This is a genomic window from Lonepinella koalarum (assembly GCF_004565475.1).
Lineage (GTDB): Bacteria > Pseudomonadota > Gammaproteobacteria > Enterobacterales > Pasteurellaceae > Lonepinella > Lonepinella koalarum.
Genome location: NZ_SRHX01000001.1, coordinates 403,114 through 460,784 on the forward strand (window position 1 = coordinate 403,114; position 57,671 = coordinate 460,784).

51 protein-coding genes and 1 riboswitch (1 of these 52 running past the window's edge) are annotated in these 57,671 nt (G+C 38.7%); of the genes, 22 read left to right on the forward strand and 29 right to left on the reverse strand.

Annotated features, from left to right (window positions below):
• Positions 1 to 173 precede the first annotated feature (173 nt).
• From E0709_RS01950 to nadR, 5 genes are all read right to left on the reverse strand, one after another.
• Positions 174 to 599, reverse strand: a complete 426-nt coding sequence (locus E0709_RS01950) for a universal stress protein (RefSeq protein WP_132299994.1) — start codon at positions 597 to 599, stop codon at positions 174 to 176.
• 47 nt (positions 600 to 646) lie between these two features.
• Positions 647 to 3,289: a TRAP transporter permease gene (locus E0709_RS01955; RefSeq protein WP_132299996.1), complete on the reverse strand. Its 2,643-nt coding sequence runs from the start codon at positions 3,287 to 3,289 to the stop codon at positions 647 to 649.
• A gap of 88 nt (positions 3,290 to 3,377) precedes the next feature.
• Positions 3,378 to 4,343 (reverse strand): TAXI family TRAP transporter solute-binding subunit, encoded by a 966-nt coding sequence (locus E0709_RS01960; protein ID WP_132299998.1) that lies wholly within the window; start codon positions 4,341 to 4,343, stop codon positions 3,378 to 3,380.
• A gap of 246 nt (positions 4,344 to 4,589) precedes the next feature.
• The gene (locus E0709_RS01965; protein ID WP_132300000.1) at positions 4,590 to 5,273 is read right to left on the reverse strand and encodes a metallophosphoesterase family protein; all 684 of its coding nucleotides are present in this window, start codon (positions 5,271 to 5,273) and stop codon (positions 4,590 to 4,592) included.
• Positions 5,273 to 6,559, reverse strand: a complete 1,287-nt coding sequence (nadR, locus tag E0709_RS01970; RefSeq protein WP_132300002.1) for a multifunctional transcriptional regulator/nicotinamide-nucleotide adenylyltransferase/ribosylnicotinamide kinase NadR — start codon at positions 6,557 to 6,559, stop codon at positions 5,273 to 5,275. The genes E0709_RS01965 and nadR overlap by 1 nt, the downstream gene beginning before the upstream one ends.
• Before the next feature lie 176 nt (positions 6,560 to 6,735).
• A riboswitch (FMN riboswitch) is annotated at positions 6,736 to 6,862 on the forward strand.
• Positions 6,863 to 6,951: 89 nt separating this feature from the next.
• Here nadR and ribB point away from each other — a divergent pair.
• A complete protein-coding gene (ribB, locus tag E0709_RS01975) occupies positions 6,952 to 7,596 on the forward strand; it encodes a 3,4-dihydroxy-2-butanone-4-phosphate synthase (RefSeq protein WP_132300004.1) in 645 nt (214 codons plus the stop codon).
• Between the two features lie 48 nt (positions 7,597 to 7,644).
• On the opposite strand, the gene araA is transcribed toward ribB, so the two are convergent.
• The 6 genes from araA to E0709_RS02005 form a co-directional block, all read right to left on the reverse strand.
• Complete coding sequence (araA, locus tag E0709_RS01980) at positions 7,645 to 9,132, reverse strand: L-arabinose isomerase (RefSeq protein WP_132300006.1); 1,488 nt, start codon at positions 9,130 to 9,132, stop codon at positions 7,645 to 7,647.
• Positions 9,133 to 9,142: 10 nt separating this feature from the next.
• The gene (locus tag E0709_RS01985) at positions 9,143 to 10,729 is read right to left on the reverse strand and encodes a xylulokinase (RefSeq protein ID WP_132300008.1); all 1,587 of its coding nucleotides are present in this window, start codon (positions 10,727 to 10,729) and stop codon (positions 9,143 to 9,145) included.
• A gap of 131 nt (positions 10,730 to 10,860) precedes the next feature.
• The gene (gene araC / locus E0709_RS01990) at positions 10,861 to 11,712 is read right to left on the reverse strand and encodes an arabinose operon transcriptional regulator AraC (RefSeq protein ID WP_132300010.1); all 852 of its coding nucleotides are present in this window, start codon (positions 11,710 to 11,712) and stop codon (positions 10,861 to 10,863) included.
• A gap of 9 nt (positions 11,713 to 11,721) precedes the next feature.
• Entirely contained in the window at positions 11,722 to 12,690 is a 969-nt protein-coding gene (araH, locus tag E0709_RS01995) for an L-arabinose ABC transporter permease AraH (protein ID WP_132300012.1), read from the reverse strand.
• Between the two features lie 18 nt (positions 12,691 to 12,708).
• Positions 12,709 to 14,196, reverse strand: coding sequence for an L-arabinose ABC transporter ATP-binding protein AraG (gene araG / locus E0709_RS02000; protein ID WP_132300014.1), 1,488 nt, complete (start codon positions 14,194 to 14,196; stop codon positions 12,709 to 12,711).
• A gap of 93 nt (positions 14,197 to 14,289) precedes the next feature.
• Positions 14,290 to 15,303 carry an arabinose ABC transporter substrate-binding protein gene (locus E0709_RS02005; protein WP_132300016.1) on the reverse strand — a complete coding sequence of 338 codons (1,014 nt, stop codon included), beginning with the start codon at positions 15,301 to 15,303 and terminating at the stop codon, positions 14,290 to 14,292.
• A 299-nt stretch (positions 15,304 to 15,602) separates the two neighbouring features.
• Here E0709_RS02005 and yihA point away from each other — a divergent pair, with 299 nt between their 5' ends.
• Positions 15,603 to 16,229: a ribosome biogenesis GTP-binding protein YihA/YsxC gene (yihA, locus tag E0709_RS02010; RefSeq protein ID WP_243640837.1), complete on the forward strand. Its 627-nt coding sequence runs from the start codon at positions 15,603 to 15,605 to the stop codon at positions 16,227 to 16,229.
• Positions 16,230 to 16,325: 96 nt separating this feature from the next.
• Entirely contained in the window at positions 16,326 to 17,861 is a 1,536-nt protein-coding gene (locus E0709_RS02015; protein WP_132300020.1) for a YifB family Mg chelatase-like AAA ATPase, read from the forward strand.
• Between the two features lie 97 nt (positions 17,862 to 17,958).
• On the opposite strand, the gene E0709_RS02020 is transcribed toward E0709_RS02015, so the two are convergent.
• Positions 17,959 to 18,453 (reverse strand): YfbU family protein, encoded by a 495-nt coding sequence (locus tag E0709_RS02020; protein ID WP_132300022.1) that lies wholly within the window; start codon positions 18,451 to 18,453, stop codon positions 17,959 to 17,961.
• A 25-nt stretch (positions 18,454 to 18,478) separates the two neighbouring features.
• Positions 18,479 to 19,228: an MlaA family lipoprotein gene (locus tag E0709_RS02025; RefSeq protein WP_132300024.1), complete on the reverse strand. Its 750-nt coding sequence runs from the start codon at positions 19,226 to 19,228 to the stop codon at positions 18,479 to 18,481.
• A 264-nt stretch (positions 19,229 to 19,492) separates the two neighbouring features.
• Here E0709_RS02025 and carA point away from each other — a divergent pair, with 264 nt between their 5' ends.
• From carA to narL, 6 genes are all read left to right on the forward strand, one after another.
• Positions 19,493 to 20,632, forward strand: a complete 1,140-nt coding sequence (carA, locus tag E0709_RS02030) for a glutamine-hydrolyzing carbamoyl-phosphate synthase small subunit (RefSeq protein WP_132300026.1) — start codon at positions 19,493 to 19,495, stop codon at positions 20,630 to 20,632.
• A gap of 9 nt (positions 20,633 to 20,641) precedes the next feature.
• Positions 20,642 to 21,298 (forward strand): Fic family protein, encoded by a 657-nt coding sequence (locus E0709_RS02035; RefSeq protein WP_132300028.1) that lies wholly within the window; start codon positions 20,642 to 20,644, stop codon positions 21,296 to 21,298.
• Positions 21,291 to 21,926 carry a LysE/ArgO family amino acid transporter gene (locus tag E0709_RS02040; RefSeq protein ID WP_132300030.1) on the forward strand — a complete coding sequence of 212 codons (636 nt, stop codon included), beginning with the start codon at positions 21,291 to 21,293 and terminating at the stop codon, positions 21,924 to 21,926. Before E0709_RS02035 ends, E0709_RS02040 begins: the two co-directional genes overlap by 8 nt.
• Positions 21,927 to 21,968: 42 nt before the next feature.
• Entirely contained in the window at positions 21,969 to 25,199 is a 3,231-nt protein-coding gene (gene carB / locus E0709_RS02045) for a carbamoyl-phosphate synthase large subunit (protein WP_132300032.1), read from the forward strand.
• Between the two features lie 271 nt (positions 25,200 to 25,470).
• Positions 25,471 to 27,984 (forward strand): class I adenylate cyclase, encoded by a 2,514-nt coding sequence (locus E0709_RS02050; RefSeq protein ID WP_132300290.1) that lies wholly within the window; start codon positions 25,471 to 25,473, stop codon positions 27,982 to 27,984.
• 64 nt (positions 27,985 to 28,048) lie between these two features.
• Positions 28,049 to 28,678 (forward strand): two-component system response regulator NarL, encoded by a 630-nt coding sequence (gene narL / locus E0709_RS02055; RefSeq protein ID WP_132300034.1) that lies wholly within the window; start codon positions 28,049 to 28,051, stop codon positions 28,676 to 28,678.
• Between the two features lie 35 nt (positions 28,679 to 28,713).
• Here the strand turns inward: narL and E0709_RS02060 are convergent, their stop codons facing one another.
• From E0709_RS02060 to epmB, 3 genes are all read right to left on the reverse strand, one after another.
• On the reverse strand, positions 28,714 to 29,100 hold the full coding sequence (locus E0709_RS02060; RefSeq protein WP_228777408.1) for a hypothetical protein: 387 nt from the start codon (positions 29,098 to 29,100) through the stop codon (positions 28,714 to 28,716).
• Positions 29,101 to 29,110: 10 nt separating this feature from the next.
• Positions 29,111 to 30,418 (reverse strand): LysM-like peptidoglycan-binding domain-containing protein, encoded by a 1,308-nt coding sequence (locus tag E0709_RS02065; RefSeq protein ID WP_132300036.1) that lies wholly within the window; start codon positions 30,416 to 30,418, stop codon positions 29,111 to 29,113.
• Between the two features lie 120 nt (positions 30,419 to 30,538).
• Positions 30,539 to 31,561: an EF-P beta-lysylation protein EpmB gene (epmB, locus tag E0709_RS02070; protein ID WP_132300038.1), complete on the reverse strand. Its 1,023-nt coding sequence runs from the start codon at positions 31,559 to 31,561 to the stop codon at positions 30,539 to 30,541.
• 35 nt (positions 31,562 to 31,596) lie between these two features.
• Between epmB and efp the strand changes: the two genes are divergently transcribed.
• Positions 31,597 to 32,163: an elongation factor P gene (gene efp, locus E0709_RS02075; protein ID WP_132300040.1), complete on the forward strand. Its 567-nt coding sequence runs from the start codon at positions 31,597 to 31,599 to the stop codon at positions 32,161 to 32,163.
• Between the two features lie 49 nt (positions 32,164 to 32,212).
• Here efp and E0709_RS02080 read toward each other — a convergent pair whose 3' ends face one another.
• Positions 32,213 to 33,286 carry an AI-2E family transporter gene (locus tag E0709_RS02080; RefSeq protein ID WP_132300042.1) on the reverse strand — a complete coding sequence of 358 codons (1,074 nt, stop codon included), beginning with the start codon at positions 33,284 to 33,286 and terminating at the stop codon, positions 32,213 to 32,215.
• Positions 33,287 to 33,382: 96 nt separating this feature from the next.
• Here E0709_RS02080 and E0709_RS02085 point away from each other — a divergent pair, with 96 nt between their 5' ends.
• Both E0709_RS02085 and E0709_RS02090 read left to right on the forward strand, forming a co-directional pair.
• Positions 33,383 to 33,658, forward strand: a complete 276-nt coding sequence (locus E0709_RS02085; RefSeq protein ID WP_132300044.1) for an alternative ribosome-rescue factor A — start codon at positions 33,383 to 33,385, stop codon at positions 33,656 to 33,658.
• A 15-nt stretch (positions 33,659 to 33,673) separates the two neighbouring features.
• The gene (locus E0709_RS02090) at positions 33,674 to 33,967 is read left to right on the forward strand and encodes a DUF5377 family protein (RefSeq protein ID WP_132300046.1); all 294 of its coding nucleotides are present in this window, start codon (positions 33,674 to 33,676) and stop codon (positions 33,965 to 33,967) included.
• A 38-nt stretch (positions 33,968 to 34,005) separates the two neighbouring features.
• Here E0709_RS02090 and hemB read toward each other — a convergent pair whose 3' ends face one another.
• From hemB to tatA, 4 genes are read right to left on the reverse strand one after another with little or no spacing between them, the layout of a single operon-like run.
• The gene (gene hemB, locus E0709_RS02095) at positions 34,006 to 35,028 is read right to left on the reverse strand and encodes a porphobilinogen synthase (protein WP_132300048.1); all 1,023 of its coding nucleotides are present in this window, start codon (positions 35,026 to 35,028) and stop codon (positions 34,006 to 34,008) included.
• A gap of 49 nt (positions 35,029 to 35,077) precedes the next feature.
• Positions 35,078 to 35,821 carry a twin-arginine translocase subunit TatC gene (gene tatC, locus E0709_RS02100; RefSeq protein WP_132300294.1) on the reverse strand — a complete coding sequence of 248 codons (744 nt, stop codon included), beginning with the start codon at positions 35,819 to 35,821 and terminating at the stop codon, positions 35,078 to 35,080.
• Positions 35,821 to 36,360, reverse strand: a complete 540-nt coding sequence (gene tatB, locus E0709_RS02105; RefSeq protein ID WP_132300050.1) for a Sec-independent protein translocase protein TatB — start codon at positions 36,358 to 36,360, stop codon at positions 35,821 to 35,823. The genes tatC and tatB overlap by 1 nt, the downstream gene beginning before the upstream one ends.
• 3 nt (positions 36,361 to 36,363) lie before the next feature.
• Complete coding sequence (gene tatA, locus E0709_RS02110) at positions 36,364 to 36,585, reverse strand: Sec-independent protein translocase subunit TatA (protein ID WP_132300052.1); 222 nt, start codon at positions 36,583 to 36,585, stop codon at positions 36,364 to 36,366.
• 125 nt (positions 36,586 to 36,710) lie between these two features.
• On the opposite strand from tatA, the gene greB reads away from it, so the two are divergent.
• Positions 36,711 to 37,193 (forward strand): transcription elongation factor GreB, encoded by a 483-nt coding sequence (greB, locus tag E0709_RS02115; protein ID WP_132300054.1) that lies wholly within the window; start codon positions 36,711 to 36,713, stop codon positions 37,191 to 37,193.
• Between the two features lie 81 nt (positions 37,194 to 37,274).
• Here greB and E0709_RS02120 read toward each other — a convergent pair whose 3' ends face one another.
• Positions 37,275 to 38,570 carry an NAD(P)/FAD-dependent oxidoreductase gene (locus E0709_RS02120; protein WP_132300056.1) on the reverse strand — a complete coding sequence of 432 codons (1,296 nt, stop codon included), beginning with the start codon at positions 38,568 to 38,570 and terminating at the stop codon, positions 37,275 to 37,277.
• Positions 38,571 to 38,711: 141 nt separating this feature from the next.
• Between E0709_RS02120 and E0709_RS02125 the strand changes: the two genes are divergently transcribed.
• Positions 38,712 to 39,755 (forward strand): extracellular solute-binding protein, encoded by a 1,044-nt coding sequence (locus E0709_RS02125; RefSeq protein ID WP_132300058.1) that lies wholly within the window; start codon positions 38,712 to 38,714, stop codon positions 39,753 to 39,755.
• 72 nt (positions 39,756 to 39,827) lie between these two features.
• Here the strand turns inward: E0709_RS02125 and E0709_RS02130 are convergent, their stop codons facing one another.
• A complete protein-coding gene (locus tag E0709_RS02130; RefSeq protein ID WP_132300060.1) occupies positions 39,828 to 41,483 on the reverse strand; it encodes a putative transporter in 1,656 nt (551 codons plus the stop codon).
• A 165-nt stretch (positions 41,484 to 41,648) separates the two neighbouring features.
• Here E0709_RS02130 and E0709_RS02135 point away from each other — a divergent pair, with 165 nt between their 5' ends.
• From E0709_RS02135 to rnr, 3 genes are read left to right on the forward strand one after another with little or no spacing between them, the layout of a single operon-like run.
• A complete protein-coding gene (locus tag E0709_RS02135) occupies positions 41,649 to 43,442 on the forward strand; it encodes an ABC transporter ATP-binding protein/permease (RefSeq protein WP_132300062.1) in 1,794 nt (597 codons plus the stop codon).
• Complete coding sequence (gene lpxH / locus E0709_RS02140; RefSeq protein ID WP_132300064.1) at positions 43,443 to 44,150, forward strand: UDP-2,3-diacylglucosamine diphosphatase; 708 nt, start codon at positions 43,443 to 43,445, stop codon at positions 44,148 to 44,150. It abuts the gene before it with no gap.
• Between the two features lie 12 nt (positions 44,151 to 44,162).
• On the forward strand, positions 44,163 to 46,550 hold the full coding sequence (rnr, locus tag E0709_RS02145; protein WP_165867193.1) for a ribonuclease R: 2,388 nt from the start codon (positions 44,163 to 44,165) through the stop codon (positions 46,548 to 46,550).
• Between the two features lie 61 nt (positions 46,551 to 46,611).
• Here rnr and kdgK read toward each other — a convergent pair whose 3' ends face one another.
• The 5 genes from kdgK to uxaC are packed head-to-tail and all read right to left on the reverse strand — an operon-like array spanning position 46,612 to position 52,533.
• Complete coding sequence (kdgK, locus tag E0709_RS02150; RefSeq protein ID WP_132300066.1) at positions 46,612 to 47,514, reverse strand: 2-dehydro-3-deoxygluconokinase; 903 nt, start codon at positions 47,512 to 47,514, stop codon at positions 46,612 to 46,614.
• A complete protein-coding gene (locus E0709_RS02155; RefSeq protein WP_132300068.1) occupies positions 47,514 to 48,146 on the reverse strand; it encodes a bifunctional 4-hydroxy-2-oxoglutarate aldolase/2-dehydro-3-deoxy-phosphogluconate aldolase in 633 nt (210 codons plus the stop codon). Before E0709_RS02155 ends, kdgK begins: the two co-directional genes overlap by 1 nt.
• Before the next feature lie 9 nt (positions 48,147 to 48,155).
• Entirely contained in the window at positions 48,156 to 49,643 is a 1,488-nt protein-coding gene (locus E0709_RS02160) for a UxaA family hydrolase (RefSeq protein ID WP_132300070.1), read from the reverse strand.
• Entirely contained in the window at positions 49,643 to 51,103 is a 1,461-nt protein-coding gene (locus E0709_RS02165) for a tagaturonate reductase (protein WP_132300072.1), read from the reverse strand. The genes E0709_RS02160 and E0709_RS02165 overlap by 1 nt, the downstream gene beginning before the upstream one ends.
• A 17-nt stretch (positions 51,104 to 51,120) precedes the next feature.
• Complete coding sequence (gene uxaC / locus E0709_RS02170; RefSeq protein ID WP_132300074.1) at positions 51,121 to 52,533, reverse strand: glucuronate isomerase; 1,413 nt, start codon at positions 52,531 to 52,533, stop codon at positions 51,121 to 51,123.
• A gap of 253 nt (positions 52,534 to 52,786) precedes the next feature.
• Between uxaC and E0709_RS02175 the strand changes: the two genes are divergently transcribed.
• The 5 genes from E0709_RS02175 to rlmB all read left to right on the forward strand — a co-directional run bounded on the left by E0709_RS02175 (position 52,787) and on the right by rlmB (position 57,328).
• Positions 52,787 to 53,770 (forward strand): TRAP transporter substrate-binding protein, encoded by a 984-nt coding sequence (locus E0709_RS02175; protein WP_132300076.1) that lies wholly within the window; start codon positions 52,787 to 52,789, stop codon positions 53,768 to 53,770.
• Between the two features lie 62 nt (positions 53,771 to 53,832).
• On the forward strand, positions 53,833 to 54,324 hold the full coding sequence (locus E0709_RS02180) for a TRAP transporter small permease (RefSeq protein ID WP_132300078.1): 492 nt from the start codon (positions 53,833 to 53,835) through the stop codon (positions 54,322 to 54,324).
• Positions 54,324 to 55,640 (forward strand): TRAP transporter large permease, encoded by a 1,317-nt coding sequence (locus E0709_RS02185; RefSeq protein ID WP_132300080.1) that lies wholly within the window; start codon positions 54,324 to 54,326, stop codon positions 55,638 to 55,640. Before E0709_RS02180 ends, E0709_RS02185 begins: the two co-directional genes overlap by 1 nt.
• 117 nt (positions 55,641 to 55,757) lie before the next feature.
• Positions 55,758 to 56,549: a transcriptional regulator ExuR gene (gene exuR / locus E0709_RS02190; RefSeq protein ID WP_132300082.1), complete on the forward strand. Its 792-nt coding sequence runs from the start codon at positions 55,758 to 55,760 to the stop codon at positions 56,547 to 56,549.
• A gap of 41 nt (positions 56,550 to 56,590) precedes the next feature.
• Positions 56,591 to 57,328: a 23S rRNA (guanosine(2251)-2'-O)-methyltransferase RlmB gene (gene rlmB / locus E0709_RS02195; protein ID WP_132300084.1), complete on the forward strand. Its 738-nt coding sequence runs from the start codon at positions 56,591 to 56,593 to the stop codon at positions 57,326 to 57,328.
• A gap of 67 nt (positions 57,329 to 57,395) precedes the next feature.
• Here rlmB and E0709_RS02200 read toward each other — a convergent pair whose 3' ends face one another.
• A protein-coding gene (locus E0709_RS02200) for an MFS transporter (RefSeq protein ID WP_132300086.1) crosses the window boundary here: on the reverse strand, positions 57,396 to 57,671 show its end. Its footprint extends 951 nt past the window's final position; 276 of the gene's 1,227 nt are visible here — the last part of the coding sequence; its start codon lies off the right edge, out of view; it ends in the stop codon at positions 57,396 to 57,398.

The window sequence follows — 57,671 nt, forward strand, 5'->3', positions numbered from 1 at the left end:
AGATGAATTTCACCTGCCTGTTATAACATAAAAAACCAAAAGATCAACTATCTTTCGATTTTATGTTAAATTAGACCGCACTTTGTGAATAAAAGTTCGTCAATATTAGAAAATATTGATGTAAAATTAGTGCTTATTGATAGGCTTAACCATTCTTTAATGGGATAAGCTACTTATTTTAAAATTAACATCGGTTTTTCACTATTACGAGCGACTTTTACCGTATTGGAACTTAAGCCTTTAGCATTAGGCTTGCTACTTGCCAACATCACTATTAAATCGACGGATTTTTCCTGAGCAATGCGATTAATTTCTTCATAAATCGTACCATGTGCTACAATATGCTGGACTTTTGCCCCCGCTGGAAAAACGGACTGCGTAAAATCATGTAAGGCTTTGTTCGCTTCTTCAACCACCGACTTATCAAAATTTTTCGGTAAAAACGCTGAAATAAAACTATCGTCCATCGGTTCAATAATAGATACCACACGATACAGTGCATCCGGATTATTCGCCGTCAGTTTTAAACAAGTATCAACCACATATTTGGCACTTTCTAAATTATTTAAATCAATGGCAATAAGAAGTTTGTTATACATAAAATATCCTTTTTAAATAGGCTAACCCAAACAGTTAGCCATCATATTTAGTGAATTGATTGCTTTCTACGGCGCTGATTCCAGTAAATTCCAATAGCAAGTAATAACGCTGGAATAAACATCCATTCTTTATTCAGTGAATGAACCGGCACATCCAATTCAAGAATAGTTTGATCCCAATTCAGACCGGCTTTAGCGGCTGGAGAATCTATTTCCACATTATCAATTAAGATTTTAGGTGATGTTTGACCATTAATCTCAATTTGCTCCCCAGTATCTAACAAGGTTAAACCTAGGGCTTGCACACGCTCTTCACCTGTTGTACCTTCAGGCACCGTCAGTTGAGCGTAAAATTGAATTTCCTTACCATAAGGATTCATGCCAGACACTTTAAGCATAATATTTTGTCCAACGGGTGCTTGTCCTAACTCTTGTACAAAATGAGCAGGATCAACCGAACGTGCAGTTGGTGAAACATATTCCATGAAGAATCCCGGACGGAACAAGGTAAATGCAGCTAAAATTAACACCACCGTTTCCCATAATTTATTCTTCACTACGAAGAAATTCATTGTAGCAGCAGTAAAAATCATAATACCTATTGTTGCCACACAGAAAATCAAGAGTGCATGCCACCAAGTCACATCAATTAACAACAAATCCGTATTGAAAATAAACAAGAATGGCAAAATAGCGGTTCTTAAGCTGTAATAAAAGGCCGTTGCCCCGGTTTTAATCGGACTACCACCTGAAATTGCCGCGGCAGCAAAGGATGCCAAACCGACCGGCGGGGTAACATCTGCCATAATCCCGAAATAAAATACAAATAAATGCACCGCGATTAATGGTACGATTAAGCCGTTTTGTTTACCCACCTCCACAATTACCAATGCCATTAAAGATGACACCACGATATAGTTTGCTGTGGTTGGCAGCCCCATACCTAAAATTAAGCTGAAGACTGCAACAAGAATCAACATTAATAAAATGTTACCCATGGATAAGAATTCAATAATGTTCGCTAATTGCACCCCAAAACCAGTTAACGACACCACACCAACAATAATCCCCGCAGTGGCAGTGGCAATACCGATACCGATCATATTTCTGGCACCGACTTCTAAGCCGTCAATAAGTTCGTATAAACCTTGTTTAAATAATTCAGCTTTATTACTTTTCTCCGCTCTAAACCAGCTCAATAAAGGACGTTGAGTGACTAAAATCGTGGCTAATGCAAGAATCGCCCAGAATGCAGATAAGCCGGGGGATAAACGCTCAATCATTAAGCACCACATTAACACAATTACCGGCAACAGATAATGTAAGCCAGCATTTACTGTCGGTTTAGCCGATGGTAGTTTAACAATTTTAGAATTGGGATCATCCGGTTCCAAATCTGGGAAACTTGCTACTCGATGAATGAGCCCCAAATACACCGCAATGAGTAAACCACAAATAATTAAGAATGAATAATCAGGCACAGCCGTTTTAATCCATCCTAAACCCAAATCTAAAGCAAAATAAATTATGCACATGGCTAAGAAAAAGCCGATGGTCCGAATCAACACCATTAAAAATGGACGGGGCGGATCGACTCGTTCAAGCCCTGTTAACCCCATTTTACGTGCTTCTAAATGCACAATATAAACTAATGCAATATAAGAAATCAGTGCAGGTAAAAAAGCATGGGTAATCAATTGGCTATAAGGCATATTCACATATTCAATCATTAAAAACGCAGCCGCCCCCATGACAGGTGGCATAATTTGCCCATTTACCGAGGATGCCACTTCCACTGCACCCGCCTTTTCGGGCGAGAAACCCACACGTTTCATCATTGGAATGGTGAATGTTCCAGTGGTCACGACATTGGCAATTGAAGAACCAGAAACTAACCCCGTTAATGCCGACGAAACCACAGCGGCTTTAGCAGGTCCACCACGTAAATGCCCTAAATAAGCAAACGCCGTTTTAATAAAATAGTTACCCGCGCCCGCTTTATCTAATAATGCTCCGAATAATACAAATAAAAACACATATTTAGTTGAAACGCCTAACGCTACACCAAATACGCCCTCGGTTGTGATCCATTGTTGATTGACAATTTGTGCTAACGAACCAGAACGGTGACTAATCAACCAATCTGTTGGCATAAATTGCCCGAAAAAATTGTATAGTAAAAAAATGACGGCAATTACCACTAAAGGTAAGCCTAGACTTCGTCTAGTAGCTTCTAATAACAACAGCACCCCACAACAACCCGCAATAATATCTTGTAAATTAGGTGCGCCAAATCGGGTCACTAAACCTTCATAAAAAAAGAGATAATAAGCACCTAAAAAGGCTCCTGCTATAGCAAAAAACCAGTCTAATAACGGAATACGATGTTTTGGTGAAGTCGCAAAGGCAGGAAAGGACAAAAATGCTAAAAATAACGCAAAGGCTAAATGATAAGAACGTGCTTTGGTGTCATCCACCACTACATTCAAATCAATGCCTAAATGTGTTAATTGTTCTTGTAACCAAAACGGAAAAGGGGATGTGTAATAAAGTTGAAATACTGACCATACAATAGCGGTGATCACAATGAGCTTTTTGGCAAATCCAGTTGGATTTCGTCCACCCGCATCATTGGATGCCACCATATCTTGTAAATCATCATAATCAACTGTTTTTGCTTGTGCAGACATAATAAATTACTCAAATAATGATAATTAGACACCCTACGCAAATTGCATAGGGTGTAGAAAAGAAGATAACTCATTATATTTATAAAGATTATTTTAACCAACCTTTTTCTTTATAATAACGAGCAGCCCCTTCGTGCAACGGTGCAGATAAGGCATTTTTAATCATATCTTCTTCTTTTAAGTTAGCAAATGCTGGATGTAAACGTTTAAAACGATCGAAGTTATCAAACACTGCTTTTACCACCGCATACACTTTATCCGCATCTACATCGGTAGAACTGACTAAGGTTGCATAAGAACCAAAAGTATCCACAGGATTGTCCGTACCTTTATATAAACCGCCCGGAATGACGGCTTTTGCATAGTAAGAATGCTGTTCAACTAATTTATCAATCTCTGGACCCGTCACGGGTACTAAATGTGCATCACAAGAGGCTGCTGCTTCTTTTAATGCTCCATTCGGATGCCCTACGTTATAGGTAATTGCATCAAGGTTATTATCACACATGGATGATGCCATTTCAGCTGGTTTTAATTCGGCAGCGACTTTGAAATCTTTATCTGTCCAACCTTTTTCCGCCATAATCACATTGATAGTTGCGCGAGTACCAGATCCCGGATCACCCACATTGACACGTTTGCCTTTTAAATCATCAAAAGATTTAATCCCTGAATCATCACGCGCCATTAAGGTAAAAGGTTCCGCATGTAGTGAGAACACCGCGCGCAATTTATCATTTTTCTTACCTTCAAAAGAGCTGGTACCGTTATACGCATGATATTGCCAGTCGGATTGAGCAATCCCCATATCCATTTCTTTTGCCGCAATGGAATTTAGATTAGCAATTGAAGCACCTGTTGATGGCGCATTACATTTAATATGGGTTTTCGCTGTATCACGATTTACTAACTGACAAATCGACTGACCAACCACATAATACACACCCGTTTGTCCCCCTGTACCGATAGTAATAAATTGCTCATCTGCGGCTTGAGCGGAAAAAGCTGACATGGCTATACCGGCAACAAGAGAAAGTTTTAGTAATTTTTTCATAATTATAGTTCTCCTAGAAAAGGGGGATTGAGTTGTCATATTTACATTCCCAATAAAGGGACCTATCAAGATATACTAAAATTTAGTATAAGTTGCAACATATTTTTTACATTCTGATGAATATTTTTATATTAGAATCAACAATTATTTATACACAGGACAGGAATAAATGAATTAAAGAAAAACAAAGTACCTATCAATCTTTTAATTTTTGAATTTTAAACCGCACTTTATTTAATAGTTTAATTACCGATCATCCACTCCTTTCAACAAATAATTGCCATCAAGATCACAAAGACTGCGAAACCCCACATTAACAGTTTGAAATGAATTTTTGCGTTTTAACTTACTATAATCAAAATTTTCGTGATGATGACCATGGTATAATTGTGTTACGCCCATTTTCTCTGCCAGCTGATTTAACACCCGAAAGCCTAATGGGTGTGGCTTAGGTGCTTCATGACAAATTAAAATATCCGCTTGTTGGTTTTCTAGTATTTCAATATCGGACGGAAAAATAGAAACCCTATGACGTAAAGGAATACCATTCCGCCATAAATGTTCCGGCTGACAATATTGACAATAATGAATGGGATCAAAAAACACAGGTTTGCTCGGTGGCATCCAAATTTGTCCGCGAAAAACGCCCCCTAATCCCGCAATACGTTTACCTTCAATCTCCACTACTCTAGCGTGCAAATTCCGCTCTTTCCAATGACTACCCCAAATAGCTTCATAATTCGCCACAATTTTACTATCGTGATTTCCGTGAATAAACCAAATATCACAATATTGGGCTAAATCATCTAACGGTTTCGGGTTAGTCAGTTGTAAATCCCCCAAAATAATCAAGCTAATATCCGCACGTTCACGTACAAAAGGATATAAATGTTCATAACTGCCATGGGGATCGCCTGCAAATAAAATCATTATTCCTCTGTTTCTGTAAAAATACTGTTATCGTGAGTAAGATCTGTAATTTCTTCATCATTGAGAATTTTATCCACAATAGCTTTTGCTTGATTGTATCGCTCTAAATAACTCGGTGATTCAATTTCAATATAAGGTACTTTATATTTATCTAACAATTTTTTCAGTAATTGTTGAAAACGTTGACGCGCTTTATGAGAACCCAAACTACGTAATCCGTCATTTACCCATTTTGTATTATTATTCAATAAGATAGTCACATCAAATGGATATTCCTTAATCATTGAATCTAAAAATGGGTGAGCTTTACCTTCATACTGAATACAAAACGCCTGCGTAGTAATAAAGTCTGTATCAATAAACGCCACTTTGTGAGCATTACGCAAGGCATAATCAATATACCGTTGATGCCCTAATGCCATTTGTGGATAATCGGAATATTGCATGGCTTGCTCATCGCCACCGAGTTGTTCAAACACAAATTCACGCCCATATTCCCATGCCGATGTGGTATTAAACACCGCTGCCAATTTATTCACCAACACGGTTTTACCACTACTTTCACCGCCTAAAATAGCAATGGTTTTGGCAAAAAATGGACGCACTTCTTTCGGGATAAATTTCCAATAATGGAACGGATTGTTACGAATTTTAGTCGCCGATACGTTAAAAAACCGCCGTTCAGGATCGACTAACACCACGTCCAAATTGAGATATTTTTCATAAGGGGCTTTGTCCTGAATTTCACTACTAAATACCACCGTTGGATTGACATTTTTCTCTTTAAATAAAGCTTTTACCGCCCCAGACCAACCTTCCCAACCGTTTGGATAGCTTGGGATGCCATCTTCCAACAAATGATGAATAAAAATCTGATTTTTATGATATTTAAAGATTTGTTGCATCCAACGTAAACGATCTTGCACCGTTGGCATGCGTTTCATTTTACTATCATAAAAGAGCTTAAGATCCCGTTCCGTGTCGCTACAGACTATCACGTGTATCTCATCCACCTTACTAAAGGCTTCAAAAATCATATTAATATGTCCAGTATGCACGGGATAAAACTTACCAAAAATCACCCCAACTCGTTTTGACTCGGGAACATTCGCAATATTTAATGCTTTATGTAAAGCCGTTAATTTCACCGCACTGGGGTTTTTAATTTTACCAGACACCAGTTGATTAAAATAAGCTCTGGATATATTCGCTTTTTCACAAAGTTCATTCACTTGTAAATTCAACTGTTTACGTTTTTGTTGCAGGTATGAATAATCGTCACTCATAGGAAAATCCTTAAAAAATTACCGCACTTTTTCCGTTCAAAATATAAGCGTTATGCTACATAATTCGCAAACTGCGGTTTAAATTTATGTAATTTTGTCTATTGTATGCAATATTTATTTAGAATAAAAACCTTTTTTATCAATAGCAATCAAATTTAACTGGTGCTATACTTATTTCGCATTCTCAGGGCAGGGTGAAATTCCCTACTGGCGGTATAGCCCGCGAGCGTTCTTGTTAAAGAAGTCAGCAGATTTGGTGAAACCCCAAAGCCAACAGTATAGTCTGGATGAAAGAGAGATAACGATATATACAAGCGAAATGTCGCTTGTTTTTGTCATTTCTTGCGCCCTGATTCTGGTAATTTATATTTGCATTTTCTAAGGAATTTACTATGAATCAGTCATTATTATCCCCTTTTGGCACTGCCGAACAACGTGTGATCAATGCGTTAGAAGCCTTTAAACAAGGTAACGGCGTATTAGTGTTAGACGATGAAGATCGTGAAAACGAAGGTGATCTAATCTTCCCCGCCGAAACCATTAACAGCGAACAAATGGCGACATTAATTCGCTATGGTAGTGGTATTGTCTGTTTATGTATCACGGATGAGCTTTGCCAACAGCTTGATTTACCCGCTATGGTGCAAGACAACACTAGCGTCAATAAAACCGCATTCACAGTCACCATTGAAGCTGCTCAAGGCGTATCCACAGGTGTTTCAGCCGCCGATCGTGTCACTACCATTAAAACGGCTCTCGCAGATAGCGCCAAACCAACCGATTTACACCGCCCGGGACACGTTTTTCCATTAAGAGCAGTAAAAGGGGGCGTGTTAAAACGCCGTGGACATACCGAAGCATCTGTGGATTTAACCGTATTAGCAGGTTACAAACCTGCTGCCGTGATTTGTGAAATCACTAACGATGACGGTAGCATGGCAAGAACCCCACAAATCGTAGAATTTGCTCAAAAATTCGGGTATCCCGTGCTGACCATTGAAGATTTGGTTGAGTATCGAAATAAGTATCATTGTTAACCAACAAAAGGCATAGTAAAATGAGTATTCACTATGCCTTAATATTATTTAACGATAAGCTAACTCATTCCAGCGCAACTCATTTTTCAACTCGGCGAGTTTGGTATCTTGATGAATATGGATAAACTCAATATCCCAATATTCCGCCAAGGTACGAAGCATGTCGGCATCTATATCTAGACTAAACACACTATGGTGAGCGCCACCAGCTAATACCCATGCTTGTGTACCAATATCAAAATTCGGTTTGAGCTGCCAGAAAGCGTGTCCGACAGGAAGATTTGGCATAGATTGTGGTTTATCTACGGCATCTAAGTCTGCCACGATCATTCTAAACCGATTCCCCATATCTACGATGGTAGCGTTGACTGCTTTGCCGGTTTTTGCGGTAAAGATTAAACGAGTTGGATCTTCTTTACCGCCAATACCTAATGGCTTGATGTCTAAGATTGGTTTATCATTAGCGATGCTTGGGCAAACTTCCAGCATGTGTGCACCTAACACTAATTCATTATTTTCATCAAGGTGATAAGTGTAGTCTTCCATAAAAGATGAGCCTTTTGGTAAGCCATAACTCATCACTTTAATAGCTCGCACGAGAGCGGCTGTTTTCCAATCGCCTTCGCCACCAAAACCATAACCTTGTTCCATTAAGCGTTGGACTGGTAAGCCCGGTAGTTGTTTTAAGCCGTTGAGATTTTCAAAGGTGTCAGTGAAAGCGTGGAAATCACCTTGTTCCAAGAAGGCTTTTAAACCCAGTTCAATTCTGGCACTGTCAAAAAGTGCGGTGCGTTTTTCGCCATTTTCTTTTAGGCTATCCACCAAGGTATAAGATTGCTCGTATTCCTGAACTAATTTTTTAACATCCGCCTCACTCACCTGATTAATCGCATCAACTAATTGATACACGCCATAACCATTCACGCTGTAACCAAATTTAATTTGGGCTTCTACTTTATCCCCTTCGGTCACGGCAACTTGTCGCATATTATCACCAAAGCGAGCTATTTTAAGGTGTTGTTGATCATAAATCGTGGCACACACACGTAACCAACGATCTAATTTTTGTTGCACTTCAAGGGATTTCCAATGCCCGACCAGAACGGTTCTCGCTTTGCGTAAACGAGAAACTAAGAAACCAAATTCACGATCACCGTGAGCGGTTTGATGTAAATTCATATAATCCATATCAATATCATGCCAAGGAATATGTTGATTGAATTGGGTATGAAATTGTAATAAAGGTTTGTTTAGTTGGGTTAGCCCTGCAATCCACATTTTGGCAGGTGAAAAGGTGTGCATCCACGCCATTAATCCCACACAATTGGGTTGATTATTGGCTTGTTGGCAAAGGGTTAAAATCTCATCCGGTGTGGTGGCTAACGGCTGTAACTTAATTTTAATAAACGGATTTTGGTTGTTTAAATGCGTTACAATTTGCTCCGCATGCTGTTTTACTTCAGCTAAAGCATCTTCACCATAAAGATGTTGGCTACCCACGATAAACCAGACTTCTAAATTTTTTAAGAATTGCATAATTATTCTCCTATTTTATATGTTCAATCGCTGTTTGTACAATAGCGATACCTTGTTGATATTGTTTAATAAATTTCTCATAACCCTGATGAATTGTCGGCTCAGGCTTAACCACATCAAGCTGGCTTTGGATAAAAATCTCATGATCTAAATACTCACTTAACGTGTTATTTTTGCCTAAGAAATTGGCTAATAATGCAATACCCCAAGCTCCCCCTTCACCTGCGGTTTGCATGATGGCAACAGGGATATTTAAGGCGGATGCTAAGACTTTTTGTGCGATACCTTGGGTTTTGAACATACCACCATGGGCGAGTATTTGCTCAATATTGACGTTCTCTTGTTGCAACAAAATATCGACCCCTAATTTCATCGCTCCAAAGGCAGCATAAAGATGGGAAAGCATAAAATTCGCCACATTAAATTCCGCATTCGTCGGGTGAATAAACATCGGGCAACCTGATCCCAGCCCCACAATATGTTCGCCAGAATGGAAGCCATAAGCCAGTAAACCACCGCAATCCGGTGATCCTTTTAAGGCTTGATTAAATAAGGTTTCATAGAGTTTTTGGGAATTTACATTTACATCAAAGGCTTGCAGCACTTCATTGAACAAATGTACCCAAGCATTAATTTCTGAACTGCAGTTATTAGCGTGTGCCATTGCCACCAGTTTACCTGTAGGCGTAGTGACAATGTCTAATTCAGGATAGACTTTTGACAAGGCTTTTTCTAATACGATCATAGCAAAGGCAGAAGTACCAGCAGAAATATTACCGGTTTTTTCTTTAATACTATTGGTGGCGACCATACCAGTTCCGGCATCCCCTTCCGGTGGACAAAATGGAATATTGGCTTGCAAATTACCAGCAGGATCAAGTAATTTCGCTCCTTTTTCGCTTAAAAAGCCTGCATTGTCACCTGCTAGTAATACTTTCGGTAATAGCGCTTTAATATGCCAAGAATATTGTTTTTCGCTAATCAATTGATCAAATTGTTGTAGCATGGTCTGATCATAATCCAATCGTTCACTATCAATCGGAAACATGCCTGACGCATCACCAATCCCCAATACTTTTTCGTCAGTTAATCGCCAATGTACATAGCCTGCCAGCGTAGTGAAATAATCAATTTGAGCAACATGCGGTTCATTATTCAAAATCGCTTGATATAAATGGGAAATGCTCCAACGTTGCGGAATATTATGGTTAAAAAGTGCGGTCAATTTTTGCGAAGATTTTTGCGTAAAATTATTCCGCCAAGTTCGAAATGGTACGAGCAAATTATCTTGTTTATCAAAAGGTAAATAACCGTGCATCATGGCACTGATGCCAATAGCAGATAGTTTAGTTAAGGTGACTTGATATTTATCTTGAATCTGTTGAGTTAAATCCGCATAAGATTGCTGCAAACCTTGCCAAATTTCAGCTTCGGAATAAGTCCAAATGCCATTGTCAAAATGATTTTCCCAATCGGCAATACCAGTAGCAAGAATCTCACCTTGCTGGTTAATTAAAACGGCTTTAATTCGTGTTGAACCAAATTCAATTCCTAGCACAGCTTGCCCAGATTGAATATATTGCGCTGTATTTTTCATAGATTATTCTCTCTTTTGATAAAATAACTATATCCTAGAATAATCTTAAAGTTAGCCAAAAGTAAGAGGTCAATATGCTGTTTATATGGATTAAATAGCTAGATAAAAATAAATGTGAACGAGATCACATTTTAACGAGAATTACGATATTCTGATGGATTTAACCCTGTATGGCGTTTAAATAAACGACAAAAATAAAGCTGATCATCATAGCCTAAGATTCTGGCGATATGGTAAATCGGTGCGTTAGACGTATGGAGTAAATGCTGGGCTTTAATCATGCGTTGTTCTTCTCGCCATTTAATCATGGAGCTGCCTGTTTGTTGGACAAATAAATGAGCAAGGCGAGAGGGAGAAATATGAATAGCGTTGGCAATATCAGCGATTTTATGATTTTGCCCCAAGTTGTCGGTGATAAAATGACAAGCGGATAACACTCGAGGATCTAACATTCGCTGTTTATTAGACGGATCGAGTTTAAAACAAGTGAGTAATAATTGTTCAAGTAAACACATCGACATTTCTTCATAAAACAACCCTTTATGCCGATATTCTTGTTCAATTTGTTTAAATAATGTCAAAATCCGTTGATATTCGTTGCAATCGGTAACGGTCAACCGCCCCACATGATTGACTGTATCACTCCAATTAAGCCAATCTTTCCATAAGGCTCTGGGACGAAAATAAATCCATTGATGATGCCATAAAGGACTGTTTTCTGCTCGATGATAATAATGGGTGGCATTCGGCGGAAATAACAGCAAATCACCTGCGGAGCAATTAAATTGATCATCACCTTGAAAAATTGTCCCAATCCCATCAGTGGTTAAATTAATAATATAACCTTTCATGCCGTTAGGTCGGTTAATGGTAAAGTCCAATGCTTCTCCTGCCACAATCGGCGTCATTCCTGCGACTAAATAAGCATTAAAATTATAGCCCGGTAATAATGGATTATCTTGTTGAGCAGGAGAAGATTGCATGCATTTTCCTTATGATTTAATAAATTTTTGTTTATATTTATCAAAAATCACCGCAATTAATAGAATTAATCCACGTACCACATATTGAGCAAATGGTGAAATATTGAGTAAGTTCATGGCATTCTCAATTGTACCTAAAATCAAAATCCCAGCAATAATAAAGGAAATTTTACCAACTCCACCACTCATTGAGACACCACCCAGTACACAAGCTGAAATGGCGGTCATTTCAAAACCAATGGAGGTCATTGGTTGTCCACTTGTCATACGAGCAGCAAGAATTACCCCCGCTAATGCTGAAACGACCCCTGATGCTACAAAAATAAGCAATTTAGTTCGATCAACATTAATCCCCGCTAAACGAGAGGCTTCTTCATTACCACCAATGGCTAAGGTATTTCGTCCATAAGTGGTGCGACCGAGTAAGAAACCAAAAATAGCAATACAAATAATGGTAAACCAAATTGGCAACGGAATACCAAGAAAATCTTGATAGCCTAAATCAAAAAATTCTTCTTTAGTAATTCCCACCGCTTTACCGTCAGAAATAATATAACCTAAGCCACGTGCAATTTGCATGGTAGCAAGGGTACTAATAAATGAACTAATTTTAAGTTTAGCAATCACAAATCCGTTCATTAATCCAATCATTGCCCCTAAGCCTAAACCGGCTGCAATGCCTAGAAATAAGCTTTGTGTGGCATTCAATGTCACTGCGGTGACGACGCCAGCACAGGCAATCACGGATGCAACAGATAAGTCTATTTCACGTGCTGCCAAGCAAAATAACATTCCGCAAGATACCATTCCACTCATGGAAATAGCAAGCCCTAGCCCTTTCATATTGATAACTGTCGCAAAGTTAGGAATAAAGATACAGGATGCGATAAAAATCACAGCGAAAATCAGTAACATGCCGTAAGCATTCCAGATTTTGGATAAAATTGTCGCATTTTTTGTTTGAGTTGTCGTATTCATTATACATCTCCAAAATAGTTAAACCATTGCCAATTTTAAAATTTTTTCTTCTGTGGCTTGTGAACGTTCAACGCAACCAGTCATTTTCCCTGCTCGCATGACCATAATTCTATCCGCCACACCAATCACTTCAGGTAAATCACTGGAAACCACGATAATCGCCAATTTTTCATCCGCTAATTTGAAAATCAAATCATAGATTTCTGATTTTGCTCCCACATCAATCCCCCTTGTAGGTTCATCAAGCAACAGCACTTTAATATCTTCCGATAACCAACGTCCAAGAATGGCTTTTTGTTGATTCCCCCCAGATAAATTCACAATTAACTGCTCAATAGATGGGGTTTTCACGTTCATTTGTTGACGTTGTTGTTCTGCGTTTTGTTTTTCCCATTTTTCATTAATAATAAATTTAAACAAATTATGTGAACGTCTGGCACTGATATTAATGTTTTCAGCTACCGTCGCCGTTGGAATAACCCCTTCTTTTTTACGATCTTCTGGACAAAGCACAATACCTTGTTCAATGGCTTGTTTTGGGGTGGAAATCGTACATTGTTTACCGTCTAATTCAATTGAGCCTTGTGTCATCGGATCCGCACCAAAGATCACTTTCAGTAATTCTGAACGCCCGGCGCCGACTAATCCAAATAAACCGAGAATTTCCCCTGCTTTAACGGATAAATTAAAGTCGCCTTTCAATTTTGTGCCAGAAAGTGCGGTGATTTTTAGCCGAGTTTCACCGGTTTCTCTTGGACGATAATGATAAATATCACCCAGATTACGTCCCACCATGCTCCGCACTAAATCATCATTAGTGATTTTGCTCAAATCATTGAAAGTTTCCACAAATTGTCCGTCTTTTAATACGGTGATTTCATCACTAATACGGAAAATTTCTTCCATTCGGTGCGAAACATATAAAATCACTTTGCCTTCCGCTTTCAATTCATTAATCACTTGAAATAATTTATCAATTTCAGGTGCAGATAAACTACTGGTCGGTTCATCAAAGGCAATAATTTTTGCTCCACGACTTAAGGCCTTGGCAATTTCAATCATTTGCCATTGACCGATGGATAGCTCTTTTAATGGGGTATTAGGATCAACATTCAGATCTAACTTATCTAAATATTGCTGCGTCCGTTCGATTAACGCCTTTTGATTCACTATACCCAAATGATGAGGAAATTGCCCTAAACACAAATTTTCCGCCACCGTCATTTCAGGCACGATATTCAATTCTTGATAAATAATCGCAATCCCAGCCAATAAGGCTTCTTTGGTATTACGAAAGGTCATAGTTCGTCCACCGATATGTAATTTCCCTTCGGTGGGTAAATAGTTACCGCTCAGGATTTTCAATAGGGTCGATTTACCCGCCCCATTTTCGCCCATTAAAGCGTGAACCTTACCTTCATAACATTTAAATGACACATTTTGTAGAGCTTTAACGCCGGGGAATATTTTGGTAATGTTATCAAATTCTAAATAAGGAATTTGCATAGAGTTTCTCCTTATAAAGGACATTGAATGGTTGGATTTCTCTCAACGATATAGCAATGCCATGACACCAAGAGAAATCCAACAATAAGAAGATTAAAGTCCTTTTTTCGCTAATTCTTCTTTGAAATTTTCACGTTTTAAAAATACAGGATCGCCGATGGCAATAAATTTTTCAGGTTCAACATCATCTTTGACCCATTTGTACAATAATTCAACACTTCTATAACCGTGCACATCTGGGCTAGGTAATAATGAACCTAAGAAACCGGTTGGATTTGGTTTAGATAATTCATTAACGGCATCCGTACCATTGATACCAATACCCACCACATTTGTCGCTTTAAAGCCTTGACCTTCGGTGGCACGCACACCACCTAATACCGTATTGTCATTCATACCGACAATCAACCAATTTTTCACTTCAGGATGTTGTACTAACATGGAATTGGCGGCATCCAATGCACCTGGAATATCATTACTTTTAGTTGGTGATTTATAAATTTGTTTTTCAGGGAACCCTGATGCAATTAATGCTGAAATTGAACCTTCAGTACGGCGACGAGCGGTATCTAATTCATCTGCTGTAATGGCAAGCACTGCGGTTTCTTTCACATCCCATTTGCGGTTAAGCATTTCTTTGTAAAGTTCTTGACCTTGACGTTGACCAATTTCTTCCGCCGCCATCATAATTAATGGCACTTGGGTCATCGGTTCACCGGCTGCATTTAAAAATTGATCGTCAACGGTAATAACTTTCATTTTATAGGATCTGGCTTTTGCCATAATCGCCGGTCCAAGTTTTGGATCTGGCGTACAAATCACAAAACCTTTTGCACCATTAGCGGCTAAATTATCAATAGCGTTTAAGGTTTTTTCACCATCAGGCACTGCAATTTTGATAATTTGCACATTTCCCAAATCGGCGGCAGCTTTATCCGCAAATGTCCATTCGGTTTGGAACCATGGTTCTTCAGGCTGTTTCACTAAGAAACCTAATTTTAATGGATCTTCCGTGTTAGAATATGCTGGTAAGCTACTTAATCCAGCAAAACCTAAAACAGATACAGCGAGAAGTGATTTCATAAACGTTCTTTTGGTGAATTTCATATTAAGTTCTCCTATGGATAGATATTACATTAATTATCAATCAGATAATGCTTAATTGATAAAGTTTGAAATTCTAATTTAGGGCTATATTACAAAATTAGAATAAATGAAAAAGTGATCTAGATCACAGTTTAAATTTATAGCAAAATTATCCATATATTGAGCTAAAAAAACCTGTGTGAAATATGAAAATTTATGATGACTTATATGAAAAATACGCTGTTTCGTGCTATTTTCTTGATTATCAGGTATGCTTAGCATCAAAAACCACGTGCAAAGAAGATAAAAAGAGAAAATCCATGTCTGAAATAAAATTAAACTACTATAAAACCCACTTTCTCACCAGTGCAGCGAATATTACGCAACTCCCCGAAGATACGGGAATTGAAATCGCTTTTGCAGGACGTTCAAATGCGGGAAAATCTACCGCACTTAATGCTTTAACCAATCAAAAAAACTTGGCTCGTACATCAAAAACCCCGGGGCGGACGCAGTTAATTAATTTATTTGAAGTGGAACCGCAATGTAAACTCGTGGATTTACCCGGTTATGGTTATGCTGCTGTCCCTGAACAGATGAAATTGCAATGGCAAAAGTCTTTATCGGAATATTTACAGAAACGAGAATGTTTGCAAGGCGTAGTGATTTTAATGGATATTCGCCATCCGCTGAAAGATTTAGATCAGCAAATGATTGAATGGGCTGTCGCATCGGAATTACCTGTACTATTATTACTCACCAAAGCAGATAAACTTAGCCAAAGTGCCAGATCAAAAACCGTAAAAATGGTGCGTGAAGCGATTTTACCCTTTCAGGGAGATGTTCAAGTTGAGCCATTTTCAGCTCTCAATAAAATCGGTATAGATCGCTTGTCCGCCAAGTTAAATGAATGGTTTAGTCCTGCTTTTGCCACTGAAAATCCTTAATTTTGTGATCTCTATTCCAAAAATACACCGTCATTTTTGTAAAGTGCGGTGGATTTTTTTATGATTTTTCTGATTTGTTATTTAAAAGGAAAAGTCATGTCGTTAGCCATTGTTTATAGCCGTGCATCTATCGGGGTACAAGCCTCCCTTGTGACCATCGAAGTCCATATTAGCAATGGTAAACCAAATTTTGTGTTGGTGGGATTACCAGAAAAAACCGTGAAAGAAGCACAGGATCGCGTGAGAAGTGCCTTGATTAATGCACAATTTAAATATCCACCAAAACGCATTACGGTTAATCTTGCCCCAGCAGATTTACCTAAAGAGGGGGGACGTTTTGATTTGCCGATTGCGTTGGGGATTTTGGCAGCATCAGGGCAAATTAATGCGGAACAATTACGTCAATTTGAATTTCTCGGTGAACTGGCATTAACAGGTAATTTACGTGGTGTACAAGGAGTTATTCCTGCTATTTTAGCGGCTCAAAAAGCAAAAAGAACCATGATTATTGCCCCACAAAATGCCAATGAGGCCTCTCTCATCTCAGAACACGACAGTTATTATGCAAATTCACTGTTAGAAGTGGTACAATTTCTCGATAATCAATTAAATTTGCCAACGGCGAGCCAAATGGCAGATCAAATTAGGTCAAATGCCAAGCAAAGTGCGGTGCAAAATAGTAAAGATTTAACCGATATTATCGGGCAACATCATGCCAAACGAGCCTTAATCATTGCCGCTGCTGGACAGCATAACTTACTTTTATTAGGTCCACCGGGGACAGGCAAAACCATGCTTGCCAGTCGATTAACCGATCTCTTACCCGAAATGAGTGATCAAGAAGCCATAGAAACCGCCTCCGTCACAAGCCTGATTCAAAATGAACTGAATTTTGCCAATTGGAAGAAACGTCCATTCCGTAGCCCGCATCATAGTGCATCTTTGCCCGCGTTAGTGGGAGGGGGATCGATCCCAAAACCAGGTGAAATTTCATTAGCTCACAATGGCATTCTTTTTCTTGATGAGTTGCCCGAGTTTGAACGGAAAGTATTAGATGCATTACGCCAACCCTTAGAAAGTGGTGAAATAGTTATCTCTCGTGCCACTGCTAAGATTCAATTCCCCGCTAAATTTCAATTAGTTGCTGCTATGAATCCAAGCCCAACAGGGCATTATCAAGGATCGCACAATCGCACATCACCACAACAAATTATCCGTTATTTGAATCGGTTATCAGGACCTTTTTTAGATCGCTTTGATTTATCGATTGAAGTCCCCTTGTTACCGCAGGGTGCATTACAAAGCCAACAAGATCGGGGTGAAAGCAGCGAACAAGTGCGGTTAAAAATTGTTAAGGTACGCGAAAGACAATTCGCTCGGCAGGGTAAAGTGAATGCTCATTTAACCAGCAAAGAAATTGAACGTTATTGCCCGTTATTAGAAAAAGATGCGATTTTTTTGGAAAATGCGCTAACTAAACTCGGTTTATCGGTACGAGCTTATCATCGTATTCTCAAGGTTTCTCGTACTATTGCAGATTTAGCAGAGTCGGAACAAATTACGCAAGCCCATTTAGCCGAAGCCTTGGGGTATCGTACTATGGATCGGTTATTATTGAAGTTACATGAATAATGAAAGTTTATATTGATATAAAACAGATAAAAAATAAACCGCACTTTATTTTCATCATGACTCCATCAAGCAAAGTGCGGTATTTTTTCGCTAATTTTTACGCATTCAAAATATTCTGAATTTCCTGAATACTTAAATGATAACCATGTGGGCAGTTACGCCATTCATCCAGCATTTTAATGTATTTATCCCACATTGGGGTTTGTGAATCACAGCCATGTTCACAACGCATAAATTCTTGATATTTGCCTTCCACTCCCGTAATAAAACGCAAGTAGCTTAAATATTTTTTCTCACGCACCGCACAATAGCCTACGAATTGTAAGCGGTGTGGCGTAACAGTAGTTTTGTCGGATAAATTATTGTAAGAAACATGCAAGGCTTTGTACATTTCTAAGGTATCGAGAACAGTTTGGCATTCTTCTAATGAAATATTGCTAAACTCCTGATCTAATTCTTTTAATTCACGCGCAAAACCGCCCTTTACAATCGTTTCTAAACGGCTGTATTTTGCTTTGCTTTCTGGTTCAAGTAAACCCATTAATTTATATTGATTAGCTAAAATTAAGCGTTGAGTTGATGTCATTTCCATAATAAATTCCTTATTTAATTCTTATTTAATCTATACTGTTTAAATCATCTTCTGATAATCCCGTTTCTTTTACTTTAACATTGCCATCAGTGGCTCTATATTCAAGATTTTGATAATAGGCTTCACGGAACGTGATATAAGGATCTTGTGCCTGATCGAGTAATGCCTCTTTATCCATTGCTTTGGCTCGTGTATCCACAGCTTGAACACCAGTTTTAACTAGGGACCATGCCCCACCAACCCAGTGCCAGAATGGATAAGTATAAGCGGTATCGACTATCGAACCGGTTAATTCTCGTGGCGTGGTAGCGTTATATACCGGTAACACAACATAGGCGCCCGGCTCTACACCATAACTGCCAAGGCTATCTCCAAAAGTACGTTGATGTTCAATTTTGAGTGGGTCACTATAGCTAGCCCAGTCAATTAAACCGCCTAAACCAAAGGTTGAATTAATCACAAAACGATTAAAATGTACTATGGCTTTTTTACCCTCACCTTCCAATAATCGGTTAACAAAACTGACCGGTTCATCTAGGTTATTGGCAACATTGGAGATGCCTGTAGTCAGTGGGCTAGGCAAAGCATCCCAGCCTTTCGCTACGGGCTTTAATAGATAAGGATCTAACACTTTATAGTTAAAATCCCACATGGTACGGTTAAAACCTTGTAGTGGATCATTGCGTTCGCCTGTCACAGGATCAAGCGTGTTAGTACAGCCACTCAATAAAACGATACTACAAAGTGCGGTGGATAATATTGCAGTTTTTTTCATCTGATTTGTTCTCAAATAAATTTTTCCCTATTGTAAATGAGTTAGGCGAAATCTACAAAAAAATTTACCTCAGTTTAGCTAGAAATCTGCATAGTGTGAATATTAATTCACTTTTTCTGCATAAATATATATTCTTGTAACTTTACAAGATGATCTGGGCTTGATAAAATAGCTTGAATTTAATTAATTCATCTCGAGATTGCACTAAGCAATCTTAGGTTAATGAATATTTGTAAGTGTTCAACCACACAATCAGGAGTAATTATGTCCGCACAAGCCATTCTCGTGCTTGCTGACGGTAGTGTTTTTCACGGCACATCCATCGGTGCTGAAGGTCACACTATCGGCGAAGTCGTTTTTAACACTGCCATGACAGGCTATCAAGAAATTTTAACTGACCCTTCTTATTTTAAACAAATCGTCACCTTAACTTATCCCCACATTGGCAACACAGGTTGCAACGTTGAAGATTTTGAAAGTCATCAAGTATTTGCGGCGGGCTTAATTATCCGTGATTTACCCTTAATTCACAGCAATTTCCGCTCCAATCAAAGCCTTGATCAATATTTAAAAGCCCATAATGTGGTGGCAATTGCCGATATTGACACTCGCCGTTTAACCCGTATTTTGCGTGACAAAGGCGCACAAGCAGGCTGCATTTTAACAGGCGAAAATTTAACCGAAGCGGACGAGAAAAAAGCCTTGGAATTAGCCTTAAGTTTCGGCTCAATGGCAGGCAAAGATTTAGCCAAAGAAGTCACCAGTGCCGAAACCTACCCTTGGACACAAGGCGAGTGGCAACTGGGCAAAAGCTATATTGAAGCGGAAAACCCCGAATTTAACATTGTCGCCTATGATTTCGGCACCAAACGCAATATTTTACGCATGCTCGCCGAACGGGGCTGTAATATCACGGTCGTTCCTGCTCAAACGCCTGCCGAAGAGGTGCTTGCCTTAAATCCAGACGGCATTTTCTTATCCAACGGACCGGGCGACCCTGAACCTTGCGATTATGCGATTGCCGCCATTCAAACATTCTTGAAAAGCAAAAAACCGCTGTTTGGCATTTGTTTAGGACATCAACTGTTAGGCTTGGCAGCAGGCGGAAAAACCAAAAAAATGCCATTCGGACACCACGGGGCAAACCACCCAGTGCAAGATTTAGACAGTGGCAAAGTGTTAATCACCAGCCAAAATCACGGCTTTGAAGTGGATGAAGAAAGTCTTCCTGCTAATGTGCGAGTGACTCATCGTTCGCTGTTTGATAATTCCGTACAAGGCATTGAACTCACAGACCTTGCTGCATTCTCATTCCAAGGACACCCAGAAGCCAGCCCCGGTCCGAATGATGTGGCGTATTTGTTTGATAAATTTATTGCCAATTTGAGAGCAGCAAAAGCGTAAGAAAAGCCAATGCAAAATAAATTTCATCTCACTTTGCAAGAAAATCGTTTTTTGGCGAAGAAAAATATTGTGGAAGTGATCCACAGTATTTCACGGCTGGAAAACGTCAACACCACCTTTCCGCAAACGCAAACCATTGTCAGCGGAATGAGTGTGAGCGGTGTTTCCACCGATGATGTGCAGGTGATTTTAAATTTAAAAAATGCGTGGCAGTTTATTTTAAAAGCCGATTCGCCTTTTAATTTGGCTTTTGCTTGTAAAATCAATGGCTTTGTGGCGTATAATGAATCACTGGCGTGGGGCGAATTACGCTCGGGCAATGTGGGGATTAGTGGCGTGGCTTATGTGCCTGATATTCCCCAACGGCAAAGCGTGGAACAAACTTTTGCACAAATTATCAATCAGCCCATTTCTGCCACGGAAAAAGCGTTAAAATTAATGTATTACCTGATGCGAAACCAGCTATTTTGGGACGGCAATAAACGCACAGCGATTATTTGTGCTAATTATTTGCTAATTCAAGCTGGGGCTGGTGTATTAAATATTAACGAGCAACAATTAGAACAATGGCACGAACTATTGTCTCAATTTTATGAAAGTGGCGAGGATGCCGAGATTGTTGAGTGGACATATCAGCATTGTTTGTATGGGATAGGAAATGATTAATGTATTTACCACAGGCTTTTTAATCAGTGCTGGATTATTAGTTGCTATCGGTCCACAAAATACGTATGTATTACGCCAAGGAATTAAAAAAGAAGCGATTTTTACGGTAAGTACAGTCTGTTTTTTATGCGATACGCTACTGATGACGATAGGTGTTTTTGGATTGGGCAAAGTGATTAATGATAACCATATAGCACTTATTCTATTGACCTTAGTTGGATTTATTTTTCTAATTTGGTATGGCTACAATGCTTTAGTGAGTGCTTGGAAAGGGAATGATTCTTTAATTATCAATTCAAAAGAACAAGCTGAAGTCAATAAACTAAAAATCATATCCACAACAGTGGCAATGAGCTTATTAAATCCAAATGTTTGGCTGGACACTGTGGCTATCGTAGGCAGTATTTCTTTATCTTTTGCAGAAAATATGAGAATTTACTATTTGGTGGGTGCTTTAACCGCTTCTTTTGTTTGGTTTTACAGCATTGGGTATCTTAGTTCGGGACTATCCAATATATTATCGAAAAAGAAAGTATGGCAGGTATTAGATCTTTGCATTGGGATTTATATGCTTTATATGGCATTTATGTTACTTGCTTCTGGTTTTTCAAATGGGATATTTTCTTAAATACACTTAAATTAATGTTCAAATTATTACAGAGAAAAAACTATGCCAAAACGTAACGACATAAACACAATATTAATTATCGGGGCAGGTCCGATTGTGATCGGTCAAGCCTGTGAATTTGACTATTCGGGGGCGCAGGCTTGTAAGGCTTTGCGGGAAGAAGGCTATAAAGTGGTGTTGGTGAACTCCAACCCTGCCACCATTATGACCGATCCGAATATGGCGGATGTCACCTACATTGAGCCAATTCAATGGCAAACCGTGGAAAAAATCATTGAAAAAGAACGCCCTGATGCGATTTTACCGACCATGGGCGGACAAACGGCGTTGAACTGTGCGTTAGATTTGTCTAAACATGGCGTGTTGAAAAAATACAATGTGGAGTTGATCGGAGCGACCGAAGATGCCATTGATAAAGCGGAAGATCGTGGACGGTTTAAAGAAGCCATGGCGAAAATTGGGCTAAATACGCCAAAATCTTTTGTGTGCCATACTTTCGATGAGGCGTGGAAAGCACAGGAAGAAGTGGGCTTTCCAACCTTGATTCGTCCGTCATTTACCATGGGCGGCTCAGGCGGCGGCATTGCTTATAACCGTGATGAATTTCAAGCCATTTGTGAACGGGGTTTTGATGCCTCACCGACCCACGAGCTGTTGATTGAGCAGTCGGTGTTGGGTTGGAAAGAGTACGAAATGGAAGTGGTGCGGGATAAGGCGGACAACTGCATTATCGTCTGTTCCATTGAAAACTTTGACCCAATGGGCGTGCATACAGGTGACAGTATCACCGTTGCTCCTGCTCAAACCTTGACCGATAAAGAATACCAAATTATGCGAAATGCCAGTCTTGCGGTGTTGCGTGAAATTGGGGTGGATACGGGCGGTTCAAACGTGCAATTTGCCATCAACCCTGAAAATGGCGAGATGATCGTGATTGAAATGAATCCACGGGTCAGTCGTTCTTCGGCGTTGGCTTCCAAAGCCACAGGTTTCCCGATTGCTAAAGTGGCAGCCAAATTGGCGGTGGGCTATACGCTTAACGAACTTCGCAACGACATTACAGGCGGTTTAATCCCTGCCTCTTTTGAGCCGTCCATTGACTATGTGGTGACCAAAGTCCCACGTTTTGCCTTTGAAAAATTCCCCCAAGCGGACGACCGTTTAACCACGCAAATGAAATCCGTGGGCGAAGTGATGGCAATGGGTCGCACGTTCCAAGAAAGTTTACAAAAAGCCTTGCGTGGCTTAGAAACAGGGATTTGTGGTTTCAATTTGCTTTCCGAAGAACCTGAAAAAATCCGTAGCGAATTGGGTAACCCTGGTCCGAATCGGATTTTATATGTGGCAGACGCATTCGGGGCTGGTTTCAGTTTGGAAGAAGTCCATCATTATTCCAAAATTGATCCGTGGTTCTTGATTCAAATTCAAGATTTAGTGCAAGAAGAATTAGCGTTGGAAAAACGTACGCTAGATGAATTGGATTACACTGAACTCCGCCGTTTAAAACGCAAAGGCTTTTCCGATAAACGGATTGGTCAGCTTACCAAGGCTGGCGAAACCGCGGTGCGAAATAAACGAAATTCTTTGAATCTTCACCCTGTTTATAAACGAGTGGACACCTGTGCGGGCGAATTTAAATCCGACACCGCTTATCTTTATTCCACCTATGAAGAAGAATGCGAAAGCCGTCCAACGGATCGCAAAAAAATCATGATTTTAGGTGGTGGTCCGAACCGTATCGGACAAGGGATTGAATTTGATTATTGCTGCGTTCATGCCGCCCTTGCCTTGCGTGAAAGCGGTTTTGAAACCATTATGGTCAACTGCAACCCTGAAACGGTGTCTACGGATTTTGATACGTCCGACCGTTTATATTTTGAGCCGTTGACTCTTGAAGATGTGCTAGAAATTATCCACGTGGAAAATCCGTACGGCGTGATTGTGCATTACGGCGGTCAAACCCCATTGAAACTCGCCAATGCCTTGCACGACAATGGCGTAAATATTATTGGCACGTCCGCCGACAGCATCGATGCCGCCGAAGACCGTGAACGTTTCCAAAAAATCTTGCAAGATTTAGGACTAAAACAACCGAATAACCGCACGGCTCGCAATGCAGTTGAAGCGGTGAAATTGGCGGAAGAAGTGGGCTATCCTTTGGTGGTGCGTCCGTCTTATGTATTGGGCGGTCGGGCGATGCAGATTGTGTACAACGTGGACGAACTCAATAAATATATGCGTGAAGCGGTACAAGTGTCCGAAGACAGCCCGATTTTGCTGGATCATTTCTTAAACAACGCCATTGAAGTGGACGTAGATTGTATTTGTGACGGTAAGGAAGTCATCATTGGTGGCATTATGCAACATATCGAACAAGCAGGCATTCACAGTGGCGACTCCGCTTGCTCCTTGCCAGCCTATTCTTTAAGTGAAGCCGTGCAAGATGAAATCCGCCGTCAAACCGTGGCAATGGCTCACGCCTTAAATGTAGTGGGCTTAATGAACGTGCAGTTTGCCGTGCAAAATGACGTGATTTATGTGTTGGAAGTCAACCCACGCGCCAGCCGTACTGTGCCATTTGTCAGTAAAGCCACAGGGCGATCTTTGGCGAAAATCGCCGCCCGAGTAATGGCAGGAATTTCTCTAGCAGAACAGGGGATAGCTGGTGAAGTGATACCTGATTATTACTCTGTCAAAGAAGCCGTGTTCCCGTTTATTAAATTCCCTGGGGTAGACACGATTTTAGGGCCTGAAATGCGTTCCACAGGCGAAGTCATGGGCGTTGGAAAGACCTTTTCCGAAGCCTTTTTAAAAGCACAGCTGGGTGCAGGCGAGCGAGTACCAAAGACCGGCAAAGTCTTTGTTTCCGTGGACAACAACGATAAAGAACGCTTATTGCCCGTGGCTCGCAGCTTACAAGAACAAGGCTACGGCTTATGTGCCACCATAGGAACGGCGAAATTCTTGAAAGAAAACGGCATTTTCGCCCAAATCGTAAACAAAGTTCGTGAAGGTCGCCCGCATATTGTGGATGCCATTAAAAACGGTGAAATTGCCATGGTCATTAACACTGTTGGTAGTACACCTGAAAGCGTAACAGATAGTCATTCTATTCGCCAAAGTGCATTGCAACAGAAAGTGTTTTTACAAACAACGCTTTCAGGAGCAGAAGCCTTAGTGGAAGGTGTGAAAAGTATTGATAAACTTGATGTGTATTCGATACAGGAGTTGCATCAAAGTCTAAATAAGGAATATATATCTAAAAATAAGTAAACAGATAAGAAACGATTAAATTCTATTCAAAATAGAATTTAATCGTTTAGCAGTGCTTTTTTCTCATTTGTCAGATTTGGAATTTAAATTCAAGTGGTTTTTCTGATTGCCTATTCGACAGAAATGTTGAATAGGGTGGATGATGAGTAAGCATTAATTATCAACAACGAAAAGCCTTGAATACAGTGGTGTTCGGGGCTTTTTTGTTTGCTTTATTATGCCCCAGATGATAAAGTAATAAATGCTACTTATTGAAAAAATGGGTGTTTTCTTGAAGTACGATATTGAATTTGCTAAAAAACAGGTTGCTGATCTTGAACATTTCCGCATTGTGCGAGCATTGTCGGGTGCATCAAGTGAATTTCAACATATCTTTAAACTCGTGACGTTATTATTACAGGTTAACCATCCACGTTTACCTGGTTTCGTTGCCGGTACGCCTGTGGGAATTAGTAATTTTACCTTATCCGATTATCAACAAGAATACTTAGCCAAAGTTGTCCCAGAATTTTCTTATTCACAAATTAATGCTTTTTCTCACCGCACTTTTGATGCTATTTATGGCGTTTATGTCATGGGGAGTATCGCTTCTATTTCACAAACAGCTGCCTCTGATCTGGATATTTGGGTTTGTCATCGTAAAGAACTGAAGAATGATGAACGAGAGTTACTCAAACAAAAAACCTTAGTTTTACAAAGCTGGGCAAAACAATATGAAATTGATGTGAATTTTTTTCTTATGGATCAAGAACGATTCCACTGTTTTCGTTACTCAGATGCCATGACATCAGAAAATTGTGGATCAGCACAATATATGTTATTGCTTGATGAGTTTTATCGTTCAGCTATTCGCTTAGCAGGTAAACCATTATTGTGGTTACATTTATTGGTGGAAGACGAACAACAATACGAAACTGAAGTGGAGCAATTAATTTTAAATAAACAAATTAACCCACAAGATTGGGTAGATTTTGGTGGTTTAGGAGCGTTTTCAGCGAATGAATATTTTGGTGCGAGTTTGTGGCATCTCTATAAAGGCATTGATTCCCCGTATAAATCAACCATCAAGATTTTATTGCTTGAAGCCTATTCTTGGGAATATCCGAATACCTATTTAATTTCATCCGATTTTAAATTTCGCTTATTAACCGATCGTACCGAAGATTATCATTTTGATCCTTATTTGGCAATGTTAGATCGAGTCACTAGTTATCTGATTAATCATGGTGATTTTAAACGCTTAAATTTTGTTCGACGTTGTTTTTATATTAAAGCAACCGAAGATTTATGGTATACCAAGGCCGAAGGTTGGCGTTTTAGCTTATTATCTGAGCTCACTAAACAATGGGGGTGGGATCAAGATACTATCCAAGAACTGAATCAACGACCATTTTGGAAAATAAAAATGGTGAAACGTTCCTATAATGATTTAGTTCAAATGCTCATGATGAGCTATCGTAATCTGATTAAATTTGCACGTAAAAATCATGTGGACGCGACGATTATGCCACAGGATATTAGTATATTATCTAGAAAATTATATAGTGCATTTGAGGAATTACCCGGTAAGGTATCTTTGGTTAATCTACTGATCTCAAATGATTTATCCGAAGAAAATCTTACTTTTATTGAAGTGACTAAAGCGAAAGCGAATATAAAACCGGGTTGGTATGTGGTTAATCATGCACCTAAAGCTTCTGAGTTGGCATCTTATAATCGGCATATTGAATATAATCCAAATTTACATAAATTAGTATCTTGGGCTTATTTTAATGGGTTACTCGCTAAGGGAACTCAGTTACATATTTTTAGTCAAACCGTATCGTTAGAAAAATTAACAGCTTTTGTAGCCGATTTAACACAATTCTTTCCAGTAAAAGTACCGCCAGCTACCAATGAAGAATTACATCATCCGTGCGAAATTCGCCATTTAGCGGTCTTTGTTAATTTAGTTTCCGATCCGACTAAAAATTTTGTTCAATCTTGGACGAATATTCAGCAAGGAGATTTATTTAGTTTCGGGCAAAACGAAGAAAGCTTAGTCGGCAGTATCGATCTAATTTATCGTAATTTGTGGAATGAAATCAGAACATTGCACTTTGAGGGTAGCAATGCGATTTTACTAGCTTTAAAAGTATTAGCGAATAAGATTCACCGCGGTTCTGATTCACCGAAAGCGGTTGATGTTTTTTGTTATAGTGAAAATTATCAACGAGCATTGCATGATTTAGTATTGACCTTAGTTAATAAGTGTATCGGTATTCAAATGGGAACGATTTCTTCCACGAATACGCCAAATATGTTACGGATAGCGGGTAAAAACTGGCAATTCTTCTTTGAAAATCGGGGAATGCGGTGGCAGGAAATCCCAGATGCACAACTAGCAAATATTGATGAATTAGCCCATATTGCAAAATCTGATGAAAAAGCACCGCACTTTTTTCCACATAAATTTTTATCTCCGCAACATAATCGTAAATACCCAGTGGAAATAGACGCTTTTGCTAGCGAAGGATTTTTACAATTCTTTTTTAAAGATAATACTGATGGTACGTTTAATGTATATATTCTAGATGAACAAAATCATCTTGAAATTTATCGCCATTGTGATGGTGAAAAAGAGCGTAAAATAAGAGAGATTAATTATATCTATCAACAGGCGGATCGCTCAGGTAATAATATGTACCATATTATTCAACGTGATTTTAATTATCCACAGTTTTATCAGTTAATTTCGGATAGTAATAATAGCAGAAAAATTATTCCGTTTACGGCAATTCATTGATCAGTTTTATGTAACACAATATATTTGTTTCTAATATCAAGAGTATTTTTATAGAGATATGACCATGCAAGAAAAAATTAGTATTTTGATTATAGACGATCATCCTTTAATGCGTCGTGGTATTAAACAACTTATAGCGTTAGAAGATAATTTTCTAGTTATTGGTGAAGCCAGTAATGGTAATGATGGTATTTCCTTGGCATTAAGAAATGAGCCGGATTTAATTATTTTGGATCTCAATATGAAAGGGCTTTCAGGTTTAGATACATTAAAAGCATTACGTAATGAAGGGGTTGATGCAAGAATTGTGATTTTAACTGTTTCTGATGCGAAAAATGATATTTTTTCTTTAATTGATGCCGGAGCAGATGGCTATTTATTGAAAGATACCGAGCCAGATATTTTATTAAAGCAAATAAAACAAATTGCTAAAGGTGAAATGATTTTAAGTGATAGCATCAAAGATCTCTTATTAGCACGCAGCCCCTCACAAGAACCTATTCATTCTTTAACCGAGCGTGAGTTGGATGTGTTGCAATTGATCGCGACAGGTTTATCGAATAAACAAATCGCGCATCAATTATTTATTTCAGAAGAAACAGTGAAAGTACATATTCGTAATTTATTACGTAAACTTAATGTACATTCACGTGTTGCAGCAACAGTGCTTTATTTAGAATATAAAGGAAATTAATGAGTGAATAAAAAAGAGCCAGCTGGCTCTTTTAATTATTGTTCGATACATTGTTCTGCCAGAATATTACCCACACTACTTCGCAAACTGTTGTTTTCGGTTGTTTCTAACCATTGCCAGTGAATACTGGTATAGAATTTACCTGTTTGGTAAAGTGTGGCATTCAGTTTTTCAGTGACCCCCTCAAAGGTGAGATTAATCTCATCGGTTTTCACTTTTTTAGTATTTTTACTACTTTCAGTGATACGAACAACTCTTATTATTTTATCATCTTTACATTTATAGAGACTGGCTGATCTCTTTTGTGTTGTTTTATCCAACATCACTTGGTTTTTAGGTTGAGACTGACTATGCGACAGTAATTCTGAATCTGTCGTACAAGCCACTATACCGATGAAAGTGAATAATAAAAGTCGTTTCAAGAAAATATCCTTATTTTGTGTATTTATAGGTACCGTCAGCTTGACGAGTAAACACAGAACCATCAGGTAAACGCATGGTATTGACATGTCCTTGGCTTACTGAAACTTGCACTTTATCATTGGCTTTGAAGCTACTTAATACATTCCCAGCTCCGTTTGCTTTAGTCATGGCATTGGCATCACGAATATCCAAATCGTTGTTACGGAAGACTTGGAATAATGAAGTATTTTGTGGAATAACTAAGGTTCTTGTACTATTACTGCTTGCCGTGGTTTGTGTTGAGCTATTGCGATTGGATTGATGAGTTTGTACGCTAGTCCCTGCTGGTTTTGCATCAACCACTGGAGCCACCTTATTGGTTGGTTGTTTAGCTTGTTCCGCTTTGCGAGCTGGTTGGGTGGCAACTTTTGCTTGCTCAGCTTTGCGAGCTTGCTCCTGTTCAGCAGCGATTTTCGCTTGCTCAGCTTTACGGGCTTGCGCCTGCTCGGCGGCTATTTTGGCTTGCTCAGCCTGATAGGCTTGTTCAGTTGCTTGAGCATCAACAGGTTTTACTGGTGCCGGTGTCACAACTGGAGATGGTACGGTATTTTGTTGGGCTTGATCAGCTGTTGGTGTAGTGACTTCTGGTGTTGTTATATTATCAGTTTGAGCTGTCGCTGTTTCTGCTTCTACATTATTAATCACTGCGCTATTTTCAAGTGGTTTATTCGGGTCAAGTGATTGGAATTCAATCGGTGTTGATGAACTATTATTTGCTTGAATTTCTTCTATGGTATTATTGCTTGGTTTTAACCATAATAATGCGAGTAAAATTGCTATTACTCCCGCAATGGCAATAAATAGACGGCGATGTTTAGGAGGTAATTTTTGCATAATTGCCCAGTTTTCTGGATTTTTTTGGTTAGGTTTGCTTTGTGTGGGTGGCACAACTGTTTGTTCTTGTACCGTTTCTGACATCACTGGTCCAGCAGTATGTGCAACAGTATTTATTGTTTCTGCGGTATTTGCTACTTGCACAGTTTCTGTTTGAACGCTTGTAGGTTGTATCGGATCTGTGATAGTAGGTTGTTGTGGCGGTATGGTTTTTGGTGTATCTGATACCGGTTGTTTTGCATTCTGCGTTGTATTTACTGGATTAGTCGCTGTCGTATTCGGTTGCGTACCAAAAGTCGGTTCCTTGCGGACCGCAAATTGGTTGGGTTGTAATGTTTCTTTTTTATTAAATAAGCCTGTAACTTTGCTCAAAATTGAATCCGTTTGATTTATGCCTAAATCTAATTCACTTTGATTTGAATTATTTTTTGGTGTGTTTTCCACAATATTACCTCAATTACCTCAGTAAATACTAAAAAAGTGCACTTTATTATATGCCCCCAATAAAGTGCGGTCGAATTTTTGTCTATTTTAAAGGATCTTTAGTTATTTTCCTAGAATTAACTACGGAGCATATAAAGTTTTATTGGGTTCATGAGCAATCTCTCGGGCTAATTTAGGGACTAAATAGCCTGAACTGATTTTTTGTAAATCTTGGTAAATTTGCCCCGCACTTTCATCAGAAATGTAAAAATGGCTAGCCCCTTCCACTTTATCCAGCAAATGTAAATAATAAGGCAAAATACCCACTGAAAATAATTTTTCATTCAAAGATTTCAATGTGTTAGCATTATCATTAATTTGTTTTAATAACACGGATTGATTTAATAAGGTGACACCTATCGCTTTCAGTTTATTCATCGCATCAGCAAAAATCCCATCAATTTCATTGGCATGATTAATATGGGTGACTAACACAGTTTGAAATCTGCTTTGGGCTAAAATCTGACAAAATTCATCAGTAATTCGCTGTGGAATGACCACAGGTAAACGCGTATGAATCCGCAAACGCTGCAAGTGCGGTATTTTTTCTAGCTGTTTTATGAGCCAGTCTATTTCATGATCTTTTGCCATTAAGGGATCACCGCCAGACCAAATAATTTCTTCAATTTGTGGATTTTCCGCAATATAGTCTAATGCTTTCAACCAGTTGGCTTTATTGCCTTTGTTTTGGTTATAGGGAAAATGGCGGCGGAAACAATAACGGCAGTTAATGGCACAGCCACCTTTCACCATTAATAACAATCGGTTATGATATTTGTGCAAAATATTTGGCGCGGCGGCTTGTTGTTCGTCTAAGGGATCTTTACTAAATCCTTTTTCTGCCAGAAATTCTTGTTGAGCCGTCATAACTTGCAAAAAAAGCGGATCTTGTGGATTGCCTTTTTCCATTTTTTGCACAAAGGGTAAAGGCACTCGCATAGGAAATAAACGGCGAGCTTGAATATCTTTTGCAAAGTCATTCACTGGTAAATTTAGCATTCTTAATAACATTTCGGGGTCAGAAACCGCATTCGCCAGAATTTCTAGCCAATTCTGTGTTTTTTGTTCTTCTCTAATTAAGGGTTTTTGGGGTAAAATATACACTTTAAAACAGCTCTACATCTAAATTAAGGATAAATATGGCATCATACACTACCACAGACTTTAAACCAGGTCTAAAATTTATGCAAGACGGTGAGCCTTGCGTAATCGTTGAAAATGAATTTGTTAAACCGGGTAAAGGTCAAGCCTTTACGCGTACTCGTATTCGTAAATTAATTTCAGGCAAAGTATTAGACGTGAACTTTAAATCAGGTACTTCAGTTGAAGCTGCTGATGTGATGGATCTTAACTTGACCTATTCTTACAAAGACGAAGATTTCTGGTATTTTATGCACCCAGAAACTTTTGAGCAATACTCTGCGGACGAAAAAGCAGTGGGTGATGCAGAAAAATGGTTACTCGACCAAGCGGATTGTATTATTACCTTATGGAATGGCACACCGATTTCTGTTACGCCACCAAACTTTGTGGAATTAGAAATTGTGGATACTGACCCAGGTTTGAAAGGGGATACCGCAGGAACTGGTGGTAAACCAGCGACATTAAGCACGGGTGCGGTAGTGAAAGTCCCTTTATTTGTTCAAATCGGTGAAGTCATCAAAGTGGATACTCGCTCAGGCGAATATGTTTCTCGCGTCAAATAAATTATTTAGATAGCAAATTAGCACTGGTTTCCCAGTGCTATTTTTTATCTTATTTTACAATAACATTCAATTCTTCTGTTGATGGCCAAGCATTAATCACTGCTTTCACTAAGGTCGCCAACGGAATGGCAAAAAACACACCCCAAAATCCCCATAGTCCACCAAAAATTAAGACTGAAACAATAATGGTTAAAGGGTGTAAATTAACCACTTCCGAAAATAAAAATGGTACTAGTAAGTTTCCGTCCAATAATTGACTCACCACATAGGCAATCATAATGTACCAGAAAGTCGCGTGATCACCGAATTGGAAAAAGGCGACTAAAGCAACAGGAATGCTCACTAAAACTGCGCCTACATAAGGAACTAATACAGAAATGCCTACTGCTACAGAAAGTAATAATGGATAATTCAATCCAAAAAATAGAAAGAGAATGTAGCACACTAAAGCGACAATCGCAATTTCCAGTAATTTCCCCCGAATATAATTAGCAATTTGTAATTGCATTTCTTGCCAGACTTTATTGGCAAGACGACGATTTTGTGGTAAAAATTGAGTGAAAGAGCGAATTAAGGTGTCTTTATCTTTCAACATAAAGAACATCATTAACGGCACTAGAAAAGCATAAATACCAATAGTAACTAAATTTACAATAGAAGTGAGCGAAAATTTCACCGCGCTTTCACCAAAGCCAAGAATTTTGCTACGTGTAGCAGTGAATATCCCTTCAATCATTTGGGCATCCACAAATTCCGGATGAATTTCAGGTAAACGCATTGCCCAGCTATGCAGTTTGTTGAACATATTAGGCAAATCACTTAATAAATTAATGGTTTGATTAATTAAATTGGGTAATAAGCCGAAAGCGAGTAATAAGGCAAAGGTGATAAAACCGCCTAATATGAGCATGATCGCTAGAATGCGGGGGAGCAAGAAGCGGGTGACAAGAAAATGAATCGGAAATTCAAGCAAATAGGCTAACACGAGTGCAATTAATAAAGGGGCGATGAGATCACTAAAAAAATAAATAGCAATAAAGCAAAATAACAGGATAACTGCTAATCCTATTGCTTGTGGATCACTAAAGTGTCGCATATACCATTTTTTTAGCAATTCAATCATAAATTCATTCCCTAGCAATTTTTTCTTGATTATAAGTTAAAATTTTATTTAATTACATATATAATACACAAGTTTATTCATAAGGGAGAGAAAAATATGGCAAAGCAAAAACTAAACTTGCCAAGTGTTGCTGAAACACAAGGCACCACCACTTACCAACATAGTCGTGGTGTTATTCGAGATAATGCGATTCAAGCATTATTAAGTGATCGATTATTTCGCCAACGAATTGAGAAAAAACTCAAAGGCAAAGGTAGTTATCAACGTAAGGCGAAACATACTCTCAAATGGACTGAAAAGCCCGATAATAAGATTTCTTTTGAAAGAGATTTTATTATCGGGTTTTTGTTTAATAACAATAGATTACATTAGAAAGGAAATAAAAACATGACAGCATTAACAGAAGTTTTATTTACCAATACGTTGAATGTTCGGATTAGTGATCCGGGCGAAGAAGGGGCAACTAGCCACTTTTTTGAAACCATTTATATTACTCTGGTTGCACATATTAACGGCGATGAAGTTAAGTATGAATTTACGCGTAAAGTGGAAAACGAAGTAAAAATTAACCGCACTTTTACCGCATTAAATGAGCTATTTAAATTCTTAGCAGATTATTTGGATCCTGTTGCTTTAGGCAATTTAGGGGTAAAGATCGGTCAGTTAGGATTAGCTAAGTAAAACAGAACTGCAGTGAACTTCACTGCAGCTATTCTATGCTATTTATTCTTCCCGTCTAAATACAACCACTCGGCTACCTGTTTGGCGAAATAGGTCAAAATCCCATCGGCTCCCGCACGTTTAAAGCAGAGTAAACTTTCCAGAATACATTCTTTTTCTTTTAACCAGCCATTCTCAATTGCTGCTAAGTGTATAGCATATTCGCCCGAAACTTGATAAGCAAAGGTAGGTACGCCAAATTGTTGTTTTACCCGATATACCATATCTAAATAAGGCATACCTGGTTTCACCATGACCATATCCGCCCCCTCTTGAATATCTAGTGCCACTTCTTGTAAGCCCTCGTTGCTGTTGGCAGGATCAACCTGATAGGTTTTCTTATCACCGCCTTTTAGGTTAGCCGATGACCCCACGGCATCACGGAAAGGACCGTAATAATTTGATGCGTATTTTGCTGCATACGCCATAATTAAGGTATTAATTAGTCCTTTCTGTTCAAGTGCGGTGCGAATTTTGCCGATTCTGCCGTCCATCATATCGCTTGGGGCAACAATATCCGCTCCCGCTTCTGCATGGGAAAGGGCTTGTTTAACTAATACATCGCAGGTCAATTCATTCAGCACATAACCGGTTTCGTCAATAATACCGTCCTGACCGTGTAGCGTATAAGGATCTAACGCCACATCGGTTAATACACCTAATTCTGGATAATTGGCTTTTAGTGCTTTTACTGCACGTTGTACTAACCCATTTGGGTTATAGCTTTCTTCCGCCATTAAGGATTTTTTATCTTGTTCCACCACAGGGAATAAGGCAATCACTGGCACGCCATATTTGACTAACAAGCCTGCTTCAATGAGTAATTGATCAATGGTTAAACGTTCTACTTTTGGCATTGATGGTACAGGTTCACGTCGATTTTCGCCCTCCATAATAAAGACTGGATAAATTAAATCATCCACAGTTAATTTATTTTCAGCCATTAAACGGCGACTAAAATCATGTTTACGCATACGGCGTAAACGGCGTTCAGGGTAACCTGTAAAAATTTGTATTGTCATGTTCTCTCTCTTAATAAAAAAGGCGAATATATTGATCCGCCTAATGTTCTCATTCTATGGCGTTTTCATCATCTTTCGGGCGATAAAATCTGGCACAAATTACGCCCACTTCAAATAACAAACACATTGGTATGGCTAGTAGAGTTTGGGAGAAAATATCAGGCGGGGTAAGCAACATGCCGACCACAAAAGCGGTTACGATAATATAGGGGCGTTTGGCTTTTAAATCTTCTGGCGTGGTTACGCCAGCCCAACATAGCAAAATAATGGCTACTGGCACTTCAAAGCAGACACCAAATGCCAAAAACAGCGTCAGCACAAAATCTAAATAACTACTAATATCCGTTGCCATGGCAACGCCGTCAGGCGTGGTTTTGGTTAAAAAGCTAAACACCAATGGAAACACTACATAATAGGCAAACGCCACGCCCACATAAAATAATAAGGTGCTAGAAAATAGCAAGGGATAAACTAAGCGTTTTTCATGGCTGTATAATGCAGGGGCAACAAACGCCCAAAGCTGATAAAGCAAAAAAGGTACCGAAATAAACACCGCCGTGAGTGCGGTTAATTTAATCGGGGTGAAAAAAGGTGCTGCTACATTGGTAGCAATCATGGTAGAACCTGCTGGCATTGCATCTAACAATGGTGTGGCAATTAAATGATAAATATCATTGGAAAAATACACTAACGCCAGAAAAACCACGGCGACAAAAATAAATGAGCGTAACAAACGGTTACGTAATTCGATTAAATGTGAGATTAAAGGTTGTGTTTCTTCGACATTACTCATCATTTTTTCTCCTGTTGGCTAACAGGTTGAGCATCTTCAGCAGGGTGATATTGATCGATATATTGTGCTAATTGCTCATCTAAAGAAAGCTCGTCTTCAATATTTTGTGTTAAATCATCAGGATCTTGATTGGTTTCATCAAGTGCGGTGGAATTTTCGGTTTTTTCTAGTTTATTCTCTTGAACGTTCTCATTCCGTACAGTATCTATTTGTTCTTGTAAAGCATGATTAGCATCACTGGCTTGTTTATCCAAATTGGCTTTCATTTTTTCGGCGGATTGTTTCAATTCTTCTACCGTTTGAGCCAGTTCAGGCGACAGGGTATTCAAATTTAAATGCTCGGCTTTTTTGATACTTTCTTGCAGCTCTTGTAATTTTAACTCTTGTGTCAATTCATTTTGCACATTCGCCGCTAAACCACGAATAGTTCGTACCCATTTCATCACTGTCCGAATAGCCACAGGCATACGTTGTGGACCTAATACCACCAAGCCCACAATAAAAATCAACAGTAATTCAGAAAAACCAATATCAAACACGGATTATGCCTGTTCTTTTTGTTTCGCCGTATCTTCTGTTTTAACCGTATCGGTTTTATCTAAGGATTTAAATTCTGCATCCTTAGGTTCATCTGCCATGGCTTTTTTAAAGCCTTTCACCGATTCACCTAAATCAGAACCTAAGGTTCTTAGTTTTTTTGTACCGAATAGTAATACCACGATAGCCACAATAATCAGCAGTTGCCAAATACTAATACCACCCATAAAAATACCCCTTAATATTGAAATAATAATTGTGCCTGAATATACCCCTTTTCCCTTGTTTAGGCAATAGCCACAAAGTAGTAGAGATGCTATAATTCGACTTATTTTACTTATATTTCATTGAAATGGCAAAATCCAATTACATTACCCGACAAGGCTGGAATACCCTTGATCAAGAATTAAAATTTTTATGGAAAGAAGAACGCCCGAAAGTTACTCAAGCGGTTTCCGATGCAGTAGCATTAGGCGATCGCAGTGAAAATGCAGAATATATTTACGGCAAACGCCGCTTGCGTGAAATTGACCGCCGTGTACGTTTTTTAATGAAACGGTTGGAAGTGTTGCAAATCGTGGATTATCACCCGCAACAAGAGGGCAAAGTGTTCTTTGGTGCTTGGGTAGAGTTGGAAACAGAAAGCGGTGAATTAAAACAATATCGCATCGTTGGCTGTGATGAATTTGAGCCAGCCAAAAATTGGATTTCCATTGATTCTCCGGTGGCTCGAGCTTTGATTGGTAAACAGCTTGATGATGAAGTCCGCGTCAACACGCCATCAGGCAAAATGCTATTTTTTGTGAACCGTATTTGGTATGAGCATGGTTCTTAAATATGATAACGATGTACCGTATCTGATCTAATCGCTACGGAGTAGCCATATTATGCTAACCCCGTATGCAAGTACAGGGGATCAAAAATACTTATCCAAAAATTTATAGTAAGGAATGCCAATTTTCAAGGCTAACTTTTTGATTAATTTACCACCATAAACAGACGAAATTTTTAATTTCTCAAATACTTGCAAACGGTGATCATCACCTAAAATACTTTCAGCTATAATCCGCCCCGCCAATCCTGTTAAGGCAATCCCGTGTCCTGAATAGCCGTGTGCAAAATAGATATTGGAGGCAATTCGCCCAAAATAGGGTTGCGAATTTAAGGTCATGTCAATCGGTCCCCCCCAGCCATAATCAATTTTTATCTGTTCCAGTTGCGGAAACACGTTGAGCATATTTTTTCGCATCACCTGTACCATATCTTTATTGGAACTACTGTCACTGCCAAATAACAAGCGGTTATCCGCACTTAACCGATAATAATCCAGTAATAAATTATTATCACACACCGACATACCATTGTTAATTAAGCTATCTGCGGTACTTTGATCTAAGGGTTCTGTGGCGATAATAAAACTTTCCACCGGTAAAATTTTGCGAGCGGTGCCGTGATGAATGGATTTCGGTAAATTGGCGATATAAGCATTGGTGGCTAACACCACATGTTGAGCAGATACTTGTGCTTTATCGGTAGTTAAAATTACTTGATTGTATTGCGTTTGCATATCCAGCACAGGCGATTGCTCAAAAATCTGTACGCCCAGCTCTAAGCAGGCTTTGGCTAGACCTAAGCAGTAATTTAATGGGTGCAAGTGTCCTGAATTGCTATCAAATAAACCACCCACATAAATATCCGAACCCAAATGTTGTTGTAACTGAGTTTTATCCCATAGCTGCATATAGGAGTAACCAAAGGTTTCTCGGCTGGCTTTTTCAATGGCAATTAAATCGTCCATGCGACGATGGTTCAATGCCAAGGTGGCGTAACCTTTTTTCCAATCACATTGAATTTGGTATTTTTGTACTCTTTCATCAATAATATCAATGGCTTCAAGGGACATTTCCCATAGGCTTTTGGCTTGTTCAAAACCAAATTGTTCAATATATTCATCAATGCCATCTTCAAAACCATTAATGGCTTGTCCGCCACTACGACCTGATGCGCCATAGCCAATTCTTGCCCCATCTAGCACAATCACTTGTTTGCCCTGTTCGGCGAGTTCTAAGGCAGTGGATAAACCACATAAACCCGCTCCAATTACACAGACTTCAGTGCTGAGATTTTCAGCTAAGTGCGGTTGTTTTAGGTTGAGATTTCGGCTGTGATAATAGTAGGTGTTGATATGTTCTTGATGTGCAAAATTCAGCATAAAATAGTCTTTTCTTATTATTTTCGCTGATCTTACAAGGATATTAGCAGATGTCAATGTAAAAACTATGTTATACTTGATCTGCTTACATTAAGCACATTTAAATTTTTAACCACACTTTCTGGGAGACCTTAAACGTAAATGAAAAAATCCTTTTCTCGTTCAATCAAAACGTTACTATGTTCCGCCACTGCTTTTTTCGCCAGTCAAGTCTGGGCGGAACAACTGTATATTTATAACTGGACGGACTATATTCCGTCAGATTTAGTATCTAAGTTTACCAAGGAAACAGGTATTAACGTCCATTATTCTACTTTTGAAAGCAACGAAGAAATGTATTCAAAATTGAAGTTAATGGATAAGGCAGGTTATGATTTAATTTTTCCATCAAGCTATTACATTGGCAAAATGGTAAAAGAGGGTATGCTGGAAAAAATCGATCATAGCAAGTTAACCAATTTGTCGCAAATTCCACAAAATGTATTAAATAAAGAATTTGATCCCGATAATCAATATTCATTACCTTATGTTTATGGTTTAACGGGTATGGCAATCAATACCAGTAGTGTTGATCCAGACAAAGTCACCAGTTGGGGGGATTTATGGAACCCAGAATTTAAAGGTAAAGTATTATTAACGGCGGATGCACGAGAAGTGTTTCATATTGCTTTATTGTTAGACGGCAAATCACCCAACACCAGCAATGAAGATGAGATTAAAGCGGCTTATGAACGTTTGGTGAAATTATTGCCAAATGTTGGGGCGTTCAATTCTGATACGCCAGAATTGCCTTATATTCAAGGTGAAGTGGAATTAGGTATGATTTGGAATGGCTCAGCTTATATGGCGGGTAAGGAAAATCCAGATATTAAATTTGTCTATCCAAAAGAGGGGGCGATTTTCTGGATGGATAATTACGCTATTCCGAAAGGAGCAAAAAATATTGAAGCGGCGCATAAATTTATTGATTTTATGCTGCGTCCTGAACATGCGAAAACCATTATTGAGCGAATGGGATTTTCTATGCCAAATGTAGGCGCGAAAGCGCTGTTAAAACCGGAAGACGCGACAAATCCATTATTATTCCCACCCACTGAAGAAGTCGAAAAGGGTATTTTCCAAGGTGATGTGGGCGATGCCGTAGATATTTATGAGAAATATTGGAATAAATTGAAAACCAATTAATTAAACGGTAGAGATAGTTAAAGGGCGAATTTAAATTCTAAATTCGCCCTTTGTTATGTTAGTTGCAATGTGTTAAATTGTCCACAACAATATTGCCAGTAACTGCGGTGAAATTATCCGTAAAAACATGGTTAATGGATAAACAGTGGCATAGGCTAACGGCGCTGCTCCGTGATCTTCTTTAATCGCATTGGCAAAGGCTAAGGCTGGTGGATCGGTCATGGAACCGGCTAACAAACCACAGATAGAAAGATAATTCAGTTTAGCATAAAGGCGAGCGATAATACCGACCAGCATTAATGGCACAAAGGTAATCAAAAAACCGTAACCCATCCATTCTAGACCATTACCTTCGGTTAAGGTGCTAACAAAATTACCACCCGATTTTAATCCCACCACCGATAAGAATAACACGATCCCGATTTCACGTAATGCCATATTGGCACTTGGCGGCATAAACCAGTAGAGTTTACCAATTGATCCAATTCGAGCTAAAATTAACGCTACCACTAACGGACCACCAGCCAAACCAAGTTTTAATGCAACAGGGAAACCCGGAATATGGAATGGAATGGAACCGAGTAATACCCCTAAACCGATCCCGAAAAAGACAGGTAACATTTGTACGCGTTGCAATTTAGACTGCATATTACCGAGTTCAGCAATCACATTATCAATCACATCCGCATTACCCACAATATGCACCACGTCACCGAATTGCAAAGTGGTATGTGCGGTTGGTACTAGTTCAATACCTGAACGGTTTAAACGAGAAATTACCACGCCATATTTTTGATGAAATGCCAACGCCCGAATGCTTTTCCCCAATACTTTTTCATTGGTAATCACCACCCGTTGAGAACGTAAATTTCCTTTGATATTAGACGGCTCAATATTGACTAACTCGCCCATAATTAACCGTACTTTATTGAGAGCTTGCGTATCACCAACTAAATGTAACACGTCATCTAAGTAAATTTCTGTATCCCCCTTGGGTACTTCAATATGCTCGTCACGTTTTAAACGAGTACATAGCACATCATGGCTTTCAAAGCCGGGAATTTCTTTTAGCATCAACCCATGTAGATTTGGATTGGTGACTTTCAGGTCAATTTTTTGTAAGACTTCTTTATCCTTACCCGTGGTTTTGTCAAATGAGGCGGCTTCTTCCTCTATTTTTACGCGGAAAAATAAACGAATTAACCACATACTCAACAAAATACCGCAAATCCCAAATGGATACGCCATGGCATAAGAAATACCCATGGTTTCGGTAATATTAGTCATACCCAGTTCAGCGAGAATTTGTTGACCGGCACCCAACGCGGGTGTATTGGTTACCGCCCCTGAATAAATCCCCAAAACCACATCTAATGGCATATCAGTAAAATATTGAATGGCAATCACCATCAGTGAACCTAACAACACAATTAATGCTGCCAAACCATTTAATTTCATTCCCGATTCACGTAAGGACGCAAAGAAACCGGGTCCCACTTGAATACCGATAGTATAAACGAACAAAATTAAACCGAATTCTTGTACAAAATGTAAGGTGTGCGCATCAAGCATTAAACCACTTTGATGGGTAAAATGTGCAACAATAATCCCACCGAATAGCACTCCACCGATACCTAATCCTACCCCTTTGATCTTCCAATGACCAAGCCATAAGCCTATTACCGCTACCAACGATAATAGGCTTATAGTAATCGCAATATCAGACATAAAGCCCCCCTAAATTAAATTAATTGCTGATGATTATAATCTAAGCTGTAATAGATAAAATAAAAAAAAGGAAAAAGTTTGATGTTTATCACATTTTTCCTTGCTTAATTTACTTATTTGCTGAAAAATAACGCATTATTTTAACATTTACACTTTAATTTTAATATGGATTATGTTCAAGAATTAATCACTTCTTTATTTTGGATTTTAAAAGCCATTGCTATCACTGCCATCGTATTCACTATTGTATTATGGTTTTTAGTCAAAACCACCCGTTGGGGACAACAATTTTGGTCACTGGCGCACGAGTATTTGTCGCCTAAACGGAGTGTAAAACCCTTAATTTATTTTGTGGTGATTGTCTTTTTTAACCTGTTTTCTGTACGCTTAGATATTTTGTTTTCGGAATGGTATAAGGCAATGTATGATGCGTTGCAAAATAGTAATGAAAATATTTTCTGGATCCAAATGGTGGTATTCTCCGTATTAGCCGCCATTAATATTAGTAATGTATTATTACTTTATTATTTAGGGCAACGTTTCACCATTCAATGGCGGACTGAATTAAACCGACAATTAGTGGATAAATGGCTCGACAAACAGGCTTATTACAAAACACAATATGTTTATAATCAATTAGATAACCCCGATCAACGGATTCAACAGGATATTCAATCCTATGTGTCGAATTCGTTAAGTTTTGCGACCGGCGTCATTTCTTCGGTAGTGTCTATTGTAGCGTTTACTCAAATTCTATGGAATCTATCTGGTGAAATGATGGTTGGTTCAATCACGGTGCCACACGCCATGGTCTTTTTGGTGTTTATTTATGTGTTAGTTACCAGTGTCTTTGCTTTCCGCATTGGGCGACCATTAATTCAACTCAATTTTGCTAATGAACGCTTAAATGCGAACTATCGTTACTCATTGATTCGGATTAAAGAATATGCGGAAAGTATTGCATTTTTCCGTGGTGAGAACATGGAACGCAATATCCTGTTTAAACAATTTGATAAAGTGATCGGCAATGTGTGGAAAATGGTCTATATGACCCTAAAACTTTCTGGCTTTAACTTAATGGTTTCTCAAGTGTCAGTGGTGTTTCCCTTTATTATTCAAGCCAGTCGATTTTTTAGTAAACAGATTCAATTGGGGGATTTAATTCAAACATCGCAATCTTTCGGACGCGTGCAATCGGCATTGTCTTACTTCCGTAATGCTTATGATGAATTTGCAGGTTATCGTGCAGTATTAAATCGTTTAACAGGCTTCCATTCTGCCATTGAACAAGCGACTCAACCAACTGAAGTAAAATTACATCCGCTAGAAAGTGCGGTGCGTTTTGAGCAAGTTTCGGTGAAAAAACCAACGGGCGAAACCCTGATTACGGATTTAACTTTCGATCTGCCACAGGGTTCATCGCTATTAATTAAAGGTCCATCGGGAGCAGGTAAAACCACCTTATTACGTACTATTGCGGGCCTTTGGTCGCATGCCAACGGCGATATTTATTTACCCCAACAAAGTGCTTTGTTTTTACCGCAAAAACCTTATTTACCGCAAGGGCGTTTAATTGATGCGTTATTTTATCCAAATCTTGCCCCTGATAATGTGGATTTAGTCCAAGCGGCAGATACCATGCGAGCGGTGCAACTTGGACATTTAAGTGATAAATTGGAACAAGAAAATGACTGGACTCGGGTGCTTTCACTCGGTGAACAGCAGCGGTTAGCGTTCGCTCGGTTATTGATTACGCAACCGAAAATTGCTTTCTTAGATGAAGCCTCCGCCAGTATGGATGAGGGATTAGAAGATGCCATGTATCGTTTATTACATGAACGTTTGCCGAATACCACGATTATCAGTGTTGGACACCGTTCAACTCTCAATGTACATCATCAGCAACAATTAGAAATTGATCCGGTTAATCATCGTTGGCAGTTAATTGTAGGACATTAAATGAAAAAAAACTTGTTTATTGCCGATTTACATTTAAGCGAAAATCGCCCCGATTTAACCGCACTTTTTGTGGATTTTATGCAACATCAAGCCCCACAAGCCGAAGCGTTATATATTCTAGGCGACCTTTTCGATTTTTGGATTGGTGATGATGAACGTTCAGACTTAATTAACTTAGTGCAAGACCAAATTCGTTCTATTACGCAACAAGGTATTGCATGCTATTTTATGTGCGGTAATCGGGACTTTTTGCTCGGACAGAAATTTGCTGAAACTTGCGGATTACAGCTTTTGCCTGATTATCAAGTGATTGATTTATATGGCACTAAAACCCTGATTTGTCACGGTGATACCCTTTGTATTGATGATGAAAGATACCAACAGTTCCGCCGTAAAGTGCATCAAAAATGGCGACAACGTTTGTTTTTATGTTTACCATTAAAACTGCGGTTGAAAATTGCTGAGAATATTCGCTCCAAAAGCAAAGCGGATAAGCAACAAAAAACCATTGAGATGATGGACGTGAATCCTGAATTTACGTTGCAAATCATGCAAAAATTTGCGGTGACAAGATTAATTCATGGACATACCCATAAACAAAATATTCATCAAATGACGCCACAATGTGAGCGAATTGTATTAGGTGACTGGGGAAAAACTGCGTCTATTTTAGTCGTGACTGAACAAAGCATAATTTTCAACAATTAAAGGAGATATATCATGACAAAAACAAAAAAAGCGGAAAAAAACACCGCGCTTATGGATCCAAATTTTCAACAAGAACAAGCGAAATATGAAAACCCTATCCCAAGTCGTGAATTTATTATTCAAATTATCCGAGAACACAATGCCCCCATGAGTCGTGAAGAAATGGTGGCAACCTTTGGCTTACATCATGAAGACGAAATCGAGGGGATTCGTCGCCGTTTACGTGCAATGGAAAATGATGGTCAGTTAGTGTTTACTAAGCGTAAATGTTATGCCTTGCCTGAAAAGTTAGATTTAATCAAAGGTACTGTGATTGGGCATCGTGACGGCTACGGCTTTTTAGAAATCGAAAGCCCTGCCAAAAATGCGGTAGCCAATAAAGATTTATTTATTCCAAATAACCAAATGCAACGGGTGATGCACGGCGATTTTGTGTTGGCTCAACCCACTGGATTTGACCGCAAAGGACGGCAAGAAGTGCGTATTGTTCGCGTATTAGAAAGCCGTAAAAAACAAATTGTTGGACGTTTTTTCCTTGAAGACGGCATTGGTTATGTGGTGCCTGATGATAGCCGTATTGGACGAGATATTTTAATTCCTAATGAATCTCGCATGGGGGCAAGAATGGGGCAAGTGGTGGTAGTTGAACTTAAACCACGTACCGCCAGTTTTAGCCAACCTGTCGGGATTATTCGTGAAATTTTAGGGGATAATATGGCAAAAGGTATGGAAGTTGAGATTGCCTTACGCAATCACGATATTCCGCATACTTTCCCTGACGCTGTCCAAAAAGCGGTGAAAAAACTCAGTGAAGACGTGCCAGAAGAAGCGAAAAAAGGACGTATCAATTTACGTGATTTGCCGTTAGTGACCATTGATGGCGAAGATGCTCGAGATTTTGACGATGCGGTACATTGTCGTAAAGAAAAAAACGGTTGGCGTTTATGGGTGGCGATTGCCGATGTCAGTTATTATGTGCGTTTGCGTACTGCTTTAGATGCCGAAGCTCACAATCGGGGAAATTCGGTCTATTTTCCCAATCGAGTGGTGCCGATGTTACCTGAAATTCTCTCCAACGGCTTATGTTCACTTAATCCACAAGTTGATCGTCTGTGTATGGTGTGTGAAATGGAAGTGTCCAATAAAGGGGAATTAAAAGGCTATCAATTCTATGAAGCCGTGATGAACTCGCACGCTCGCTTGACTTACACCAAAGTGGCTAGTATTTTACACGGTGATGTAGAATTAAGCCAGCGTTATCAAGCACTTGTTCCTCACTTAAAGGAACTGTACGCCATGTATCAAGCCTTGCTAGAAGCTCGTCATTTACGTGGTGCTATTGATTTTGAAACCATTGAAAGCAAGTTTATTTTCAATGAAATGGGGCGTATCGAACGGATTGAAAAAGAAGAACGCAATGACGCACACAAAATCATTGAAGAATGTATGATTTTAGCCAATATTTCTGCGGCGAATTTTATGGAACGTCATCAAGAGCCAGCGTTATATCGTATTCATGCGGGTCCGAGTGAAGAAAAATTAACTGCTTTCCGCACATTTTTGGCAGAATGTGGTTTATCTTTGCGAGGGGGCAATAAACCGAGTACGGCGGATTATGCCGAGTTGTTAAATCAAGTCAAACAACGTCCCGATCAAGAGCTTATTCAAACCATGTTGTTACGCAGTTTAAGCCAAGCAGTGTATCACCCTGATAATATTGGACATTTTGGTTTAGCCTTAACGGAATATGCACATTTTACCTCACCTATTCGCCGTTATCCTGATTTAACCTTACATCGTGGCATAAAATATCTGTTAGCCAAACAAAAAGGGGCAAAACGCAAAACCACAGAAAGTGGAGGATACCATTATAATTTAGATGAGATGGATTTATTAGGTGACCATTGTTCCATGACCGAACGCCGTGCCGATGATGCAACAAGGGAAGTGGCAGACTGGTTGAAATGCGAATTTATGCAAGACCACGTTGGTGATGAATTTGACGGTGTTATCTCGTCAGTCACTGGTTTTGGCTTATTTGTTCGCCTTGATGATTTGTTTATTGACGGCTTGGTGCATATTTCCACTCTCGATAATGACTACTATCAATACGACAGTGCAGGACAACGCTTAATCGGTGAAAACAGCGGCATGCTATATCGTTTAGGGGATAAAGTCAGAATCAAAGTAGAAGCCGTCAGCCTTGAACAACGCCAAGTGGATTTCTCTCTAGTATCAAGCGAACGCCAACCACGCCGTGTAGGCAAAACCGCTAAAACCAAAGCAAAAAGAGCTGAAAAAGTGGTGAAAAATAACCGCAGTTTGAAGATGGAGAAAGGAAAAAGGACAGGGGAAACTAAAAAAGAAAAAAGTAGTCAACGTTTAACCAAAAAAAGATAGCGAAGTAAAATATCAACTTCCTGAAAGTGCGGTGTATTTTCAGGAAGTTTGTAAGCAAGATTTAAAATATCTCTTTAGGAATAATCGCACCACGATATGAAATTACTTTGCTTGCCACTACATGCCCTTGTTGAGCAGACTGAATTTCATTTTTTTGCTGTAAACGAGCCGCTAAATAACCTGCACTAAAAGAATCTCCAGCAGCAGTGGTGTCAATGACATTTTCTACTTTTATAGCCGGAATTGAGAATTGTTGCTGAGTTTGTACAATACAATCTTCCGCCCCACGTTTAATCACAATTTCAGTCACACCGAATTGCTGGGTTCGCATAATACAATCAGCAAGTGTTTTATCTTGCCAAAGTTGTTGTTCATCGTCGAAAGTTAAAAATGCGATGTCAGTAAAAGAGAGAATTTGACGATATATTTGTTGGGTCGTTTCTTTGTTTTCCCACAAAATAGGTCGGTAATTATTATCAAAAATTATTTTCCCACCACCTTGTTTAAAGCGCGGTAAAAAATGAAATAATTTTTGGCGACTTGCATTATCTAAAATAGCCAAACTAATCCCACTTAAATAAATATAATCAAATTGCTTAAGTTTAGATAAAATTTGTTCGGCGTTAGGGGATTTTAACCAGTATTTTGCGGCAGAATCATTACGCCAGTAATAAAAAGAACGCTCGCCTTTTTTATCGGTAATAATGGAATATAAACCGGGTAATTTATCGGGTAAACATTGTACCAACTCGGTATTGATTTGTTCTTGCTGCCATTGTGCAAGCATTTTCTGGCTATAAGGGTCAACACCTAATGCCGTTATATAATGTACAGAAAATGAATTTGGTAGCAGTCGAGCTAGGTATATTGCAGTATTAAGAGTGTCTCCGCCAAAACCTAATTTTACTTGTTGATCTTGTTGTGCCAGTTCGATCATACATTCGCCGAGCACCGCAATTTTCATTATTGTATTCCTTCTATTGTGGATTGAGCTAATTGAGCAATAAGCGCAAAATTTTCTTGTTTAACGGCAGATAAAGGAACAAACCAACTTCCCCCCACACACATAACATTTTTTAGATTAAGATAATTCAAATAATTTTTTTCATTAATGCCTCCTGTCGGACAGAATGTTATCTCAGGAAAGACAGATGAAAAGGCTTGCAATGCTTTGATTCCACCGTTTATTTCTGCCGGGAAGAATTTTAGGCAATGTAAATCGTACTGTTTGGCTAACATTATTTCACTTGCAGTGGCGACACCCGGAATAAAAGAAACATCAAATAATATGCTTTTTTGCAATAAGCTTTCCGTTATTCCGGGGCTAATAATAAATTGTGCACCTGCTATAATGGCTTGTTCAAATTGCACTGGATTTAAGACTGTTCCGGCACCGACAATTGCATCGGGGATCTCTTGTTTAATTAATTTTATCGCGTCTAATCCACATTCAGTACGTAATGTAATTTCTAATACCTTTATACCTGATTCAACTAAGGTTTTTGCTAATGGAACAGCATTTTTTAAATTATCAATTACCATTACAGGAATAACGGGTGATTGTGTTAACACATCAAGTGCGGTTAATTTTTTCATTTTTTCTCCTTATAGAGTGACACCACTTTTAAAAATCGCCAATTCACGAAACTCATTAATTTCATTTTTAGTCGGTTTGCCATTGACGGTATCAACCACTAAGTTAATAAAATCATTTAATAATTCTTCCATGCTTTGGTTGTGAACTAAACGACCCGCATCAAAATCAATCCAGTGTTTTTTCTTTAATGCCAGTTCGCTATTGGTGGCGATTTTCATGGTGGGAACAAAACCGCCATAGGGCGTTCCCCGTCCCGTGGAAAATAATACAATATGACACCCAGCACCTGCTAAAGCACTGGTGGCGACTGCATCATTGCCGGGGGCACTTAATAAATTTAGCCCTGATATTTTTAAGCGTTCGCCGTATTTCAGCACATCAACCACCTGACTACTGCCTGCTTTTTGTGTGCAACCTAGGGATTTATCTTCCAAGGTGGTAATGCCCCCTGCTTTGTTACCGGGGGACGGATTTTCATAAATAGGTTGTTGATGAGCAATAAAATACTGTTTGAAATCATTGATCATTTGTACGGTTTTGTGGAAAACCGTTTCATTACGACAATGGCTCATTAAAATGCGTTCAGCCCCGAACATTTCAGGCACTTCGGTAAGCACAGTGGTGCCACCATGGCTGACTAAATAATCGGAAAATCGTCCAAATAACGGATTGGCAGTAATCCCCGAAAAACCATCGGAACCACCACATTCTAAACCGAATTTGACTTCACTGAGTAAGCCTTTTTCACGCTTATCTTGTCGCATGGTTTGATAAAGCTGTTGTAATAATTCAACGCCGGCTTCCACTTCGTCATCATAATGTTGTGAAATCATAAATTTCACCCGAGTTTCATCTACTTCGCCCAAGGTTTGCCGAAAAATATCCACTTGGTTGTTTTCACAGCCTAAGCCAATCACCAATACCGCACCTGCATTAGGGTGTTTCACCATATTTTGCAACATAATTTTGGTATTTTCATGATCTGAACCTAATTGAGAACAACCGTAACTATGATTAAAGGTAAATACGCCATCAATATCAGCAAGGGTATTACGTTGCATAAATAATTTTTTTATTTGATTTGCAATCCCCACTACACAACCCACGGTTGGCACAATCCAAAGCTCATTGCGAATCCCAATCTCGCCATTTTTACGGCGATAAATTTGCACGTCTCGATCAGGAGACTGAGCTGTTATCGGTGTGGCAACAGGGCGATAGTCATATTCATTCACATCACTTAGATTGGTTTTTACATTGTGAGTATGAATATGCTCACCCACGGCAATATCGGCTAACGCATGTCCAATGGGGTAACCGTATTTGATCACATCTTGATCTTTAGCAATTGGACAAAGGGCAAATTTATGCCCCCGAGCAATATCCGATAAAAGTGTGATGGGCTGTGCTTCCACACTTAAAACCGTGCCTTGTGTCAGATCCTGTAATGCCACCGCAACATTATCTTGAGCGTGAATTTTAATAAATTGCTTCATTATTCATCTCCACAATAATGGGCTAACGCCGTTCTCATCCCTTGTTGAATTATCATGGTTAACTGCTCTGTCAGCGTATCGGCTAATTGTGGAATCAAGCTGAGATCCTGTTGCCAATGTTTTTCCTGTGCTAAAACATCGCATACCAATTGAGATAAGCTGAGATGACCCGTTTCATATTGCCCCCACCATTGTTTGTAGTTGTTCAACCAGATTTCATCATCTTGTAATGGAATCGTCTCCCCATTTCGTTGCCCACGATAAAAGGCGATTAAGGCGGCGAAAGCGAAGGTTAACCGCGGTGGTAATTTTTGATATTTTTGTTGATAAGCCAGTAATTGTGGCAGATTTCTGGTGCGGTATTTGGTCATGCTGTTAAGGGAAATGGACAATAACTGATGTTGAATAAACGGATTACGAAAGCGTTTAATCACGGCATCTGCAAATTGTTGTAATTCGTCTTTGGCTAAAGAAAGGACAGGAATGATCTCATTTTCCACCGCGGTTTTGACAAATTGACAAAGGGCAGGATCGTCCATGGCTTCGCCCACGGTATTGACACCAGATAAATACGCCACTGGCACCAATGCGGTATGTGCCCCATTTAAAATCGCCACTTTACGTTCTTTATAAGGTTTAATATCATCAACAATCAGGATATTTAAATCCGCTTGATCTAAACGCAACCATTGAGCCAGTGACTTAGGCCCTTGAATCACAAATAAATGGAAATATTCTGCGGTATCTAAAAAGCTATCTTGATAGCCTAATTCCGCTTCCAATTCGGTCGTTTCATTGCGTGGATAACCGGTGACGATACGATCAACCAAGGTTGAACAAAACGTATTGGCAGTTTCTAGCCAATTAATAAACACCGTTGAAAGTTGCCATTGTTGAGCATATTTCAACACCATATGTTTTAATTGCTCGCCATTGTAGTCAATCAGTTCACAAGGTAAGAGAATAAAACCTTGCTGTTTATCGCCATTGGTGGCAATAAAACGCTCATATAACAAACGAGTTAGTTTAGCTGGATAACTGCTAGGTGGACGATCATCAAATTGATCATTTTCGTTATAGCTAATGCCCGCTTCGGTGGTATTCGAGAAAATAAATTTAATCTCAAGATTGTGAGCCAGTTGTAAATAGTCGTCGTAATCTTGATAAATATTCATTTCCTGATTAACGGAACGAATAATCCGACATTGTTTTACCACATCGCCTTTTTCATCTAATCCACGAATAACGGTGGTGTATAATCCGTCTTGGGTATTAAGTGATGGTGGAAAATCCGTATTAATAGGGCGAATAATGGTCACCCCAGCATTGAGATCCGTTTGTTCATTAAGTAAATCAATTTGCCAATCCACAAAAGCCCGTAAGAAATTCCCTTCGCCAAATTGAATGATTTTGGTTGGGTGCTGACGGCCGGGGAAGTTTTTTCTGTTTAAGGTTTGCATAACGCTTTCTCCAATGATTAATTGAGTTCTATTTCAAAGTAATTTCGGGCATTATTAAAACAAATATCTGAAACCATCTGACCTAATAATTTAATATCATGCGGTGCTTCACCATCACGTACCCAATGACCGAGCATTTGACACAAAATACGGCGGAAATATTCGTGGCGAGTATAGGATAAGAAACTACGGCTATCTGTTAACATACCCACAAAATGACTAAGAAGTCCCAGTTGACTAAGTTGTGTCATTTGACGAATCATTCCATCTTTTTGATCATTAAACCACCAACCAGAACCGAATTGCATTTTTGATTTGATCCCTGCCTGTTGGAAATTACCCAACATTGTGGCAATGACTTCGTTATCACGTGGATTCAGGCAATATAAGATAGTTTTTGGTAATTGGTTATTTTTACCTTGTGCATCAAGTAAATGTGCTAAGGCTTGGGCGATAGGTTCATCATTAATGGAATCAAATCCTGTATCAGGGCCTAAGTGATTAAACATAAAGGTATTACTATTACGTAATGCGCCAATATGATATTGTTGAACCCAATTACGTTTATGGTATTCTCCGGCAAGAAAGACTAGAACAGCGGTTTTGAATTTAGCAATTTGTAATTTGTCTAGTTGATGACCAGATCGCTTGCTATCTAGTATCTGATTCAATTCTTTCTCATCAGCGTCAGCATAAGGCACCGTATCAAGAGCGTGATCGGAAACTTTACAACCATGCATTGCAAAATAATCAATACGTTTTGTCAAAGCATCACATAAAGTAGTAAATGACGTAATTTCAACATCAGCGACGTTGCCTAATTTTTCAATATAACTGTTAAAATTCTCTTGCTCAATATTAAACGCTTTATCTGGTCTAAAGCTTGGGGTAACTTTAGTTGTAAACTGTTTATCGGTAGCAATCATTTTATGATATTGCAGATTATCTACGGGATCATCTGTCGTACCAATGAATTTTACGTTCATTTGCGTAATAATACCTTTGGCAGAGAAGTTTTCTTGTTCTAATAAGGCATTACACTTATGCCAAATTTCTTGTGCAGTTTGTGGTGATAATAATGTATCGGTGATGCCGAAAGGTCTGCGTAATTCCAAATGTGTCCAGTGATATAAAGGGTTGCCTATGGTATAAGGAACTGTCTCACACCAAGCTAGGAATTTGTCATAATCAGTCGCATCTCCAGTACAAAAACGTTCTTCTACACCATGTGTACGCATTGCTCGCCATTTATAATGATCTCCTTTTAACCAGATGTCATATAAATTTTTGAATTGATAATCTTCTGCTATTTGTTGTGGTGGTAAATGACAATGATAATCAAAAATAGGTTGATTCTCTGCATAATCAAAAAATAATTCTTTAGAAATTTCATTATCCAACAGAAAATCTTTTGTTAAAAAATGTTTCATCTTCGGTCTCCATGAGTATAAAAATTAGAACACATTAAATATATTATACCAATTTAAAGAAAAATAAACTTATTTTTTGTGACATAGATCACATTTCTGAAAATTTGTATGATAACTATAAATTTTATGTGTTACTATACGGGCGTGGGAAATAGGTTATAAGGATGGAATTGGGTGATTATCTCCTTAATAACATTGCTAATATCCTGTTTTCAATGGGAATAATTCTATAACTTAATGATTGGAGACGATTATGAAACTAAAAAAATTTATTTTGTCTAGTCTATGTGTGGCAATGCCTGTTCTATTATCCACCAATGCAATGGCTAAAGTGACCTTAAAACTTGCTCATAACCTTGAGCAATCGCATGTCGTGCATCAAGCATTAGCACAAATGGCGAAAGAAGTTCAAGAAAAATCAAATGGTGATTTAAATATTCGTATTTACCCAAGTGGTCAAATGGGCGGACCTAGAGAAACGATTGAACTCATTCAGAATGATGCTTTAGATATGACGAAAGCGAGCGCAAGTGAAATGGAATCCTTCGTTAAGGAATTCGCCGTATTTAGTTGTCCATATCTTTTTGATGATGAAGAACATTTTAAGAAAGTATTGTTCGGACCTGTTGGAAAAGAGATTGCAGATAAAACTCAAAATAGTGGCTTTAATGTTATCGCATCTTATGTCGCTGGTACACGAAGTTTTTATGCGAAAAAACCTATTCATTCTCCAGCCGATATGAAAGGCATGAAAATTCGCGTAGTTTCCACCCCAACTACCAATAAATTAATTGAATTATTAAATGGCTCTCCTGCCCCAATTCCATTCGGTGAAGTTTATACCGCGTTGCAACAAGGTGTGATTGATGGTGCTGAAAATAATATTCCTTCATATAATCAAACAAGACATTCAGAAGTTGCAAAATATTATATTGAAGATCAACATACCAGTGTTCCTGATTATTTAATTGTTTCTAGTAAAACGTGGAATAAATTAGATGATAATCAGCGTAAAATTTTGCAAGAAGCAGCGAAACATTCTGAGGAGTATCAACAAAAATTATGGGATGAAGAAGTGGCAAGATCCCGTGCTGAAGCAGAAAAAACCGGAACAACCTTTATACAGGTTGATAAAAAACCATTCCGAGATGCTTTGCAACCACTTTATGAGGATTTTGCCAAAGATCCTAATTTAGCTAAAATTATTGAATCCATCAAATCTCAAGGAAATAAATAAGGAATAGTCCGATCTATTTATAGATCGGACTTTATTTCATAATTATAGTTGGAGGCATTCCAATGTTATTGGAAAAAATAAAAAAACCGATCGATAAATTTATCTCAACTTTTTCAATTATTGTGATGATTTTATTGGTTATTTGTGTTACTTGGCAGGTCTTTAGTCGTTATGTATTGAAAATGCCAAGTACTGTAACAGATGAAGTGGCAAGATTTAGTATGATTTGGGTCGGATTACTCGGCGCGTCTTATACCGTTGGATTGCAAAAGCATCTGTCCATTGATTTATTTACTCATAATCTATCAGTTAAAAAGAAAGCAATGAGTAATATATTTATTAATATTTGTATCTGTATTTTTTCTTTGTCTGTTCTGGTATTTGGTGGTGCAACTTTAGTTGCTAATGTTTATGCCACAGGACAAATATCCCCATCAATGCAAATTCCAATGGCTTATGTTTATATTGCATTACCTTTAAGTGGTATTCTAATGGTTTTTTATAGTGTTTTATTTCTCATCCAAAATATTTTTCTGCTTAAGGAGAACAAATAATGGAATGGTTACTATCATGGGAATGGTTTATTCCGCTTGTAATGTTTACATCTTTCTTTTTATTAGTCTTTTTAGGGGTGCCTATCTCTTTTTCTATCGGTATTTCAACCTTAATTTCAGGGGGATTTATGCTCCCATTAAATACCACGATGATTGTTTCAGGACAGAAAATAGCCACCGGCTTAGATAGTTTCTCATTACTTGCAATTCCTTTTTTTATTCTTGCTGGATCATTAATGAATAGTGGTGGAATTGCCACAAGATTGATTAACTTCTCTCAAGTACTTGTTGGGCGGATTCCCGGTTCCTTAGGGCATGTTAATGTATTGGCTAATATGATGTTTGGCTCAATTTCAGGGTCTGCTGTTGCCGCAGCGGCTGCGGTAGGTGGAACGATGTCACCGTTACAAAAGAAAGCGGGCTATGATCCTAGTTATTCTGCAGCAATTAATGTCACATCCTGTATAACCGGATTGTTAATTCCTCCATCAAATGTCATGATTGTTTACGCCTTAACGGCCGGTGGTATTTCAGTAGCCACGCTTTTTATGGCGGGTTATGTACCAGGTACGTTAATGGGACTCGGTATTATGGCTGTCAATTTCTTTATTGCTAAAAAACGAAAATACCCCATTTCAGAAAAACCAACACTATCATTAATTATTAAATATACTTTAGATGCTATCCCTAGTTTATTAATGGTAGTGGTTGTGATTGGAGGGATATTAGCGGGCGTTTTTACCGCTACAGAAGCCTCTGCTATTGCGGTTGTTTATACTTTTGTTTTATCTGTTCTTATTTATCGTGAAATTAAGTTTTCTCAGCTACCTAAAATCATCTTAGAATCAGTTATTACCACTTCAATTGTGTTATTCTTAATCGGGGTTTCCGTAGCAATGTCTTGGGCGATGACTAATGCGGATATTCCATATATGGTAAATGAATTATTAATGAGTGTATCAGATAACTTAATTGTTATCTTACTGATTATTAATGTACTTTTATTAGTTATTGGTATTTTTATGGATATGACGCCCGCTGTGTTGATTTTCACCCCTATTTTTCTTCCGATTGTGACAAATTTAGGGATGAGTCCAATTCATTTTGGTATTATGATGATTTTTAACTTGTGTATTGGGTTGTGTACACCACCAGTGGGAAGTGCATTATTTGTAGGATGCTCTGTATCTGGCGTTAAATTACAAGACTTAATTAAGCCTATGTTACCATTCTTTGTGGTGTTACTTGTTACATTGTTTTTAGTCACTTATATTCCGCAGTTATCATTATTCTTACCTAATTTATTGGGTTTATAATTTAAAATAGTTGTTGCCACATTAGTCGTGGTAGCAACTATTTCTTTTCCTATCTCTCATCATAGCAAATTTGTGCTATAATCTAGCATATATGTTTCCAATAGAAGTAATACCAATATGAAATTAATGGATAATCAGCGTCTTTATCAACAACTAGCTCAAGATCTTAAACAGAAGATTATTAATGGGTTTTATAAAGTCGGAGAGAAATTACCTGCTGAAAGATTTATTTCGGAAGAAATGAATGTCAGTCGCACGGTGGTAAGAGAAGCGATAATTATGCTTGAAGTGGAAGGTTTTGTTGAAGTTAAGAAAGGTTCCGGTATTCATGTTATATCATCGACACCCAAAAATTTTACCCAATCTGATGAAAATCGTGGACTGGAATTTTCCGATTGCGGTCCTTTTGAACTATTACAAGCCCGTCAATTAATTGAAAGTATCGTTGCTGAATTTGCTGCATCTCAAGTAACCAAAGAAGATATTATTGATATTATGGAAATTCAAAAAAATGCTAGACAAGAAGATCATTTTCGTGATTCAGAATGGGATTTAAAATTTCATACTAAAGTAGCACAAATTACTCGAAACAGTGCTTTGATTACTATTGTTCAAGAAATGTGGCGGCAAAGGGTGCTTAATCCTTATTGGCTCAAATTACATGAGCATATTGATGCTCGCTCTATTGATAGTTGGTGTGATGACCACGACAAAATATTAAGAGCGCTAATGAATAAGGATCCTGATGCAGCCAAAATAGCAATGTGGCAACATCTGGAACATACCAAACAGATGTTATTCAATGGTGCCAATAATGATTTTGAAATAGGTATAGATAAATATCGCTTTTCAGATAATCCAGTGATTCATCTTTCTGGTACTATTGATTCTTTGAATAAGAAAGCGTAAAACAAGATTATATAAGATAACATTCATTCAAAAGGTAAGTCATGTCAGAACAAATCTACGGTATTCACGCTGTGAGTGCTTTTTTAGAGCGTACGCCAGAACGTATTATTGAAGTTTTGGTGTTAAAAGGGCGTGAGGATAAACGCTTGCAACCTTTACTTAACGAATTACATAAATTGGGTATTAGCGTCCAATTTTTAAATCGCCAAAGTTTAGATAACAAGGCTCAAGGCGAAGTGCATCAGGGGATTATTGCTCGCGTGCAAGCGGCGAAAGAGTTAAATGAAAACGATCTTGATCAGATTTTGCAACATAAGCAAAATCCGTTTTTATTGGTGCTAGATGGGGTGACCGATCCGCATAATTTGGGGGCTTGTTTGCGTACAGCCGATGCGGCTGGGGTTGATGCGGTGATCGTGCCGAAAGATAAATCGGCTCAATTAACCTCAGTGGCTCGTAAAGTGGCTTGTGGTGCGGCGGAAACGATGCCGTTAGTTCGGGTAACAAATTTAGCTCGTACCTTGCGTGAATTGCAACAACATCACAATATTTGGGTGGTGGGTACGGCGGGTGAAGTAACGGAAACGCTTTATCAAAGTAAATTAACGGGTGCTATTGCGTTGGTGATGGGAGCCGAGGGGGAGGGTATGCGACGGTTAACCCGTGAATGTTGCGATCAATTAATCAGTATTCCAATGGCTGGGTCGGTGTCATCATTGAATGTTTCCGTTGCCACGGGAGTATGTCTGTTTGAGATTGTAAGGCAGAGATTAGGTTAACTGATAATTATTAATAGATGGGTAAAAATGGATTAGAGAATAAATCTAATCCATTTTTTTATTTGCTCTATTTTTCAGCATATGAATAAAATCGATCAGCTAACAAGCCACCAATTAAGAATATTAGGGTTGTTATTGCCAATACCACAAAACTCACCAACCACGCCCCCGATAATTGATACAGTCCCCCAATAATCATAGGGCTTAAAGATGCCATCACATAACCAATTGATTGTACAACGGAAGATGTATAGCGGTTTTCTTCTAGTGAAGATGATTTAGAAATAATCAACGAGAAGATAACAACGTATGCACCGCCACAGCCTATGCCTCCCATAATATC

Coding starts and splice junctions, on each gene's coding strand:
- E0709_RS01950 (WP_132299994.1), bottom strand. CDS start 599: ATGTATAACAAACTTCTTATTGCCATTGATTTAAATAATTTAGAAAGT.
- E0709_RS01955 (WP_132299996.1), bottom strand. CDS start 3,289: ATGTCTGCACAAGCAAAAACAGTTGATTATGATGATTTACAAGATATG.
- E0709_RS01960 (WP_132299998.1), bottom strand. CDS start 4,343: ATGAAAAAATTACTAAAACTTTCTCTTGTTGCCGGTATAGCCATGTCA.
- E0709_RS01965 (WP_132300000.1), bottom strand. CDS start 5,273: ATGATTTTATTTGCAGGCGATCCCCATGGCAGTTATGAACATTTATAT.
- nadR (WP_132300002.1), bottom strand. CDS start 6,559: ATGAGTGACGATTATTCATACCTGCAACAAAAACGTAAACAGTTGAAT.
- ribB (WP_132300004.1), top strand. CDS start 6,952: ATGAATCAGTCATTATTATCCCCTTTTGGCACTGCCGAACAACGTGTG.
- araA (WP_132300006.1), bottom strand. CDS start 9,132: ATGCAATTCTTAAAAAATTTAGAAGTCTGGTTTATCGTGGGTAGCCAA.
- E0709_RS01985 (WP_132300008.1), bottom strand. CDS start 10,729: ATGAAAAATACAGCGCAATATATTCAATCTGGGCAAGCTGTGCTAGGA.
- araC (WP_132300010.1), bottom strand. CDS start 11,712: ATGCAATCTTCTCCTGCTCAACAAGATAATCCATTATTACCGGGCTAT.
- araH (WP_132300012.1), bottom strand. CDS start 12,690: ATGAATACGACAACTCAAACAAAAAATGCGACAATTTTATCCAAAATC.
- araG (WP_132300014.1), bottom strand. CDS start 14,196: ATGCAAATTCCTTATTTAGAATTTGATAACATTACCAAAATATTCCCC.
- E0709_RS02005 (WP_132300016.1), bottom strand. CDS start 15,303: ATGAAATTCACCAAAAGAACGTTTATGAAATCACTTCTCGCTGTATCT.
- yihA (WP_243640837.1), top strand. CDS start 15,603: ATGTCTGAAATAAAATTAAACTACTATAAAACCCACTTTCTCACCAGT.
- E0709_RS02015 (WP_132300020.1), top strand. CDS start 16,326: ATGTCGTTAGCCATTGTTTATAGCCGTGCATCTATCGGGGTACAAGCC.
- E0709_RS02020 (WP_132300022.1), bottom strand. CDS start 18,453: ATGGAAATGACATCAACTCAACGCTTAATTTTAGCTAATCAATATAAA.
- E0709_RS02025 (WP_132300024.1), bottom strand. CDS start 19,228: ATGAAAAAAACTGCAATATTATCCACCGCACTTTGTAGTATCGTTTTA.
- carA (WP_132300026.1), top strand. CDS start 19,493: ATGTCCGCACAAGCCATTCTCGTGCTTGCTGACGGTAGTGTTTTTCAC.
- E0709_RS02035 (WP_132300028.1), top strand. CDS start 20,642: ATGCAAAATAAATTTCATCTCACTTTGCAAGAAAATCGTTTTTTGGCG.
- E0709_RS02040 (WP_132300030.1), top strand. CDS start 21,291: ATGATTAATGTATTTACCACAGGCTTTTTAATCAGTGCTGGATTATTA.
- carB (WP_132300032.1), top strand. CDS start 21,969: ATGCCAAAACGTAACGACATAAACACAATATTAATTATCGGGGCAGGT.
- narL (WP_132300034.1), top strand. CDS start 28,049: ATGCAAGAAAAAATTAGTATTTTGATTATAGACGATCATCCTTTAATG.
- efp (WP_132300040.1), top strand. CDS start 31,597: ATGGCATCATACACTACCACAGACTTTAAACCAGGTCTAAAATTTATG.
- E0709_RS02080 (WP_132300042.1), bottom strand. CDS start 33,286: ATGATTGAATTGCTAAAAAAATGGTATATGCGACACTTTAGTGATCCA.
- E0709_RS02085 (WP_132300044.1), top strand. CDS start 33,383: ATGGCAAAGCAAAAACTAAACTTGCCAAGTGTTGCTGAAACACAAGGC.
- E0709_RS02090 (WP_132300046.1), top strand. CDS start 33,674: ATGACAGCATTAACAGAAGTTTTATTTACCAATACGTTGAATGTTCGG.
- hemB (WP_132300048.1), bottom strand. CDS start 35,028: ATGACAATACAAATTTTTACAGGTTACCCTGAACGCCGTTTACGCCGT.
- tatC (WP_132300294.1), bottom strand. CDS start 35,821: ATGAGTAATGTCGAAGAAACACAACCTTTAATCTCACATTTAATCGAA.
- tatA (WP_132300052.1), bottom strand. CDS start 36,585: ATGGGTGGTATTAGTATTTGGCAACTGCTGATTATTGTGGCTATCGTG.
- greB (WP_132300054.1), top strand. CDS start 36,711: ATGGCAAAATCCAATTACATTACCCGACAAGGCTGGAATACCCTTGAT.
- E0709_RS02120 (WP_132300056.1), bottom strand. CDS start 38,570: ATGCTGAATTTTGCACATCAAGAACATATCAACACCTACTATTATCAC.
- E0709_RS02125 (WP_132300058.1), top strand. CDS start 38,712: ATGAAAAAATCCTTTTCTCGTTCAATCAAAACGTTACTATGTTCCGCC.
- E0709_RS02130 (WP_132300060.1), bottom strand. CDS start 41,483: ATGTCTGATATTGCGATTACTATAAGCCTATTATCGTTGGTAGCGGTA.
- E0709_RS02135 (WP_132300062.1), top strand. CDS start 41,649: ATGGATTATGTTCAAGAATTAATCACTTCTTTATTTTGGATTTTAAAA.
- lpxH (WP_132300064.1), top strand. CDS start 43,443: ATGAAAAAAAACTTGTTTATTGCCGATTTACATTTAAGCGAAAATCGC.
- rnr (WP_165867193.1), top strand. CDS start 44,163: ATGACAAAAACAAAAAAAGCGGAAAAAAACACCGCGCTTATGGATCCA.
- kdgK (WP_132300066.1), bottom strand. CDS start 47,514: ATGAAAATTGCGGTGCTCGGCGAATGTATGATCGAACTGGCACAACAA.
- E0709_RS02155 (WP_132300068.1), bottom strand. CDS start 48,146: ATGAAAAAATTAACCGCACTTGATGTGTTAACACAATCACCCGTTATT.
- E0709_RS02160 (WP_132300070.1), bottom strand. CDS start 49,643: ATGAAGCAATTTATTAAAATTCACGCTCAAGATAATGTTGCGGTGGCA.
- E0709_RS02165 (WP_132300072.1), bottom strand. CDS start 51,103: ATGCAAACCTTAAACAGAAAAAACTTCCCCGGCCGTCAGCACCCAACC.
- uxaC (WP_132300074.1), bottom strand. CDS start 52,533: ATGAAACATTTTTTAACAAAAGATTTTCTGTTGGATAATGAAATTTCT.
- E0709_RS02175 (WP_132300076.1), top strand. CDS start 52,787: ATGAAACTAAAAAAATTTATTTTGTCTAGTCTATGTGTGGCAATGCCT.
- E0709_RS02180 (WP_132300078.1), top strand. CDS start 53,833: ATGTTATTGGAAAAAATAAAAAAACCGATCGATAAATTTATCTCAACT.
- E0709_RS02185 (WP_132300080.1), top strand. CDS start 54,324: ATGGAATGGTTACTATCATGGGAATGGTTTATTCCGCTTGTAATGTTT.
- exuR (WP_132300082.1), top strand. CDS start 55,758: ATGAAATTAATGGATAATCAGCGTCTTTATCAACAACTAGCTCAAGAT.
- rlmB (WP_132300084.1), top strand. CDS start 56,591: ATGTCAGAACAAATCTACGGTATTCACGCTGTGAGTGCTTTTTTAGAG.